At 58.5% G+C, this 55595-nt stretch carries 56 protein-coding genes, 2 tRNA genes and 1 riboswitch (2 of these 59 cut by a window edge); of the genes, 34 read left to right on the plus strand and 24 right to left on the minus strand.

What is annotated here, in order from left to right; all coding sequences use genetic code 11:
• From ACFO5Q_RS00230 to ACFO5Q_RS00240, 3 genes are all read left to right on the plus strand, one after another.
• On the plus strand, nt 1–50 hold the end of the coding sequence (locus ACFO5Q_RS00230; protein WP_068150467.1) for a shikimate kinase. It extends 529 nt beyond the left edge of the window; only the last 50 of its 579 coding nucleotides appear in the window; its start codon lies off the left edge, out of view; it ends in the stop codon at nt 48–50.
• Nucleotides 47–1177 carry a 3-dehydroquinate synthase gene (gene aroB / locus ACFO5Q_RS00235; protein WP_068150470.1) on the plus strand — a complete coding sequence of 377 codons (1131 nt, stop codon included), beginning with the start codon at nt 47–49 and terminating at the stop codon, nt 1175–1177. Before ACFO5Q_RS00230 ends, aroB begins: the two co-directional genes overlap by 4 nt.
• Before the next feature lie 64 nt (nt 1178–1241).
• Nucleotides 1242–2540 (plus strand): HlyC/CorC family transporter, encoded by a 1299-nt coding sequence (locus ACFO5Q_RS00240; protein ID WP_068150472.1) that lies wholly within the window; start codon nt 1242–1244, stop codon nt 2538–2540.
• Between the two features lie 137 nt (nt 2541–2677).
• On the opposite strand, the gene htpG is transcribed toward ACFO5Q_RS00240, so the two are convergent.
• The 8 genes from htpG to ACFO5Q_RS00280 all read right to left on the minus strand — a co-directional run bounded on the left by htpG (nt 2678) and on the right by ACFO5Q_RS00280 (nt 11901).
• A complete protein-coding gene (htpG, locus tag ACFO5Q_RS00245) occupies nt 2678–4570 on the minus strand; it encodes a molecular chaperone HtpG (protein ID WP_068150475.1) in 1893 nt (630 codons plus the stop codon).
• A 99-nt stretch (nt 4571–4669) separates the two neighbouring features.
• Complete coding sequence (locus ACFO5Q_RS00250) at nt 4670–5707, minus strand: DUF4340 domain-containing protein (RefSeq protein WP_068150478.1); 1038 nt, start codon at nt 5705–5707, stop codon at nt 4670–4672.
• A gap of 34 nt (nt 5708–5741) precedes the next feature.
• Nucleotides 5742–7637: a Gldg family protein gene (locus ACFO5Q_RS00255; protein WP_197421211.1), complete on the minus strand. Its 1896-nt coding sequence runs from the start codon at nt 7635–7637 to the stop codon at nt 5742–5744.
• Entirely contained in the window at nt 7637–8374 is a 738-nt protein-coding gene (locus ACFO5Q_RS00260; RefSeq protein ID WP_068150482.1) for an ABC transporter permease subunit, read from the minus strand. The genes ACFO5Q_RS00255 and ACFO5Q_RS00260 overlap by 1 nt, the downstream gene beginning before the upstream one ends.
• 1 nt (nt 8375) lies before the next feature.
• Nucleotides 8376–9317: an ABC transporter ATP-binding protein gene (locus ACFO5Q_RS00265; RefSeq protein ID WP_068150485.1), complete on the minus strand. Its 942-nt coding sequence runs from the start codon at nt 9315–9317 to the stop codon at nt 8376–8378.
• A 103-nt stretch (nt 9318–9420) separates the two neighbouring features.
• The gene (locus ACFO5Q_RS00270) at nt 9421–10107 is read right to left on the minus strand and encodes a glutathione S-transferase family protein (protein WP_068150489.1); all 687 of its coding nucleotides are present in this window, start codon (nt 10105–10107) and stop codon (nt 9421–9423) included.
• A 376-nt stretch (nt 10108–10483) separates the two neighbouring features.
• Complete coding sequence (locus ACFO5Q_RS00275; RefSeq protein ID WP_068150492.1) at nt 10484–11182, minus strand: head GIN domain-containing protein; 699 nt, start codon at nt 11180–11182, stop codon at nt 10484–10486.
• Between the two features lie 17 nt (nt 11183–11199).
• Nucleotides 11200–11901 carry a head GIN domain-containing protein gene (locus ACFO5Q_RS00280; protein ID WP_068150495.1) on the minus strand — a complete coding sequence of 234 codons (702 nt, stop codon included), beginning with the start codon at nt 11899–11901 and terminating at the stop codon, nt 11200–11202.
• 170 nt (nt 11902–12071) lie between these two features.
• On the opposite strand from ACFO5Q_RS00280, the gene ACFO5Q_RS00285 reads away from it, so the two are divergent.
• A complete protein-coding gene (locus ACFO5Q_RS00285; RefSeq protein ID WP_068150498.1) occupies nt 12072–12440 on the plus strand; it encodes a DUF2794 domain-containing protein in 369 nt (122 codons plus the stop codon).
• A gap of 17 nt (nt 12441–12457) precedes the next feature.
• Here ACFO5Q_RS00285 and ACFO5Q_RS00290 read toward each other — a convergent pair whose 3' ends face one another.
• Nucleotides 12458–13351: a TolB-like translocation protein gene (locus tag ACFO5Q_RS00290; RefSeq protein ID WP_197421212.1), complete on the minus strand. Its 894-nt coding sequence runs from the start codon at nt 13349–13351 to the stop codon at nt 12458–12460.
• 299 nt (nt 13352–13650) lie between these two features.
• Here ACFO5Q_RS00290 and ACFO5Q_RS00295 point away from each other — a divergent pair, with 299 nt between their 5' ends.
• Nucleotides 13651–14790, plus strand: a complete 1140-nt coding sequence (locus ACFO5Q_RS00295) for an ankyrin repeat domain-containing protein (RefSeq protein ID WP_068150504.1) — start codon at nt 13651–13653, stop codon at nt 14788–14790.
• On the opposite strand, the gene ACFO5Q_RS00300 is transcribed toward ACFO5Q_RS00295, so the two are convergent.
• Nucleotides 14770–16014, minus strand: coding sequence for an NRAMP family divalent metal transporter (locus ACFO5Q_RS00300; RefSeq protein ID WP_068150508.1), 1245 nt, complete (start codon nt 16012–16014; stop codon nt 14770–14772). The genes ACFO5Q_RS00295 and ACFO5Q_RS00300 overlap by 21 nt on opposite strands.
• A gap of 273 nt (nt 16015–16287) precedes the next feature.
• Here ACFO5Q_RS00300 and ACFO5Q_RS00305 point away from each other — a divergent pair, with 273 nt between their 5' ends.
• A complete protein-coding gene (locus ACFO5Q_RS00305) occupies nt 16288–16743 on the plus strand; it encodes a glyoxalase superfamily protein (protein ID WP_068150512.1) in 456 nt (151 codons plus the stop codon).
• An 89-nt stretch (nt 16744–16832) separates the two neighbouring features.
• Here the strand turns inward: ACFO5Q_RS00305 and ACFO5Q_RS00310 are convergent, their stop codons facing one another.
• Nucleotides 16833–17741 (minus strand): diacylglycerol/lipid kinase family protein, encoded by a 909-nt coding sequence (locus ACFO5Q_RS00310; protein WP_068150514.1) that lies wholly within the window; start codon nt 17739–17741, stop codon nt 16833–16835.
• 187 nt (nt 17742–17928) lie between these two features.
• On the opposite strand from ACFO5Q_RS00310, the gene ACFO5Q_RS00315 reads away from it, so the two are divergent.
• From ACFO5Q_RS00315 to ACFO5Q_RS00340, 6 genes are all read left to right on the plus strand, one after another.
• Nucleotides 17929–18279 (plus strand): hypothetical protein, encoded by a 351-nt coding sequence (locus tag ACFO5Q_RS00315; RefSeq protein ID WP_068150516.1) that lies wholly within the window; start codon nt 17929–17931, stop codon nt 18277–18279.
• A 68-nt stretch (nt 18280–18347) separates the two neighbouring features.
• Entirely contained in the window at nt 18348–19592 is a 1245-nt protein-coding gene (locus tag ACFO5Q_RS00320) for a TolC family protein (RefSeq protein WP_068150519.1), read from the plus strand.
• On the plus strand, nt 19589–21073 hold the full coding sequence (locus ACFO5Q_RS00325; protein WP_068150522.1) for an efflux RND transporter periplasmic adaptor subunit: 1485 nt from the start codon (nt 19589–19591) through the stop codon (nt 21071–21073). Before ACFO5Q_RS00320 ends, ACFO5Q_RS00325 begins: the two co-directional genes overlap by 4 nt.
• A complete protein-coding gene (locus tag ACFO5Q_RS00330) occupies nt 21070–24189 on the plus strand; it encodes an efflux RND transporter permease subunit (protein WP_068150524.1) in 3120 nt (1039 codons plus the stop codon). Before ACFO5Q_RS00325 ends, ACFO5Q_RS00330 begins: the two co-directional genes overlap by 4 nt.
• Nucleotides 24186–24623 carry a YybH family protein gene (locus ACFO5Q_RS00335; protein ID WP_068150527.1) on the plus strand — a complete coding sequence of 146 codons (438 nt, stop codon included), beginning with the start codon at nt 24186–24188 and terminating at the stop codon, nt 24621–24623. Before ACFO5Q_RS00330 ends, ACFO5Q_RS00335 begins: the two co-directional genes overlap by 4 nt.
• A gap of 45 nt (nt 24624–24668) precedes the next feature.
• Nucleotides 24669–25406: a PepSY domain-containing protein gene (locus ACFO5Q_RS00340; RefSeq protein ID WP_068150534.1), complete on the plus strand. Its 738-nt coding sequence runs from the start codon at nt 24669–24671 to the stop codon at nt 25404–25406.
• Here ACFO5Q_RS00340 and ACFO5Q_RS00345 read toward each other — a convergent pair.
• Nucleotides 25403–26758 (minus strand): winged helix-turn-helix domain-containing protein, encoded by a 1356-nt coding sequence (locus tag ACFO5Q_RS00345; RefSeq protein WP_156432023.1) that lies wholly within the window; start codon nt 26756–26758, stop codon nt 25403–25405. The genes ACFO5Q_RS00340 and ACFO5Q_RS00345 overlap by 4 nt on opposite strands.
• Nucleotides 26759–26937: 179 nt before the next feature.
• On the opposite strand from ACFO5Q_RS00345, the gene ACFO5Q_RS00350 reads away from it, so the two are divergent.
• Nucleotides 26938–28035, plus strand: coding sequence for a LamG domain-containing protein (locus ACFO5Q_RS00350; RefSeq protein ID WP_068150540.1), 1098 nt, complete (start codon nt 26938–26940; stop codon nt 28033–28035).
• 65 nt (nt 28036–28100) lie between these two features.
• On the opposite strand, the gene ACFO5Q_RS00355 is transcribed toward ACFO5Q_RS00350, so the two are convergent.
• On the minus strand, nt 28101–28586 hold the full coding sequence (locus ACFO5Q_RS00355) for an Lrp/AsnC family transcriptional regulator (protein WP_068150543.1): 486 nt from the start codon (nt 28584–28586) through the stop codon (nt 28101–28103).
• A gap of 166 nt (nt 28587–28752) precedes the next feature.
• On the opposite strand from ACFO5Q_RS00355, the gene ACFO5Q_RS00360 reads away from it, so the two are divergent.
• Nucleotides 28753–29028 carry a hypothetical protein gene (locus ACFO5Q_RS00360; RefSeq protein ID WP_068150546.1) on the plus strand — a complete coding sequence of 92 codons (276 nt, stop codon included), beginning with the start codon at nt 28753–28755 and terminating at the stop codon, nt 29026–29028.
• Here the strand turns inward: ACFO5Q_RS00360 and ACFO5Q_RS00365 are convergent.
• From ACFO5Q_RS00365 to ACFO5Q_RS00375, 3 genes are all read right to left on the minus strand, one after another.
• A complete protein-coding gene (locus ACFO5Q_RS00365) occupies nt 29014–30030 on the minus strand; it encodes an ATP-grasp domain-containing protein (RefSeq protein ID WP_068150548.1) in 1017 nt (338 codons plus the stop codon). The genes ACFO5Q_RS00360 and ACFO5Q_RS00365 overlap by 15 nt on opposite strands.
• Before the next feature lie 10 nt (nt 30031–30040).
• Entirely contained in the window at nt 30041–31072 is a 1032-nt protein-coding gene (locus ACFO5Q_RS00370) for a permease (RefSeq protein ID WP_068150551.1), read from the minus strand.
• 125 nt (nt 31073–31197) lie between these two features.
• Nucleotides 31198–31494, minus strand: a complete 297-nt coding sequence (locus ACFO5Q_RS00375) for an ArsR/SmtB family transcription factor (protein ID WP_068150554.1) — start codon at nt 31492–31494, stop codon at nt 31198–31200.
• A gap of 313 nt (nt 31495–31807) precedes the next feature.
• On the opposite strand from ACFO5Q_RS00375, the gene ACFO5Q_RS00380 reads away from it, so the two are divergent.
• Complete coding sequence (locus tag ACFO5Q_RS00380) at nt 31808–32053, plus strand: hypothetical protein (RefSeq protein ID WP_068150556.1); 246 nt, start codon at nt 31808–31810, stop codon at nt 32051–32053.
• Between the two features lie 21 nt (nt 32054–32074).
• On the opposite strand, the gene ACFO5Q_RS00385 is transcribed toward ACFO5Q_RS00380, so the two are convergent.
• The 3 genes from ACFO5Q_RS00385 to ACFO5Q_RS00395 all read right to left on the minus strand — a co-directional run bounded on the left by ACFO5Q_RS00385 (nt 32075) and on the right by ACFO5Q_RS00395 (nt 36907).
• The gene (locus ACFO5Q_RS00385; RefSeq protein ID WP_068150559.1) at nt 32075–33028 is read right to left on the minus strand and encodes a sulfotransferase family 2 domain-containing protein; all 954 of its coding nucleotides are present in this window, start codon (nt 33026–33028) and stop codon (nt 32075–32077) included.
• A 29-nt stretch (nt 33029–33057) separates the two neighbouring features.
• Nucleotides 33058–34815, minus strand: a complete 1758-nt coding sequence (locus ACFO5Q_RS00390; RefSeq protein ID WP_068150562.1) for a tetratricopeptide repeat protein — start codon at nt 34813–34815, stop codon at nt 33058–33060.
• 196 nt (nt 34816–35011) lie between these two features.
• Nucleotides 35012–36907: a TonB-dependent receptor plug domain-containing protein gene (locus ACFO5Q_RS00395; RefSeq protein ID WP_068150564.1), complete on the minus strand. Its 1896-nt coding sequence runs from the start codon at nt 36905–36907 to the stop codon at nt 35012–35014.
• Between the two features lie 146 nt (nt 36908–37053).
• A riboswitch (cobalamin riboswitch) is annotated at nt 37054–37256 on the minus strand.
• 130 nt (nt 37257–37386) lie between these two features.
• Between ACFO5Q_RS00395 and pyp the strand changes: the two genes are divergently transcribed.
• Together pyp and ACFO5Q_RS00405 are read left to right on the plus strand one after the other, a co-directional pair.
• Nucleotides 37387–37764, plus strand: coding sequence for a photoactive yellow protein (pyp, locus tag ACFO5Q_RS00400; RefSeq protein WP_068150567.1), 378 nt, complete (start codon nt 37387–37389; stop codon nt 37762–37764).
• A gap of 3 nt (nt 37765–37767) precedes the next feature.
• Nucleotides 37768–38991 carry an AMP-binding protein gene (locus ACFO5Q_RS00405; protein ID WP_068150573.1) on the plus strand — a complete coding sequence of 408 codons (1224 nt, stop codon included), beginning with the start codon at nt 37768–37770 and terminating at the stop codon, nt 38989–38991.
• Between the two features lie 21 nt (nt 38992–39012).
• Here the strand turns inward: ACFO5Q_RS00405 and ACFO5Q_RS00410 are convergent.
• Nucleotides 39013–39087, minus strand: a tRNA-Thr gene (locus tag ACFO5Q_RS00410).
• A 112-nt stretch (nt 39088–39199) separates the two neighbouring features.
• Between ACFO5Q_RS00410 and ACFO5Q_RS00415 the strand changes: the two genes are divergently transcribed.
• From ACFO5Q_RS00415 to ACFO5Q_RS00475, 13 genes are all read left to right on the plus strand, one after another.
• Nucleotides 39200–39349 (plus strand): hypothetical protein, encoded by a 150-nt coding sequence (locus tag ACFO5Q_RS00415; RefSeq protein WP_197421213.1) that lies wholly within the window; start codon nt 39200–39202, stop codon nt 39347–39349.
• A 175-nt stretch (nt 39350–39524) separates the two neighbouring features.
• Nucleotides 39525–40079: a dCTP deaminase gene (gene dcd, locus ACFO5Q_RS00420; RefSeq protein WP_068150576.1), complete on the plus strand. Its 555-nt coding sequence runs from the start codon at nt 39525–39527 to the stop codon at nt 40077–40079.
• A gap of 307 nt (nt 40080–40386) precedes the next feature.
• Nucleotides 40387–41667: a UDP-N-acetylglucosamine 1-carboxyvinyltransferase gene (gene murA / locus ACFO5Q_RS00425; RefSeq protein ID WP_068150579.1), complete on the plus strand. Its 1281-nt coding sequence runs from the start codon at nt 40387–40389 to the stop codon at nt 41665–41667.
• A 116-nt stretch (nt 41668–41783) separates the two neighbouring features.
• Nucleotides 41784–42218, plus strand: a complete 435-nt coding sequence (locus ACFO5Q_RS00430) for a DUF2948 family protein (RefSeq protein ID WP_068150582.1) — start codon at nt 41784–41786, stop codon at nt 42216–42218.
• Nucleotides 42219–42287: 69 nt separating this feature from the next.
• Nucleotides 42288–42956 carry an ATP phosphoribosyltransferase gene (gene hisG / locus ACFO5Q_RS00435; RefSeq protein ID WP_068150586.1) on the plus strand — a complete coding sequence of 223 codons (669 nt, stop codon included), beginning with the start codon at nt 42288–42290 and terminating at the stop codon, nt 42954–42956.
• Complete coding sequence (hisD, locus tag ACFO5Q_RS00440) at nt 42940–44241, plus strand: histidinol dehydrogenase (protein WP_068150589.1); 1302 nt, start codon at nt 42940–42942, stop codon at nt 44239–44241. The genes hisG and hisD overlap by 17 nt, the downstream gene beginning before the upstream one ends.
• A 4-nt stretch (nt 44242–44245) precedes the next feature.
• A complete protein-coding gene (locus ACFO5Q_RS00445; RefSeq protein WP_068150592.1) occupies nt 44246–44743 on the plus strand; it encodes a UPF0262 family protein in 498 nt (165 codons plus the stop codon).
• A complete protein-coding gene (locus tag ACFO5Q_RS00450; protein ID WP_068150595.1) occupies nt 44740–45174 on the plus strand; it encodes an arsenate reductase/protein-tyrosine-phosphatase family protein in 435 nt (144 codons plus the stop codon). The genes ACFO5Q_RS00445 and ACFO5Q_RS00450 overlap by 4 nt, the downstream gene beginning before the upstream one ends.
• Nucleotides 45175–45342: 168 nt before the next feature.
• Nucleotides 45343–45561, plus strand: a complete 219-nt coding sequence (gene infA / locus ACFO5Q_RS00455) for a translation initiation factor IF-1 (RefSeq protein ID WP_068150598.1) — start codon at nt 45343–45345, stop codon at nt 45559–45561.
• 22 nt (nt 45562–45583) lie between these two features.
• On the plus strand, nt 45584–46201 hold the full coding sequence (locus ACFO5Q_RS00460; RefSeq protein ID WP_380084275.1) for a Maf family protein: 618 nt from the start codon (nt 45584–45586) through the stop codon (nt 46199–46201).
• Nucleotide 46202: 1 nt separating this feature from the next.
• Entirely contained in the window at nt 46203–47591 is a 1389-nt protein-coding gene (locus tag ACFO5Q_RS00465) for a ribonuclease E/G (protein WP_068150603.1), read from the plus strand.
• Nucleotides 47592–47606: 15 nt separating this feature from the next.
• Nucleotides 47607–47801 (plus strand): DNA gyrase inhibitor YacG, encoded by a 195-nt coding sequence (locus tag ACFO5Q_RS00470; RefSeq protein WP_068150607.1) that lies wholly within the window; start codon nt 47607–47609, stop codon nt 47799–47801.
• 100 nt (nt 47802–47901) lie between these two features.
• Nucleotides 47902–47977: transfer RNA gene (locus tag ACFO5Q_RS00475), tRNA-Phe, on the plus strand.
• Nucleotides 47978–48026: 49 nt separating this feature from the next.
• Here the strand turns inward: ACFO5Q_RS00475 and ACFO5Q_RS00480 are convergent.
• The 4 genes from ACFO5Q_RS00480 to ACFO5Q_RS00495 are packed head-to-tail and all read right to left on the minus strand — an operon-like array spanning nt 48027 to nt 51746.
• On the minus strand, nt 48027–49196 hold the full coding sequence (locus ACFO5Q_RS00480; protein ID WP_068150610.1) for a WG repeat-containing protein: 1170 nt from the start codon (nt 49194–49196) through the stop codon (nt 48027–48029).
• A 16-nt stretch (nt 49197–49212) separates the two neighbouring features.
• Nucleotides 49213–49641 carry a hypothetical protein gene (locus ACFO5Q_RS00485; RefSeq protein WP_068150615.1) on the minus strand — a complete coding sequence of 143 codons (429 nt, stop codon included), beginning with the start codon at nt 49639–49641 and terminating at the stop codon, nt 49213–49215.
• Nucleotides 49638–50072 carry a hypothetical protein gene (locus tag ACFO5Q_RS00490; protein WP_197421215.1) on the minus strand — a complete coding sequence of 145 codons (435 nt, stop codon included), beginning with the start codon at nt 50070–50072 and terminating at the stop codon, nt 49638–49640. The genes ACFO5Q_RS00485 and ACFO5Q_RS00490 overlap by 4 nt, the downstream gene beginning before the upstream one ends.
• Nucleotides 50073–50108: 36 nt before the next feature.
• The gene (locus ACFO5Q_RS00495) at nt 50109–51746 is read right to left on the minus strand and encodes a hypothetical protein (protein ID WP_068150622.1); all 1638 of its coding nucleotides are present in this window, start codon (nt 51744–51746) and stop codon (nt 50109–50111) included.
• A 152-nt stretch (nt 51747–51898) separates the two neighbouring features.
• Here ACFO5Q_RS00495 and ACFO5Q_RS00500 point away from each other — a divergent pair, with 152 nt between their 5' ends.
• From ACFO5Q_RS00500 to ACFO5Q_RS00515, 4 genes are all read left to right on the plus strand, one after another.
• The gene (locus ACFO5Q_RS00500; protein WP_156432025.1) at nt 51899–52678 is read left to right on the plus strand and encodes a hypothetical protein; all 780 of its coding nucleotides are present in this window, start codon (nt 51899–51901) and stop codon (nt 52676–52678) included.
• A 75-nt stretch (nt 52679–52753) separates the two neighbouring features.
• Entirely contained in the window at nt 52754–53134 is a 381-nt protein-coding gene (locus ACFO5Q_RS00505; RefSeq protein WP_380084276.1) for a hypothetical protein, read from the plus strand.
• Between the two features lie 31 nt (nt 53135–53165).
• On the plus strand, nt 53166–54602 hold the full coding sequence (locus ACFO5Q_RS00510) for an oligosaccharide flippase family protein (protein WP_068150628.1): 1437 nt from the start codon (nt 53166–53168) through the stop codon (nt 54600–54602).
• A 67-nt stretch (nt 54603–54669) separates the two neighbouring features.
• Nucleotides 54670–55595 carry the 5' portion of a monovalent cation:proton antiporter-2 (CPA2) family protein gene (locus ACFO5Q_RS00515; protein WP_068150631.1) on the plus strand. Its footprint extends 784 nt past the window's final position, so 926 of the gene's 1710 nt are visible here — the first part of the coding sequence; its start codon is at nt 54670–54672; its stop codon lies beyond the right edge, outside the window.

The raw sequence follows: 55595 nt of genomic DNA on the forward strand, positions 1-55595 counted from the left end.
ATGTTGTTGGCGAAATCCTGAGCGCGCTGAAGGCGAGGAAAGCGGCATGAGCACAGGCGGCACCATGCTGAAAACCGTGCCAGTGGACCTGGGCGACCGGTCTTACGAAATTCACATCGGCGTGGGAATCGTGGCACAAATGGGCACACTGGTAGGGCCCATTTTCCGGAGCAAACGCGCCATTATCATCACGGATGAGAATGTCGCCAAACTGCACCTTGACGCGGCCGAAAAATCACTGGCGGCGAGCGGCATAAAATCGGACGCGATTATCCTGCCCGCAGGCGAAGCAACCAAATCCTTCTCCAACTTCGAGACGCTGACGAACCGACTGTTGGAACTTGGCGCCGAACGCAAGGACACGCTGATCGCGCTCGGCGGCGGCGTGATCGGCGACATCACCGGCTTCGCGGCGGCAGTCCTGAGGCGGGGGATGGACTTCATCCAGGTACCGACAAGCCTGCTTGCGCAAGTCGACAGCTCGGTGGGCGGCAAAACCGGCATCAACACACCGTTCGGCAAGAACCTGATTGGCGCGTTCCACCAGCCGAAAATGGTGGTGATTGACCTACAGGTACTGGACACCCTGCCCGCGCGCGAGCTGCAGGCGGGATACGCTGAGGTGGTCAAATACGGTCTGATCGACGATCCGGACTTCTTCACCTGGCTTGAAGAAAATGGCCCCAGATTGCGCAGCGGCGACCGCGACACGCAGGCGTACGCTGTGGCGAAAAGCTGCGAGGCCAAAGCCCGGATCGTGGCCGAGGACGAGTTTGAGGCGGGCAAACGCGCGCTTCTGAACCTTGGGCACACATTCGGGCACGCGCTTGAGGCCGAATGCGGCTATGACGGCACGCTTCTGCATGGCGAAGGTGTGGCCATCGGCATGGCCATGGCGCTCGATGCAAGCGTGCGCATGGGGCTGGCGCCAGAGGCAGACCTCGCGCGCTATCTGGCGCACCTGAAGTCCGTGAACATGATGGCGACCGCAAGCCAGATTGGTAAAAAACTGGACGCCGACACGCTGCTGGCACACATGAGCCAGGACAAGAAAGTGGACGCCGGCGAAATTGTTTTCATCCTTGGCCCCATCGGCGGCGCAGCCACGCATAAAGGCGTGGACCTGAACATCATCAAAGCTGTAATACAGGACTCTATTGACGGTCGCGGCTTATAGCCCATATGTGGAAGCCTGACCCGCTAGCGTTTAGCGGTGCGACATTAGAGACTGGAGCTTTACCATGGACGAGACAGCGGCAGCCGCTTCTCTCTTCGATACCGATTTCTGGATCACTGCCGGGATCATTTTTGTTCTTCTGGGGCTTTCGGGCATTTTTTCCGGGTCTGAAACGGCGCTCACAGCAGCCTCCCGTGCCCGCATCCACCATATGGCGAGTGACGGCAACAAGCGGGCAAAACGCGTTTCCCGCCTGATTGACGACCAGGAACGCCTGATCGGCGCGATCCTTCTTGGCAACAACCTTGTGAACATCCTGGCGTCCGCCATTGCCACCAGCCTTTTCATGAATATGGTGGGCGAAGAAGGTGTGGTTTATGCCACCCTGGTGATGACGGCGCTGGTGCTGATTTTCGCAGAAGTGCTACCAAAATCCTACGCCATCGCCAACCCGGACAATATGGCGCTGAAAATCAGCTGGTTCATCAGCCTAATCGTAGCGCTTTTTGCCCCCATCGTTGCCTTGGTGCAGAAGATCGTGCGCCTGACGCTCAGGGTTTTCGGTATCGACATTTCCAACATGGAAAGCGTGCTTTCAGCCCACGACGAGATCCGCGGCACCATCAACCTGCACCACAAAGAAGGTGGGCTGGTGAAAGAGGACAGCCACATGCTGGGCTCTATCCTGGACCTGAATGACGTAACGGTTGAAGACGTGATGGTGCACCGGTCTTCCATGGAAGCGCTGGATATCAACATGGGCACGGAAGAGATCATCACCGCTGTGGTCTCCAGCACCTATACGCGCCTGCCGGTCTATGAGGGCGACCCGGAAAACATCATCGGCGTGCTGCACGCCAAGGACCTACTACGGTCACTCCGCCGCGCGGGTGTGATGTCCAAGCGCGTGAATATCAAGCGCATCATGGTCAAACCCTGGTTTGTGCCAGAGACCACCACGCTTCGCGAACAGCTGAACGCCTTCCTGGAACGCAAAGCACACTTCGCGCTGGTGGTGGACGAATATGGCGCCATCCAGGGGCTGGTGACGCTTGAAGACATACTGGAAGAAATCGTGGGCGACATTGCCGACGAGCATGACTTCGAAGTGCCGGGCGTAAAGCAGCTTTCTGACGGCTGGGTGGGCGTGGAAGGTACCGTGCCGATCCGGGACCTGAACAAAAGGTTCGACTGGAAGCTGCCGGACGACGAAGCCATCACGGTGGCGGGCCTTGTGATTTTCGAGGCCGAGACCATCCCGATCGTTGGCAAGAAATACCAGTTCCACGGGTTTGAGTTTGAAGTGACCTCCAGAAAGCGCAATCAGGTAACCGGCCTGAAGATGCGCAAGCTACCAGCTTAAAACCAGCACAAAAAAGCCCCGGCACATCCGGGGCTTTTCACTTGGTGTCATACCGGGGCATGACCCCGGTATCTTTTCAGCATCAGGCTAAGTGGATGAAGATTCCGGCTTTCGCCGGAATGACCCCTTTTTGGGCTTTAAGCCAGCCCTTTCTCCATCGCGGCAGACAGGCGGCGGGCGAAGGCGGCGGTGTCATCCAGCTCGTCACCCTCAAGAATTTTCGCCTGATCCAGCAGAAGGAGCACAGGGTCTGCGAGCGTATCGATCGCGCCCTTGTCGCCTGCACGTTCAGCCAGCTTGCGGATCACCGCGTGGCCCGGGTTGATCTCCAGAATCTTGGCGGAAATGGCACCGCCAAGCTGGTTGTGAGCCTTCAGGATGCGTTCCATGTGCATGTCCATGCCGCTGTCGTCCGCCACCAGGCAGGCTGCCGTGGTGGTCAGGCGGTCAGACGCGCGCACGTCCTTGATCTTGTCACCAAACACTTCCTTCATCAGCGCCGTCAGCTTCGCAAGCTCGCCTTCCGGTGCTTTCTCGCTCTCGTCTTCCTTGTCGTCGCCAGCGATGTCCTTCAGTTCCGACGCGCCGCGCGTGATGGATTTGAACGGCTTACCTTCGAAATCAGGCGCCATCTGCAGCCAGAAATCATCCACCGCGTCTGACAGCAAGAGCACCTCAATGCCCTTGGCGCGGAAGCCTTCAAGCTGCGGGCTACGCTTCACTGCCTCGGCGTCCGTGCCGGTGATATAATAGATGGCGCTTTGCTTGTCTTTCATGCGGGAGACATAGTCGGCCAGCGAGGTCCAGCCGTCCACACCCGTGGACTTGAAGCGCGCGATCTTGAGGATGGCGTCGCGGCGCTCGAAGTCCTCATAAATGCCTTCCTTGATCACCGCGCCAAATTCGCCCCAGATGGCTTCGAATTTTTCCGTGTCTTTTTCCGCCAGCTTTTCGAATTCCGAAAGCACACGCTTGGTGATGGCTTTCGACATGCGCTCAAGCGTCGGGTTGTTCTGCAGCATCTCGCGGCTGACGTTCAGCGGCAGGTCCTGGCTGTCCACCACGCCGCGCATGAAGCGCAGCCAGCCCGGCAGCAGGTCGTCGCTATCGTCGGTGATGAAGACACGCTTCACATAAAGCTTCACCCGGTTTTTGCGCGCGGGGTCAAACAGGTCCATCGGCTGCTTGGTGGGCACGAACAGCAGAACCGTATATTCCTGCATGCCTTCGACCTTATAGTGCAGCGTCACCGATGGGTCGTCGAAGCCGTGGCCCACATGGCGGTAAAATTCGGCATACTGTTCGTCTGTGATCTCTGACTTGGGGCGCGTCCAGATGGCGGAGCCTTCGTTCACCACCTTCGGCTCGTCCGCGTCATCATCTTTCTTGTCGCCGCCATTGATCGCCAGCGTGATCGGCACGGCGATATGGTCGCTATAGGTGGTGATGATTTTCTGAAGGCGGAAGCGCTCCAGGAATTCCTTGGCGTCATCCTTCATGTGAAGGACGATTTTCGTGCCGGCAGCTTCCTTGGTGGCTTCGGCGATCTCGTAAGAGCCTTCACCGGCGCTTGACCACAGCCAGGCGTGTTCGTCACCCGCCTTTTTGGTGGTCACATGCACCATGTCCGCCACCATGAAGACGCTGTAGAAACCCACACCAAACTGGCCGATGAGCTGCATGTCCTTCTTGCTGTCGCCCGTGAGCTGGTCAACGAAATTGGCGGTGCCCGAACGCGCGATGGTGCCAAGGTTGGCGATCAGGTCGTCGCGGTCCATGCCGATGCCGTTGTCCTCGATCGTCAGGGTTTTGGCGTCTGCGTCAGCCGTGATGGCGATACCGAATTCGCCAGAAGCCAGGTCTGGCTTCGTCAGGGCTTCATAGCGTAGCTTGTCGCACGCGTCGGATGCGTTCGAGATAAGCTCACGCAGGAAAATTTCGCGGTCCGAATAGACCGAATGCACCATCATATGCAGCAGGCGGGAAACTTCGGCTTCGAACCCCATTTTCTCTGTTTTTACTTCAGACATGTTTTCTCTCAGCTAGCTGTTACGGTGTAATAGAAAGGCTCGGTGCGCCACTTTGGGCGCACCATGATTTGTCCTGATTTAGGAAACAATTCTTCAGGATCAAGAGGCAGCAGGCGTCTGAGCCTTAACAAATGCGCCCCGGGCGCGCATCAGCACCTCTGCGTCACCATCCGCCAGCTTGAAAAACCAGCCACGGGTTTTGGCATTAATGGCTTCCGCTTCAGCCGCCCCGTCCATGGGCGCGTCCGGCAGCGGCCCGGCTTCGCCTTCGCTCATCAGGCTTTCGTCATGCTGAGCAGAAACCTGCGCCCAAGTGGCACCTTCCATGTCATAGAGCGTCACGGTCAGGCGGAGGCCGTCGTGGGTCGTGAGTGTGGCTGTGCGCTTGGGCGCTGTCAGCGGATTACCCAGATGGCGCACGTCAGAAAAGCTGAGGCCAGTGAGCACACGCGCGGGTTCCGCAAGCTGCCATGTGGGTACTGCTTCTTCGCCAGCCTGCAGGCCTTCAAGGCTGTACTCACCTTCTCCCAGCGAACGCGCAAGCACGGTATCACCCAGGCTGACGCTGCGGACGCGGCTGTCCGCAAGGTCCAGAAGGTCGGTGTTGAGCCACCAGGCCGGGTCATCAGCGCCTTCAGCCAGGGACGTCACCAGCCAGGCGCGGGTGTCGCTTTCCTGGAAAATATAGGTCAGTGACCGGTCGCTGCCGATGGTGCTTTGCTTGCCCATGGCAAAGGCAAGCACTGTGGTGCCGTTTGCATCCAAAAGCGATACATCGGTGGCCGCATCCCCGAGGCCGATCTGGTCGAACCGCTCAGGGTTGGAGGTCTTTGGTTCACGCCGTTCTGACAAGGCAACACCACGCAGGAAGTCGCGCACCTTGGCAAGGTCAGCCGGGTAGCCGCCGCGCTCCGCCACTGCCCAGACGTCAGCCTGCTTTTTCAGGGTTACGGTTGCAGGCCCTTTTTTCAGGCTGAGGGCGGCCACATCATTGATGCGCTCCTTCATGCCTTCAAACGTGGGTTCGCCCCTGCCGCCCTGGTCGCGCGTCGGGTCTTCGCCGAACAGCACCCAGATGGCGCCAAGGATGGCAAACAGCGTGAGATAGCCGAGAATGTTGGTCAGTCTTTCAGACATACCGGTCTCTTTAGCTCCGTCTTTTTGGCCCGCCTCAGGCAAGCTTGTTGTCTTGGCGTCGGCGGCGCAGTAGCACACGAATGAGCGCAAAGGCAATGATCAAGAGCGGCATCAGCGCGATATTGATGGCCGCCAGCCAACTGCCCAGGCTGTCAATTTCGGTCCGCAGGCTCCGCTGAACTTCGCGGAGCGCCTTCCGCGTCTCCAGAAGCTGGTCGCGGAAACGCTCGATTTCCGCTTCCTGATCGCCGGACAGCACAGCCGTGCCCTCAGGCTTCTGCGCTTCAAGCTGGGCGATCCGGTCTTCGGCTGCCTGCAGGTCTGCCTCAAGGCGCTGTTCTTCCGCCAGATATTTGGCTTCTGCCTCACGGCGGATATCGTCCACCACCTCAAACGGGCGCTTGGAAATGCCGCGGCCGCGCAGGTCCAGAAGCGCGTCAGAGCCCGAGATATGGTCCGCCATATTCAGCACATAGCTGCCGTTGCCCGCAATCGGGACGACCACCCGCTGGCCAAGGAACTGCTGCAGCTGCACCCAGAAGCGGTCATCGAACAGGTCACTGTCTGCCGTGACCACAAGATTGACATCCCCTTCCTTCAGCGCAGGGTTCACAACCGGGCCGCCTTCCGCCTCTGCCCGGTCCGGGAAGGCCGTGGCCGCGTGGCCCGTGATCCGCGCCGACAGGATGAAGGATTGGCCCGCGGGCTCCAGGTCCTGCAACAGGCTGTCCGGGTCAGGCACGCCGACGGCGCGCGAGGCGTCATAAAGCATGGCGACGGAACTTGTCGTCACCAGGGGCTGGACGTTTGTGCCGGCATCCTCAAGTGGCTCCAGCACGCCGCTGCTGGCGAAATTCAGATTGTTCACCGAGCCGCTGACCGGGTCGTCGCTTGCCAGGAAATTATCGGTCACCCCCAGCCAGAAGACATAATCCTTCACCGCGTCCGGGCCATAGCCGCCCATCTGTACGCGCTGCGCCAGCGAGGCATCGCCCACCACCTTGCCTTCCGGCATGGTCACGCCCCAGGCTGGCAGCAGCGGGCCAAGCGTGGACGGGCTGGGCGCCATGGCACGCGGGTTCATGGCCTCAGCATGCGGGTCCAGGAACACAAGCGTGCGGCCACCCTTCAGCACATATTGATCAATGGCGAAAAGCTGGTCTTCGTTCAGTTCCGGTGGATGCACGATCATCAGCACATCCATGTCCTCGGGGAGTGCAGTGAAGCTGGGGTCAATATCCACCAGGTCAAAGGCTTCGCCGAGCTGTTCATAAAGCACATAGGGCTGTGCCTGCCCCTGCATCATCGCCTGCGGGCCACCGGGGCCATAGGGCATGGGCAGCTGGGTCAGGAGGCCAAGTTTTTTCTGGCCAGTGCGGTCCAGCCCTACCAGCATTTTAACTAGGTCATACTCAAGGAATTTTTCCCGCTCTTCAGTGAAGAAAGCGATTTCACCCCTGCCGTCGGTGGAGTTGCTGGCGGTAAGCCCCAGATAAAGCGTCGAACCGTCCCCAAGCGGGATGCCCTTGAGGCCAGCAGCGACCGCGTCGTCTTCGGCTTCCGAAAAGGGTTCAGGGTCAATGACAGACAGATGAATATTCGCCGGGTTCTGTGCCTCAAGCGCGCGCAGCATATCCTCTACCCGCTTGCCATAGCTCAGGAGCTGTGGATAGGGGGCCGCGAGCGATTTCGAGAAATAGAAATTCAGCGTGACCGGCTCGTCGAAGCGCTCAAGCGCGCTGATGGTGCCGCTTGAGAGCGTATAGAGCCCCTCGTCCGTCAGGTCCAGCCGCACGCCGCGCATGTAGCGGTCCGCGATCACGGTGACAGACAGGAACAAAAGTGCCGCCATCAGAATCTGGATGCCCGGCCGTTTCATGATGCCTGCTGTCGCCATAGTCTGTTGCTCTTGCTTTTTATCCTCAGCCATCATCCTGCCTCCCGCTTGCTTTCCACCACAACCCGGTTGACCCAGAGCCAGAAGGCGATCACCGCGATGAAATAGAAGACGTCAGCGAAGGAAACGACACCCTTCTGCAGATTGTCGAAATGAATGAGGAAAGAGAAGTTGGCCACAGCGAGCGTCAGCCCTTCGGGCGCCCAGCCGGTGAAAAGGTCCAGCACCATCGGCAGGCCCGACACCAGGAACAGGAAACACACGGTGACCGCCAGAATGAAAGCCACCACCTGGTTCTTGGTTGTCGCAGACAGCGCGCTGCCGATCGCAAGGTAGGCCGAGGCCATCAGAAGCGAACCCAGATACCCGGTGATGATCACGCCGTTGTCGGGCGAGCCAAGCCAGTTGACCGTGATCCAGATCGGCACAGTGAAAAGAAGCGCAAGGCCCGCGAAGGCGACGGCCGCCAGATATTTGCCGACAACGATAGAGCCCATGGAGATCGGCAACGTCAGCAAGAGTTCGAACGTGCCGCTCTTTCTTTCCTCGGCCCAGAGCCGCATGGCAATGGCCGGCATCAGGAACAGGTAAAGCCACGGCTGGTAGGCGAAGAAAGCCACCAGGTCTGCTTGTTCGCGGCCATAAAACTGGCCAAGATAGAAGGTGAACAGCCCCTGCATCACCAGGAAGATCACCAGGAACACATAGGCGACGGGTGTGGCGAAATAGCTGGCGAATTCGCGGCGGAATATGGTGAGCATCGCTTTCATCTTACCGGCCCTCCGTAACCTGGCGGAACACATCATCGAGCCGCCCGGCCTCAACCGAAAACTGCCTGACCTTCCAGTTGCTGACTGCGGCGATATCACCGATCTGGTCGGCGATTTCCGCGCCTTCGCGCGCCAGCACCGTCAGGCGTACATCATCGCCTTCCGTCGCGGCTTCAACCTTGGCCACCATACGGATCGATTTAAGCGCAGATGCCGCTTTTTCCGCTTCCGAGCGGGGCACAAGCATGGTGACCGCGTTCCTGTATTTCGACCGGGCCCGCAGCTCAGACGGTGTGCCGTCAGCCACGATGCTGCCCTTGTTGATGATGACCGCGCGGTGACAGAGCGCGTCCACCTCTTCCAGAATGTGGGTGGAGATAATGATCGCCCGGTCGACCGACATGGCTTCGATCAGGCGCCTGACTTCATGTTTCTGGTTGGGATCAAGCCCGTCAGTGGGCTCGTCAAGGATCAGAACATCCGGCGCATGCAAAATAGCAGCAGCCAAGCCTACCCGGCGCTTGAAACCTTTCGAGAGCGTCTCGACACGCTGGTCCATCACACTGTGAAGATGCACAGCACCTGCGGCACTTTCCACCACGTCCCGCGCTTCGCCGCCTTCGATGCCGTGCGCGGCCGCAACAAACATCAGGAAATCCTTGCTGGTCATGTCGCCGTATAGTGGCGCCCCTTCCGGCAGATAGCCGATACGCTTCCGGGCAGCCACATTGCCCGTAGAGATGGTTTCACCACAAACAATGGCCCGCCCATTGGTGGGGGCGAGGAAGCCAGTCAGCATCTTCATAGTGGTGGTTTTGCCGGCGCCGTTCGGCCCAAGGAAACCAAGCACTTCGCCCTTCTTCAAGGAAAGCGAAATGCCGTCCACAGCCTTGAGGGTGCCGAAATGTTTTCTAAGGTCCTGTGCTTCAAGTAACACATCCATGACCAGATATCCCCCTTCGGTCGGTGGCCGCTTCGGCGCGGCCTTTCGTTATTCTTCGTCTGCTAGATAAAGTCTCAGGCGGGTCAAGGCAAGACCCGCGAGTCTAATAAGCTAGCTTGGCTGATCTGGCATAGCCGTCAAACAGGTCCAACATGCTCTCGCGCCACGCATGAATCGGGTCATCCGCATCAAGAAGCTCGAAGTCGCTGGCGATGCGGGCCCACATCAGGGTGCCGAACAGGCAATAGTCTGCCCAGGCCGGCGCATCGCCAGACAGGAACTTTTGAAAACCAAGTGTGTTTCGGATGGGCGTGAGCGACGCGCGAAACTTCGGCAACGCTGCATCGCGACCAGCTTGTGCCTCTTCCAGGCTGCAGCCCAGGAATTTTTCGCGGGCTTCACGGAAATAAGACCCGTTCTTTTCATCCAGCCGGGCATGAATGTCCGCCACAATCATCGGGAAGATGCCACGCACAACCGTGTTATCGATAAAGGCATTCAGAAGCCGCGCCTGGCCTTCTGCAATCGGCCCGCCGAAAAGCGGCGCATCCGGATAGGTTTTCTCCAGGTAAAGCGCGATCTCAAAACTGTCTTTCACCCAGGTGCCGTCATCGTTCAGCACCGGCACAGTTTTCGACTGGGCATTTTCAAGCGGCTGCTTGTTCAGGAACCGGATCGGCACGCCTTCAAAATCAAGGCCCTTGTGCATGAGCGCCATACGGATGCGCCAGACATAGGGACTGAAACGCACATCTTCATCACGGCCGCAAAGTTCAAACAGCTGTCTCATATCTCTCTCCCTGGTATCGCACGGTGCCTGACAGGGTGGCTAGGGTGCCCGGCACAAGGGAACTTGTCGAGCAAGAAAACCATTATGTGATCATAAGACACTTTGATGATTGTATGAAAATAGTGCTGGCCCGACCGTGGGACAATGCGGAGATAAGGGGCTAGGGGTTCAGCGCCCCGCATACCGGTCGGGCCAGTCGAGGCCAACAGCTAAAATCTCGGCCTGCAATACGGCTGGCGCGCGGCCCATTTGTGACCATTTCGGGGCACTCCCTGAACCTTGGTTTAGCCTCCCGCGCCGACCTTTGAAGCCGCCAAAGAAAAACCCCGGCACGGAGCCGGGGTTTCGCTTAATTCGGTTTAGGGCTGAAAATGTATCAGCGCATCTCAACATCGCCAGAGCCATGCACGCTGGTGCGCAGCTTGTCCGGCTTGCCATAAACGACAACGTCACCGGAACCCTGGATCGTGATATCGGCAGCCTCGTTGGCATGCACGGACACATCACCGGAGCCCTGCACCGTCACTTCCGCGGACTGGCAGATCATGCCGTCGGCATCAATGTCGCCTGACCCATGCAGGTCGGCTTCAACTTCATCGCATGTGCCGCTGATCTTGATGTCGCCGGAGCCATGCACACTCATATCCAGATCGCCGAACTTGCCATTCTTGACGATGGCATCGCCAGAACCATGCACCTGGAGATCAAAATCTTCTGCCTCGGCGCCTTCCACCAGCATGTCACCAGAGCCGTGTACGCCAGCAGCGTCAAGCGAAGGCACAGTGATATAAATCTTCATGCGCTTGATGCTGCGATAGTTGCCGCGTTCCAGCTGGATGTGCAGCTCATCGCCTTTCACGATAGTCTCGATATGTTCGATGATGTTGGCGTCGGCCTCAACGCGGACCGACTGTTCGCTGCCCACCTTGATTTCCACATCCATGGAGCCTTTGAGGTATACCTCATCAAACGCGCCCACATCGCGGGTTTCTTTGGCAATATCGTCCGCTTGGGCTGCAAGAGTCCCCACAGCCAGAGCCGCTACTGCAGCAGTTGTTTTCAATATGTGTTTCATTTTACTCTCCCCCGGAATTATTTGATGCGGATCTTGCCAAACAAGCTATCGCTCTGATGCACTTTCTTGGGCTCACCATAGACGGTGATAGAGCCAATGCCGCTCACGTCTGCGTCAACGCTTTCGCTTGCAAACACCTTGGCTTCGCCCACGCCCTGAACGGACACTTCCACATCGGCGCATTCAAGGTCCTCGGCATCCACTTCACCGGCGCCCTTCAGTTCAAGGTCGAGCGAACCGCACGTGCCTTCAAGTTCAATCGCGCCTGCGCCCTTGAGGTCGATCAAAAGGTTTTCGCTTTTCAGGCCTTTTATTTCCGCGTCCACAGCGCCCATCACTTCGAATTCCTCAAGCGTTGGCATGGTGATCGTCACCTTGATGTCATCGGAATTGAAATGAATGTTGCCGTCATCATCGTCGTCATTGGCGTTATCAAGGGTCAGCGTGCCGTTCCGGACATAACTTTCAAGGCGCGCGACATCATCATCATCGCCTTCAACCTTGAGGGAGAAGCTTTCGCCAGCCTCAAGCTTCAGCTCCATCGCACCCTTGATGCGAATTTTGGTGAAGTCCTTGACGTCCCGGTCCTTTACGACTTCGACATGCTCAGGATGCATGGCCATCAGGGCGGTTGCGGCTGGGGTCAAAATGGTAGCACCGGCCAGACCTGCAAGCGCAAGTCCGAACACACTCCGGCGAATAGTATTCGCGTGTTTCATGGGATAATTCCTCGCTTTGTTGTCGTGTGCCGTTCCAATTATTCTTATGAAATCGGCATCTTTGTTATCTCATTCATGTAGGAAGGGGTCAAGCCGATTCAAGGGGGCTTGTCGCGCCACGCTTGCTATTCATCGCATTTTTCCGCAAACTGGACAGGTAAGAGGAGTGCATGAACGAAGCATCATCCATCCATACTCTGGGGCAACTGCCCGGCAACGCCTCGAAGGCGGGCCGAGACACCATCGTCTATTTCATGCGCCCCGAGCTTAACCAGATCCTGAATGTCTATGGCCGTATGGTCGCCGCCGGCGAATGGCGCGATTATGCCATCGACCACCTAAAGGAACAGGCTGTCTTCTCCATATTCCGGCGCGCGTCAGAGATGCCGCTATACCGCATCATCAAGGAACCGGCACTCAGCACCCAGCAGGGCGCCTGGCGCATCATGGGCATGGACGGCCAGGTCCTGAAGCGCGGCAAGAAGCTCGATCAGCTCCTCAGGTACTTCGACCGCCAATTGGTCAAGGCTGTCGACTAAGGCCCAAAGCAGCCGGTTCAATTTGGCCTGAGCTCCTCGATGATCCGCGCATCAATCCAGAACAAGTCGGACTGACGCTTGCCGTCGCCACCGGCTTTCGGCACCATTCTGTTGAAGAACAGATAGTTGCCGTCAGGCGTGACCCTTGGCCCACCTTCCTCAGCTGCGGTATTTACCTTGTCGCCCATGTTGATCGCTTCGCCCCAGGAACCGTCTTCCTGCCGAAAACTGATGTAAAGATCAGATTCGCCATAGCCGCTCTCGCGCTCGCCGTCCCACATGATGTAGCTCTCGTCCGGCGCGATAAACGGGTGGGCATTCCAAATGCCGGTATTGATCTCGTCGGGCAGAGGTTTCGGGTCTTCCCATTTGCCGTCAGTGAACCGTGAATAACGAAGGATACTGATACCCTCCCGGGTGCCCCTTTCATCCAGCACAAGCGTGCCTTTGGCGGAGGCCTTCAAGGTCATGATCTGAATTTGTTCAAACGCGGGGCCCAGGCTTTTCATCTCCGACCAGCCGTCTGGGGTGCGCTCCTTATATTGAGCCTTGAAATGCAGGGTCTTACCGTCCGGTGACTCGAACAGTTTACGCTCTTCATCAGGCATTGGCACCTTATGCCATTCATTCCCCACTCGCTTGAATATTACAGATTCTGGCTGCTCGGACTCGCGCGAATGCCGCCACCGGCTGACATAGAATTTTGTCATATCCTGGGAAAAACCGCCCGCGTCCCCCCATTCTTCCGTATTCACAATGCCCGGAGCGAAGGGTTGGGCGATCATACCCGGCGGCGTTTGCCCGAGGTAAGGTCCATGTGCGACGGCTGTTGCATCACCCGCGCTGGCACCACCGGTCACAGCCGTCACGGCAAGGACCATCAAGCCAGGCAAAACGGCAATTCTTCTCATGATTCCCCCTTCAATTCGGCAGCGCTTCATTATCTTGATCGCGGTATTGCCGCATTAAGCCATATATCGGAAGCTATACAAAACGGCTGCGATGAATCGTTTCATTGATGCGCCAAAATGAAATATTATAACAAAGCGCATAGCCGTATTTTGTTTATGTATGGGCCTCTTGCGTTACCAAAAGACATCATAGCCAAGCGCCTGCGTGTTAAACCAAAAGGTACTTGCTGAAAGTGGGCGCGCTGGCGCACAGTGGCCGCGCCGGAAACAAGCAATTAAAACCAATTTGGGGTAGCATCATGAAACGCCTGGGCCTGTCTTTCCTTCTAATCGCCTTTTTCAGTGTCACAGCGTCAGCAAACCCGGCGGCCGACAAAGCCATGATGGATGCCATCATGGCAGGCGACGCGGAAACTGCCCTCAGTGCCATCGATGCAGGCGCCGGTGCAAACGCTTTGGATGACAAAGGCGCAAGCGCGCTTTTCCGCGCGGTGCAGAACAAGCTGGAGCCTGTCGTCGTGGAGCTTCTCGAAAAAGGGGCCAACCCTAACGTGCAGTGGGCCGATTATATCGGCGCCACGCCCTTGATGATGGCCGTGCAGGTCAAGGACCTGGGCCTTGCCCAGACACTGCTTGAATATGATGCGGATGTGAATGTGGCTGACACAAACGGTGACCCCGCCATCAACTGGGCGGCCTATTATGGCTACGGCGACTTTGTCGAGCTGTTCCTTGTGCATGACGCAGACACCAGTCTTACCGGCCACGGCAACGCGCTGGAGATAGCCATGCGGCGCGGCCACCAGGACCTGGTGAAGATGCTGAACACATCCCACGACATGCCCTCGCCGGATGCTGCCTTCATGGTGGAAGCCATTGAGGCTGGCGATGATGCCGGTGTTGCGGAGGCCCTGATGCTGGGTGTGCCCGCAGACACGCTGGATTTCACAGACCGCCCTGTGCTCGCGCTGGCCGCCCGGCTTGGCCGTGTGACCATTGCAGAGCGGCTTCTGGCCGCGGGTGCACCAGTGGATCAAGTGGATGCCATCGGCTTCACACCACTGATGGAGGCCGCGCGTGACGGCCAGCTTGAGACCGCCCAACTGCTTCTTGAAGCAGGCGCGGACCCGAACCACAGGTCAGAAGCCTCAGCGCTTCACCTTACGCCCATGCATATGGCGGGGCTGAGCGGCAAGGCTGAGATGGTGCAGATGCTGGCGGAAGCGGGCGCGGCGGTTGACCCGTTGGGGCGCGAGAATGCCACACCGCTTTCCTGGGCGCTGGGCGAAGGCAAGATAGAGGCCGCCATGGCGCTTCTGGACCTGGGCGCTGACCCCACCATCAAAAGCAACTATGGCTACACACCCGCCGACATCGCCAGAAACATGAAGAACGAAGCGCTGCTCAAAAAGATGAAGCTAGCCGAAAACCAGGAATAGATACCCGGCGGCAAACAGCGCCATCAAGGCAATGCCCACCCGGCTCCAGTTCAAAAGATACGGTGCCGGGCGGTCCACACCCTGCACGCTGGTTATCACCCGGTGATTGAAGAAGGCCAGAACAGGCGCTGTCAGGAACGCAAGTGAGGTCACGAAATCCACAAAACCCTTGAAGCCGCCCAGGAAGAAGGTAAGCAGCAGATAAGCCGCCAGCAGAAAGCCCAGAAGCGTGAAGGCATAGGCTTTCTTCTGTGACTTTGGCTCATCCTCCACGATCGGGGCGCCGAGCGACGCCATGACCGCCACGAAAGACCGCACAAGCCCGTCAAAAGCCGTCAGGCAGGTGGTGAACATGACGCTGAGGGCCGCGATGCCGATCAACGGCACAGCCCAGGCACCAAGTGTTTCGCGGTAAAGCCCCATGATCTGGGCAGCGAAGGCAGGCGCCGTATCAGCGGGCTCAACCGCGCCCGAATGCATGATGCCTGCGCCCAACAGCAGGAAACAGATCGCCAGTATCGCTGTGCCCCAATAGCCGATGTTGAAGTCTGCTATCGCACCCGCGAGGCTGGGCTTTTGGCCCATGTCCTTCGCCTTCGCCACAGTCCAGAGGGACGCGAAAATGGAGCTTTCCATCGCCGTGGGCATCCAGCCCGCAAGAGCGGCCACGAACAGCATGGCTTTGATATCAATTGGCGGGGCGGACGCAGGATAGAAAGACCAATCCACCTTGGGCAGCACCAGCACCGTGGCGATGAGGGTGCTGATGGTCAGCACCGCCATGAACAGCTTGTTCAGCCGGTCCAGCCAGTGATAGCCGCCGATGGTCAGGAAGGCCCCTGCCGCCACCATCACCAGCGCGACGGTGGACAGGATGGGCATGGCAAGCCCGAACACAACCTTGACGATGCCCGCTGTCACCAGCGAGAGCGCCGCCACAGCGAAACCGTCCGCCGTAATCAGGACCGCGCCCAGAAAGAGCGGCGGGAACCAGCCCAGGTCGCGGTATCCGGCCACCAGGCTGCGACCCGTGGCAGCGGCATAGTGGGCACCGAAACGGAAGGCCGGATATTTGATGATATTCGCCAGCACCACCACCGCCAGAAGCCCGAGACCGAACACGGCCCCCGCACGCGTTGACTGCACAAGGTGCGACGTGCCCACAGCCGCGCCCGCGAACAGAAGCCCCGGCCCAAGCGCCGTCAGATATTTTGGTGATGCCATCGGTGTTTCCTCCCCTTACCGCGGCTGACGGTATCACCGGTACGAACGTCATGGAAGCCATCAAGATTGACCAAGGGAGCCTTTTGTGAGACAAGGCGGCCAAGGCATTGAGGGATCGCCTGCCGCCCGCGCCCCATAGGGGCATGGTGAAGATCCCCGGGTAAATACCGATCTTCCTGGAAGATCATTCGTCCAAACCGTCATCACGAACGGCTCAGGACGGCAAAGCGGGCCCCGTTTCCAAATGAACTGCCGTTCGCGAAAGGCGAACCGATGACTGATCTTATTACCCAAATGAAGGGGCGCGCGAAGCGGCTCCGAAGCTACTTGTCCGACCTTGGGCACACGCTTAGCCATGCGCAATCTCTGGAGGCCATATCAAAAGAAGAAGGGTGCCGGGACTGGAACACCCTCTCGGCCCAGTTACGACAGCAAGAGAGCACGCAGGCTAACCGCCCACCCATCCATGTTGGCGACCGCACAACAGGCATCTACCGGGGCAGTGCGTTTGAAGGCACTGTACTGACGCTTGAGCGCACCGATGGCAGCTCAAAACAGCTGTGCCCGGTATGGCGCATCAAAATCCATTTTGATGCCCCCGTTGCTATTGGCACAAACACGCAGCTTAATCATACGCGCCAGCGCGTGCGCGCCATGATCAACCGGGAAGGTAAGTCCGTGAACCTGAAGGGCGTGCCCGACGGTTTCATGCAGATAGACCTGCCCTAAAAGATGGGCACCGAGGGGTGGTGCGCCGCCCCTCTCTCCCTCATCTGCTGTTCTTACCGGTGCTCTTACTGGTGCTCTTACTGGTGCTCTTACCGGCGCACAAACGCGCGGAATGGCAGCGGATGTTTCTTCGGCGTCACCTCAACCGCACCAAACCCAAGGAAATCGCCGTCCACCTGTATGGGCGTCTGGTCGTCGCCCAGATGAAGGGTCGCACCCTCCAGCATCCAGGCATCACACCGCTTGTCAAAGCGCCTGAAGCCGATGCTGAGCTGATCCAGAATGCGCGGCCAGGCGCCGTGGCCCTGGCTCATCAGGCAGGCGAGACCGTGGATGTTATAGTCCGTCATTTTCGTGACCGTAAAAGGCCCGGCATAGCGCCGGATGTTGGCCAGAAGCGCCCAGGCGCATGTGCCCGCCTTGTTCTTATGCATATGCCACGGAATGTCAGGCAGTTCGCTGTCGCCCATCAGCGCCTGCAGGATCGCGGGCACAAAGGATGCCCGCCCGATCTTTTCCTTGAGGCTGGGAGAGACGTACCTGAGCACCTCCGCGTCAAACCCGGCGCCGATCCAGCACAAGCCAAGCTGCACCCGGCCAGCCCGCGTCACCTCAAAAGGGTAAAGGTCAACGATATCACGGGAGAGAAGCGCGTTAGCCACATGCCGCGCACTGATGTGTCCGCCCTTCATATAGCCCAGCTCACGCGCGAGCACATTGGCAGACCCAGCCGGAATGATGCCCACCGGCACCTTGTGCCCAAATGCGCCTTCGGCCACCTCGCGGATCGTGCCGTCACCGCCTGCGGCGACAATCACATCCGCCTCGCCCGTCGCGGCGATCTTGGTGGCAAGTTCCGTGGCATGGCCGGCAAATTCAGTATCCAGCATGCGCACGTGCTGGCCGCCGCGCCGAAGTTTTTCGGCGATCCTGTCAACAAGGCTGCTTTTGCCCTGTCCGGCGAACCGGTTTCGGATAATGGCGACACGTTCGCTCATACTGCCCAGCTGTTCCAATTGGTTAAAGTCAGCCCACTCTAGGCTGAGTCAGGTTAAACAATGGCTACATAAGCACAAATTGCAACCGTCTGCGCCCAAATATCACAGCCTGGCACACCCGTCGTCACCAAAAGGTGAAAGAAAGCTGCTTGACCTTGGAGCCTGCTCCGGGGTTAAACTCCACGCCATGACACGGTTCGCACATATCATCGCAATCGCCTTCCTGTTGGCGACCATGCTGGGACAATCCGCTGGGGCAACCCGGGTGGATGGCCCCGCCATGGATTGTTGCGATGACGAAATGATGCAGCAAATGCAACAGATGCAAGACCATGAAGGCGGCGACTGCCAGACAGACACGCAGTGCCCTTCCGGCGATGCCTGCTGCCTGCTTGCCGTCAACAGCGCCCCGGTGCTGATGCCGCATTCGCTTACCAGCGCAAGTCGGCTTGTGGGCCAAATCCGTGTTGAAGTGGCTACTTTCCATGAACCGGAAAGCGCCCCTACCCGGCTGTTTGCCGAACCCCCAATCGCCTGACACCACGCCACACGTGTATCTTTTTGCAGCGGTGCGCCCTCATGCGCCCGAATGTCAGGTGACCCAAAATGTTCAAAATCCTTATCCTTTTCATCGGCCTTACTGCGTTCAGCGCGGTGGCCCACGCAAACCAAAGCCCCCTCAGCCTTGAGGAAGCCATCAAGCTCGCGACCGCCGCGACGGACCCATCGGTCGAGGCCTATAGGGCGCGCGAAAGAGCAAACACCGAAGCCGCCACAGCAGCAGGCGCCTTGCCGGACCCATCAGCCAGCTTTAGCGTGCGCAACCTGCCGGTGGACGATTTTGACCTGAACCGCGAAGCCATGACCCAGTTGCACCTGGGGGTCAGGCAGATGTTCCCGCGGGGCGACACCCGCAGTCTCAAGAGCGAACAGCGCATGCACATGGCCGATGAAAACAGCGCCTTTGCCCTTGAGCGCACCCGCGCTATCGTCCGTGACGTCACCATCGCCTGGCATAAGGCACGCTATAGCCATGTGGCGCATTTGGAACTCAAGGGACTTGCCGACCTTCTTGGAGAACTTCGCGCCGCTCAGGAAGGCAATTTTGCCGCCGCCGGCAAGGCCGCAATCCAGAAAATCTACCGCACTGAACTTGAAGCCGCGCTTGTGGAAGACCGCGTTGCCTCAACCACGCAGGCACGCGACCAGGCAGTTGAAATGCTGGCCCGCTATATCGGCCGGGCAGAGGCCATGCGGGCACCTGCTGAAACGCCATTGCTGGCCCGCGCTGACGCCGCGGCCGCCCGGCTTGATAGTGCGCTTGACCGGCACCCGCTTCTTGCAGCCGCTGCCGCCCGCGAAAAAGCCGCTGGCTCCAAGGTGGCGCTGGCGCGCGAGGCCTACAAGCCCGCCTGGGGGCTGGAGGTTGGCTATGGCGCGCGCTATGGCGGACGGTCCGATTTCGCGTCTGCCATGGTGACCTTTGACCTGCCCTTCTGGACCGGCAGCAGGCAAGACCCCGCGCTGAGGGCCGCGAAGGCAGAAGCGCAGAGCCAGTCGCTGTCAAAAGAAGCCCTGCGGCTCAATCTGGAGCGCGAAGCCCGAAGCCTGCTTGCAGACATCCGCCATCTTGAGGGCCGCATCGACCGGTTCGAAGGCACCATTTTGCCACAGGCCAACAGCGTGGTTACCGCCACGCGGAACGCCTATGGCGCAGGCGACGTGGACTTTTCAGAACTGATCCGCGCCGAAATTGCGCTGGTGGACAGCCGCCTTCGCCTTGCCATGCTCTATCGCGATTTGGGCATCGCCCACGCGGGCCTCACTTTCCTGACCGGAGACGACCAATGAACAAGACCATCCTGATTGCGGCCACCGCCGCAGCCCTTGGCCTCGCCGGCGGATACATGCTGGCAGGCAGCACCATGACCCCCAGCGGCAGCGACGCAGCCGCGGAGAAGAAACCGCTTTATTGGGTTGCCCCGATGGACTCATCTTACCGCCGTGACGGCCCCGGCAAATCCCCCATGGGGATGGACCTTGTACCGGTCTATGAGGAAGGCGCGGGCGGCACAAAGGGCTATGCCGGCGCAACCGTAGACCCGCGCATTGTCAACAATATCGGGGTCAAGACCACGCCTGTTGAACGCGCCATGCTGATGCCGGTAATCGATACGGTCGGCAAGATCACCTATGACGAAAAGGCCACTGCACACGTACACGTGCGGGCAGACGGCTGGGTGGAAAAACTGCATGTCCGCGCCGAAGGCGAGCGGGTCAAGAAGGGCGACGCGCTGTTTGATGTTTATTCGCCTGAACTGGTCACAGCCCAAAGCGAATATCTGCAGGCCCGCACGGCAGGCCGCAGTGCGCTGGTGGCATCGGCCCGCGAACGCCTGGTGGGCCTTGGCCTGACCGACGCGCAGATCGGCGCGCTCGATGGCCGCAGCAAACCGTGGCAGACCATCACTGTGCGCGCACCGCTGGACGGCACGGTCACCATGCTGAATGTCAGCGACGCGGCCCGCATCACCGCAGGCAAGCCAGCCATGCAGATCACCAACCTGGACAAGGTGTGGCTGATCGCTGACGTGTTCGAGGCGGACATGACAGAGGTGCGTATCGGCGCCAAGGCCACCGCCACATCCGACGCCACAGGCGAGACGGTGTTTGAAAGCACGGTAGATCATATCTATCCGGACCTCAATAAAATGACCCGCACCAACCCGGTACGTATCCTGCTGGATAACCCGGACGGCCGCTTGCGCCCGGGCATGTATATGCGCATCCGCATCAGCCGTCCGATGATCGAAGACACGCTTGTGGTGCCCGCCACCGCCCTGATCCGGCTGGGCAGCAGCAATCATGTCATGCTGGCGGAAGGCGACGGCAAGTTCCGCCCTGCTGAGGTAACAGTGGGTGAAACCGTGGGAAGCCGCGTGCAAATCCTTGGTGGCCTCAGGGCTGGCGAGCGCGTGGTTACCGCCGGGCAGTTCATGCTGGACGCGGAAAGCAGCTTCCAGGGCGCCAGCATGCGCATGAGCGCACCAGAGCAGGCCATGGAAGATATGGCCATGGAAGAGCCTGAGCCCCAGTCTGGTTTCACATCCGGCACCATCAACGAAGTGATGCTGGACGAGCGGACGCTGAACATCAGCCATGGCCCAATCGATGCTTTCGATATGATGGGCATGACCATGATCTTCCCGGTGTCGGACGACGTGGACATGAGCACTCTTGAAGCCGGACAGGAGATTCATTTCGAAGTCACCAAGACGCCGGAGGGCCGCTATCTGGTGACAACCATCCACGTAATGGGAGGCCATGAATGATCGCCGCCCTGATCCGCGCATCCGTACAGCACAGGGTGCTGGTGGTGCTTCTGGCGCTTATCGCGCTTGCCTGGGGTATTGTCACCCTCAGGCAGACGCCGCTTGACGCCATCCCTGACCTTTCCGATGTGCAGGTGATTGTCAAAACCCGCTTCCCGGGCCAGGCCCCGAAGGTGGTGGAAGACCAAATCACCTACCCGCTGACAACCGCGCTGATGGCGGTGCCGAAAGCCACCAATGTACGCGGCTTCTCCTTCTTCGGGGACAGCTATGTCTATGTACTGTTTGAGGACGGCACAGACCTTTATTGGGCGCGCTCCCGCGTGCTGGAATATCTCAACCAGGTGGCGGGCCAGCTGCCCGAAGGCGTGCGCCCCGAACTTGGCCCCGACGCCACAGGCGTAGGCTGGATTTACCAGTATGCGCTGATCGACCGCAGCGGCAAACACGACCTTGCAGACCTCACAAGCCTGCAGAACTGGTTCCTCAAGTTTGAGCTTCAGAGCGTGTCGGGTGTCGCGGAAGTGGCCACAATCGGCGGCATGGTTCGCCAATATCAGGTGGTGCTGGACCCGCTGAAGCTCAGGACCTTCGGCCTCACGCTCGCGGAAGTCAGAAACGCCATCCAGATGGGGAACGGCGAAGTGGGTGGCTCGGTGATCGAGCTTGCCGAAGCCGAATATATGATCCGCGCCAAGGGCTATGTATCGTCCGTCGATGACCTGAAAGCCATCCCCGTTGGGCGGCTTGAGGAAGGTACGCCTGTGATGCTCGCGGACGTTGCGACCATATCGATCGGGCCCCAGATGCGCCGCGCAGTTGGCGAACTGAACGGTGAAGGCGAAGCCGTGGGCGGCGTGGTAATCATCCGCTCAGGCGAAAACGCCTATGACACTATTCAGGCGGTGAAGGAAAAGCTGGCAGAGCTCAAAAGCGGCCTGCCGGAAGGGGTTGAGGTCGTCACCACCTATGACCGGTCTGGCCTGATTGAACGCGCCGTCGACAACCTCAAGGGCAAGCTGACAGAAGAGATGATCGTGGTCATCCTGACCTGCGCCCTGTTCCTTCTGCACTTCCGCTCGTCGCTCGTGATCCTGCTCTCATTGCCGCTTGGTATCCTGATGGCTTTCGTTGTCATGAAGGCGCAGGGCATCAATGCCAACATCATGTCGCTTGGCGGCATCGCCATTGCTATCGGCGCCATGGTGGACGCCGCCATCGTGATGATCGAAGGGCTTCACAGGCGGCTAGAGGACGAGAAGCTCACAGATGAAAACCGCTGGCGGATTGTTGCGGAAGTCTGTGTAGAAATGGGTCCGGCGCTTTTTTTCTCGCTGCTGATCATCACCGTCAGCTTCGTGCCGGTGTTCGCGCTGGAAGCCCAGGAAGGGCGGCTGTTTGGCCCGCTGGCCTTCACCAAGACCTATTCGATGGCGGCAGCGGCGATCCTGTCGGTCACGCTTGTGCCGGTGCTAATGGGATACCTGATCCGCGGCAAAATCACGCCTGAGCACAAGAACCCACTCAATCGCGCTTTGGCCGCGGCCTACCGGCCGCTATTGAAGACCGTGCTGAAGTTCCCGAAGGTTGCGATCCTGGCCGCGCTGGCCATCACCCTTTCGGGCATTCTGCCGCTCTCGAAACTCGGCAGCGAATTCATGCCGGACCTCAACGAGGGCGACTTCCTTTATATGCCGTCCGCCTTCCCTGGCGTGTCGGTCGGCAAGGCGCGGGAACTTGTTCAGCAGACCAACAAGATGATCATGACGGTGCCTGAGGTGAAGACCGCCTACGGCAAGGCCGGCCGCGCGCTGACCGCCACAGATCCCGCGCCTCTCACGATGATCGAGACCACCGTGCAGCTTAAGCCAATGAATGAATGGCGCGAGGGCATGACCATTGAGAAGATCAAGGCGGAACTGAACGCGGTGGTGCAGATTCCGGGGCTGACAAACGCCTGGGTGATGCCTATCAAGGGCCGGATCGACATGCTGGCCACCGGCATCAAGACGCCCATCGGCATCAAGATCCAGGGGCCTGACCTTGAGACCATCGCCACCATCGGCACCGATATCGAACGCCTCCTGAAGGACGTGCCGGGCACAGCATCCGTTTATGCCGAACGGGTGGTGGGTGGCCGCTATGTTGAAGTGGACGTGCGCCGCAATGATGCCGCGCGATACGGCATGACCGTGGCGGCAGTGCAGGATGTTGTGCGCTCAGCCATCGGCGGCGCCAACGTGGGCCAGACGGTCGAGGGGCTGGAGCGCTACCCCATCAACCTGCGCTTCCCGCGCGACGTGCGCGACAGCCCTGAAGCCTTGCGGGCGCTGCCGGTCGTGACCCCCACAGGCGCACAAGTACCGCTGAAGGTTCTGGCTGACATTCACGTTACTGACGGGCCAGGCATGATCCGCAGTGAAAACGCCCGCCCCGGTGGTTGGGTGTTCGTGGACATCGAAGGCGTGGACGTGGGCACCTATGTGCCGCGCGCGCAGGCCGCCCTTGAACGCGCTGGCAAGCTGCCCGCGGGCTATACGCTCGGCTGGTCAGGCCAGTTCGAATATATGGAACGCGCGAAGGAACGCCTGACCTTGATTGTGCCGGTGACGCTGGCGCTGATCGTCATCATTCTGTTCCTGTTGTTCAAGCGTCTGACGGACGTGGCGCTGGTGCTGGTGAGCCTGCCGCTCGCGCTCACCGGCAGCTTCTGGTTCATGCACATGCTGGGCTATGACCTGTCTATCGCTGTTGCCGTCGGGCTGATTGCGCTGGCCGGTGTGGCCGTGGAAACGGCCGTCGTGATGCTGGTGTTCCTGCATAAGGCAGTTGAGGAAAACGAGGCCCATCCAAAGCCTGATACAAACCTCGCCAGCGTGATCACCGAGGGGGCATTGAGGCGGCTGAGGCCGATCATGATGACCACCCTGACGGTGATCATCGGGCTGGTGCCCATCATGTATGGCACCGGCACCGGGTCTGAAGTGATGCGGCGCATCGCGGCGCCCATGGTGGGCGGCATGGTCACCGCGCTTGTTCTGACACTAATCGTTATCCCGGCAGCCTTCTATCTGCTAGAACGGCATAGGCTGGGAAATGGGGAGGAAACCAAATGAAATCGATGAAACACACACTTGTTGCCATGCTTGGCCTTGTCCTGATGATGGCCCTGCCCGCAGCGGCACAATCCAGCCCCGAAGAGGTAGCCGATGCTTTCAACAAGGCTATCGAATCAGCGGATGAAGCCGCGGTTGAGCGCCTGCTGGCGCCTGACGTGATGATCCTTGAAGGCGGACACGCGCAAAAGAGCCGCGCGGACTATATGGCTGGCCACATGAAATCCGACATGGCTTTCATCCCGCACATGACCCGAACGGTGCTGGACCGTCAGGTAAGCGCAGATGGCGACCTGGCGTGGGTGGTGACTTTCTCGACCATGAAAGGCAGCTTTAAGGGCAAGGATTATGACTTTTCCTCGCGCGAACTACTGGTGATGAAAAAGACCGATGGCACCTGGCAGATCACGCTGGTGCACTGGACCGACAAATAAACTGGGCAATAAATAACAAGAAGCCGCCGGGCTCAGGGAACGACAATGACAAAACAGAAATGGCATAAATATATCGCGCAGACCCACAAGTGGGTCGCGCTGATCCTTGGGCTGCAGCTGATCGCCTGGACCGCTGGCGGCGTGGTAATGTCCTGGATTCCGCTGAATGAAATTCGCGGGCGACACAATGCGGCGGAGCAAACGCCCTTGGCGTTACCGGCCGACGCGGCTGCGCTGATGCCTGCGCAGGCGCTGGCAAATGCGGCGGGCCAGCCAGCCACGCAGCTGACCTACCGCGACCTGCTGGGAACGCCGGTCGCCCTGATGACGCTGCTGGACGGCAGCCTGGAACTGAGGAACGCCGCAACAGGTGCGCTGATGTCACCGCTTTCCAAAGACTGGGCACGCCGCATCGCCGATGCTGATTTCGCGCCCGAGGCCGACATGGCATCGGTAACGCTGCTGGACAAGCATGTGATCGATTATCGCGGGCCGCTGCCGGTGTGGCAGATCACCTTCGCGGATGCGGAGAACACCAACATCTATGTCTCGCCCACGGAAGCACGCGTGGTCGGGCGCCGGACAGACCGCTGGCGGCTCTTTGACTTTTTCTGGATGCTGCACATCATGGACTATGACGAGCGCGAGGATTTCAACAACCCGCTTCTGATGATCACGGCGCTGTCGGCGCTGTTGTTCTCTGTCTCGGGTATCTGCCTGTTATTCTTCCGCTTCTACCGCCGGGATTTCAATTTCATCCTGGGCAAACGGAAAAAGGCCTAGTCCACACCAGCGGCATCACCTTCAAGGGCTGTGATCCGGCCCGCATAGGCCTTGGCGAACGGCGCCAGACGAAGGGCCTTGCGGTATAGGGCCAGGGCGGCTTCGGTGTCGCCCTGGGCCACCAGTGCCTCAGCCTTCAGCGAAAGTGCATAATGATCCCCCGGCGCGCGGGCAAGAACATCGTCCAGAAAGCCCGATGCCGCCGCCGGATCGCCATCGCGATAAAGTGCCAGCACCGCGCGGTCCACCAGCGCCTGATAGTCTGAGCCCGCGTCCGCCGCCTCTGGGATAGGCCCAACCGGTGCCTCGACAGAGGTCCAGCGGGCAGCCAGGGCAGCCAGCGCCCGCTGTGCATCCGCGTTGCCCGGGTCAGTTTCCAGCACCTCCCGCCACTGTTTGGCCGCACCTTTCGCAGCCCCCGGGGTTGAGAGGTGTGCCAGATAGCGGCCGACCCAGTAACGATCGTCCTCCAGCCCCACGGGTGAGGCCTCAGCCATCGCCGATACGCCAACGCTGCCAAACATCTCCCCAAGCCGGGCAAACAGGGCACCGCTGCCATTCGCCACATCATAGACACCGGACCAGTGCACTTCGTCGGTCTTGGGGTCAGAGAGAAACAGCGTCACCACACGGCTTGCGCCATCATTGATCAGCGTGCCCTTCAGCAGATACACAGGCGTGTCCGCGCCGTAGCGCGTAAAGATGCCGCCCGTCGGGTCGGGGGCGTCCACATTCCACCAGTGACGGATCACCAGCACCTCAGGCGTCTGCGACAGGAAATAGGATGCCAGCTCCGATAGCGCGATCACCCGCGAACGGTCTTCCTCGGCTTCTGATTCCGTGCGGATGTCCTGCACTGTCAGAATGATGCCGGGCTTGGCAGCACCGGCAGACGGCACCAAGGGCGTCGCGCGCGGCCAAAAGACGGCAACGGCGGCAAACAGAACCAGGGCAGCGGCCAGCGGCCAGAAACGCCTGAGCCCCGCGACTGGTGGATGGGCGACGTCAGCCGGGCTTTCCCCACCCCCTAGCACCAGGCGGTAACCACGCTTGGGCACGGTCTGCAACAGCGTGTCTTCCGCGCCTGCATCACGAAGCGCTTTCCGGAGCTTGCTGATGGCCACAGGCACTGTCTGTTCGCTGAGGCTGCGCCCCGCCCAGATGGTGGCCAGTATGTCTTCGCGCGAAACGACATCGCCCGCCCGCATGCACAGTAGCTGCAGCAGTTCGGCGATCTTGTCTTCAAGCTTCACTTCACCCGCAGGGCCCTTGAGCGTCTTGATGTCCACTTCAAACCGGACCGAGCCAAAGGCAAAGGGGTTTGACTGCTGTTCGTCCATCTGGGCTGTCACCTCGTTTCTTGTGTTTTGGCCAGTTTAGCGACTGGCGCCCCCTTGCGGCCAGCAGAAAGCGCACAAAACACAGCGCAGAGGCCAGATTTAAGGTTTTCTTAAAGTGCCTTAAGCGACCGCATAGGCCTAGCCTTTCACCCAGACATCCAGCGAGGAACAAAACAAATGAGGACAAATAAATGAAATTCCTGAAAACACTGTTCGCCGCATGCCTCCTTTCAGGGGCCGCGGCAGCCGAGGACTATACCGTGAACGGCCAGACCTGGAGCCTCTCGGACCAGGGCGCCAGCATCGTCAACCACATGGGCCGACAAGCCGTGAAGGTGAACCGCGGCCTCCTGACACTGAACGACGTGACATTCGAGAACGGCACCATCGAATTCGATATTGCCATGCCCGGCATCCGCGGATTCGCCGGTGTTACTTTCCGCACGCGCGACGGCGGCATGGGTGAAAACTTTTACATGCGCGGGCACCTTTCAGGCATGCCGGACGCCAACCAGTATCAGCCGGTTTTCAACGGCAATTCTGCGTGGCAGATTTTCCACGGTCCCCGCTATAGCGCGCCGACGCCTTATGCCACTGACCGCTGGACCAAAGTGAAGCTGGTGGTCAAGGGCACCAAGATGGATGTCTTTATCGACAGCGACACGCCGGTCCTGCATGTGGACAATCTGATGCTGGGCGAAGGGGCCGGCGGTATCAACCTCAACGGCGTTCTGGCCGATTTTTACTATAGCAACATGCGCGTCACCAATGACGACAGCGTCACCCTGACCGGCACCCCCGCCCCGTTGCCTGAGCTGGCAGCCGGTTTGATCAAGAGCTTCCGTGTGGGCACCACCACTGTGGCGGCCGACAAGGTGGAAGCCAAGGCCTGGCTCGACAAAGCCTTGCTGGAAGGCCAGACGTGGCAAATGCTTGACGTTGGCGAAACCGGCGCCCTGAACCTGGGCCGGATCAGCGCCAGGACGCGGGACGTCAACACGCTGCTGGTCAAGATGACCATCAATGCCGATGAAGCCAAAGCGGTCCTGATCAAATACGGATTCAGCGACCGGGTCACCGTATTCCTGAACGGCCACGCACTCGCGCACGGCAATGACACCTACCAGACACGCGACTACCGCTACCTGGGCACCATCGGGCTTTTTGACAGCGTGTTCCTGCCGCTTGAAGCAGGGAACAATGAAGTGGTGTTCGCCGTTACCGAAGCTTTTGGCGGTTGGGCGCTGATGGCCGCGATAGAAGACCAAACCGGCATCGAGGTCCGTTAAGCTCCCCTCATGCCGGCCGGGCAGCCCTACCCTGTTTTCAGGCCCCTAGGGGCTGCCCGCCCTTCTCAAACGTCAGATAGGCCAGAAAGATAGGAGAGCGGCAGCTCGGTTGTCACGCAGCTGGACACCAGGCAGATGCTGGAGTTCACTTCCTGAACGCCCTGCGCTTTCGACAGGCTCTCCCAGAAGAAATCTTTATAGTCCGCAACCGACGGCACGATGATCTTCAGCAGGAAATCAAAGTCACCCATCATGGTGTGGCACTCCAGTACCTGCGGGTAACGGAACATGAAGTCGGCGAAGTTCTCCAGCGATTGGTTATCGTGCTTTTTCATTTTCACATGGGCAAAAACAGTAATGCCAAGCCCCACCTTTTCCTGGTCGATAATCGCCGCCCGGCTTTTGATCACACCAGCGTCCACCAACTGCTGGATACGCCGTCCGCATACTGATTTTGACGAGCCGACCTTTTCAGCGAGTTCAGCGAGAGAAGGCGTGCAATCGCGCTGCAGCTCAGCCAGCAACCTGAGATCAATATTATCCAGCTCCATTTTCAACGTCCCTATAAATTTAAAAATATGGGATTTTGTCCCATATAAGACACCATATTTCAATCATTAGGGAAGATGCCGCTGGCACTCTGGACTATAGTCTGTCCTGGCCGCAGGGTTTCTGCGGCCGATTTTTTTTTGGATTATTCAAACAGAGGAAAATGTCATGGCACAGGGCCAGAACCAGTTCGTTCGCTACACGTTTGTTACCGAGGAATGCGCAAGCGACCTTACCGCGGTACTTACCTATATGCGCGAACATGGCATTCTACCGTCTGTGATCGAGACCGAGAAAACCGGCGAACGGGCACGCGTTGTGATTAGCAGCAGCGGCAGCAAGGACTGGCACAGCCATGCTATCGCCGCCCAGTTCGAAGGACGCCCGAGCGTTCAGCATTTCGGGTTCGAGCGCCTCACGTCTGACGCCTTACGCGCAGCATAAGGCGGAGCCTGTGTCGGGCGCGGCCATGGGGCCAGTGCCCGGCATGTTGTCCGACCTATCGCCAGACACGGCAGCCAGCATCGCTTCCACAATCTGCACTTCAAGCTGCGCGCCCATCACCGCGTTGATCTGGCGCACGGCGGACGGGCTGGTGATATTCAGTTCCGTCAACTGGCCACCAATGAAATCAGCGCCCACCAGCATGAGGCCCCGCGCTTTCAGGAGCGGTGCTATGCGCGCCACCGCCTCCCGCTCGCGGCCCGTCAGCCGTGTGTTTTCAACCCGCGCGCCCTGGTGAATATTGGCCAGATAGGCACCGTCACGCGGCACACGGTTAACCGCGCCAATGGGATTACCGTTCAGCAGGAATACCCGCTTGTCGCCTGCCGTAACTTCCGGCAGGAAGGCCTGCACTTGAACCATGCGCCTACCACCGCCTGCGCCAATGAAAGACTGCACGCTTTCACGCCAACCTCGATCGGATGTACTGACACGTGTGATCCCGCGACCGGAACAATCCCCAAGCGGCTTCAGCACAGCGGTGCCATGCTCTTCAACAAATGCCTCAAGCGCCGCCGCATTCATGGTGGTCAGGGTGGGTGGCACCAGGTCCGGCCAGTACAGCGGCAGCAGTTTTTCATTCAGGTCCCTGAGCGCAGAGATGCGGTTAAACTGATGCACATGGCCCGGCAGAAAATCCAGCAGGTACGTCAGCTGCAGATAGGCTTCATCCACCGGCGGATCGGTGCGCAAAAGAACGGCGCCAAAGTCGCCCGTCCACATTTCCAAAGCCTCGTCCCGCTCAAGCGGCATTGCGCCCCTGACCCGCCGTGCCCGAACCTGAAGCGTGTTCTGCCGAAGGATCAAATCACCCGCTTCGGCCCAGTAAACCGGCACACCGCGGGTGATCAGCTCAGCCATCAACAGAAGCGAGGTTTCGGTTTCTAGGTTCAGCGTTTCTGCCGGATCCATGATAAAGAGGAATGGTTCGGTCTCGGTCATGGGGCGCTCCTTACATCACAAGCTGGAAGCCGAAGCTGAAGATAAGCGTGCCTAAAAGCGCGAGCACAAGATAGGCCACAAACACTGGCAGACGGGCGAGCGCAAACACAGCAATCGACGCCGGGATGGATGTCACCCCACCCGCCAGCAGGAAGGCCATACCCGCCGCCGGCTCCATGCCTTCACCGATCAAGCCGCTGACAAGCGGCAATGCCGCATAACCGTTCAGATAGGCTGGCACGCCGATGACCGTCGCCAGGAAAATAGGGCCTGCGCCCTCCCCGCCCAATGCGGACATCACAAGGCCCTCCGGCATGTAGGCGACCATCAGGCTTTCAAGCGTGAAGGCGAATACGAGCCATTTCCCCAGGAAGAATGCGTTCGACAGCGTCGCCTCACGGAACATCAGTCTGCGTGCAGCATCACCCCAGAAGCGCCATATGATCGGCTGTTTGCCCGATACATCGGGCGCGCCGCAGCCACACCCGGCGGCGGACTGGCGGAGCGGGTCGCGGAATGCCCCGAACCGCTGCAGGGCGGCCACGCTGAAGCCACCCACCAGCCCCATGCCTACAGCAGCCACAGCCTTAAAGGCGGCAAATTCAAACCCGAGCGTGCCCATAGTCATGACAAACATCGTCGGGTCCATGATGGGGGAGGCCAGCCAGAAGGCCATCACGGCGCTTAAGGGGACGCCCATGGCCAAAAGCGCGGCTACCAGCGGGATCACACCACACGAACAGAAGGGTGAGAAAGCGCCCACCACGGCGGCGCTGATGATCATCACCGCCAGATGGCCGGTGAATGCTTTTGCGATCATTCGGTCCAGTGATGAGGCCCTGGCATGAGCGGCAATCAGGACCGACAGCATAAGGAAGGGAAACACACCCAACACCGCATCCCACACAAACCAGAGGGAGGCCATGGCCTGCGGCTCATCCCACAGGGCGAGCCCCACGAACAGTGCAAACAACAATATCAGAAGCTTGTCCGGCTTCGGCAATTGCAGGATGGTTTGATCTTTTCTGGCGATATCATTCATGATTATAAACCTAGTTTTATAGTTATATTGTCTCAAAAAAAAAGCCGAAGCTTTTCTCGCTGTCACAACCCGGCCAGGGCCGCTCTCTATCCGGACCGCGCTTTACTTGAGCGGCACGGCACGCTCTACTTGAGTGGCACGCCGGCGCAGCAGTCAGCGGTCAGGAAAGTCGCGACCTCGCCGAGGGTTTTGAAGTCGGCCACATTGATCACCTCGCGGCCCTGGCGTTCCTGCTTGATCGTACCGGCGCGCACCAGGTGGCTGATATGATGCGCAAGCGTCGAAGCCGGAATATCCAGATGCTTTTGCAACTGGCCCACATTCATGCCGTCGCAGCCCGCGCGAACCAGAAGCCGAAGCACAGCAAGCCGGGCCGGATTACCCAGCGAGGCAAAGACAGTGGCGGCGGTTTCATCCTTCATGGGGCACTCCTTAAAACTACATTTCTAGTTATGTGGTTTGGTGCAATTTGTCAAGGTCTCGACTGTGATATCCTTGCAACAAACCCGCTGGCGTTTCCGGACCGTCACGGAAACTTTCTGCACAAATCATTTGAATTCTAAATATAATACCCCTATATCATAACCATCAACGCACGGAACAAAGTGGTTTATGGCAACAAAAAGGCGTGTATACGTTCACACCTTCCTTTTCAAATAATTAGATTTGAAACTTTCTCGCGCCAGCGAGACGCCTGAACGCGTGTTTCAGCAATCCATACAGGAGATTTTTCCAATGGAGCTTTTCTTAAGAGCTCAGAGCCCCACCGATTTTGACCACACCACCGACACGGACGTTTTCGCTTGCGCGAAGAAACAAAGCCCGCTGGTGAAGTGGACATTCATCAATCGCATCAAGTCCTGCCACCAGAATGGTGAGCTAGGCGCAACTGTGATGCTGCTGGCGTGCGGCACCGTTCTCGCAGGCCTTCTTGCCGTCGCCAACATGGCAGACCGGGCAGCAGGGCTTTTCCGCTCCTGACGATCAAGTCTTCTCTGACGCTTATTTCTGCAACAGGTTGCGCGCATAGGGCGCGAGGCTATTGTCGAACCCGCTGAGCGCCTGGCCGGCTTCAAGGCGGGCCAGAAGCTTCTTTGACGCCTCAAGCGCACGATCGCTTGGGGCTGGCTCTTCTTGCCGTAGGGTGGGCGCACACAGGTGTGCGGCTTCTTCAAGACAGGCATTCAATGCACCCGGGCGTGCCACCGGCCGTACCGGCAAGACCGCCTCCAGGTCATAATCATACCCGAAATTCAGGAAATCATCCCGAAACCGGGCATAGATCGCCCGTTCGATATCCGGCGTGTAATGATCCTTCAGCTTCTGCCGCGCCTTCATGGCGTGATCCGCCTTTTCAGACAGCAGGTGGCTAAAATCCTGCCCGAAGGCATCTGCGGAAAAGCCTGCTAGGTCCGATGACAGCGTCTCCACATGACCCACCGAGTCATAAGCGATAAAATCGAAAAGACTGGCGTAGGTCTGGCTTCTGAAGTGGATATCGGTGCGCGCATTTGGCCGATCACAGACCATATAGACAAAATCGGCGAAACTCTCTGGCCTGCGCGGCAGCTGGAACTTCGCAGGAATATTCGGCTCAACATCCACTTTGGCAACGATCTTTTCCAGATAGCCCGACAACAGACGGATATAGGGGTTGCGCACAATGGTAAGCATGCGACGGCCCCGAAGCGCCTCGTAAAAAGCCTCAATGCCCGACTTCCTGAAGCCAAGCCACGGCGTGCGCGCGTCAGGATTCGCAAACCGCCAGCCATAGTTATGGACGGAAAAATACTGCTTGCCCACAGGCCGGCAATGCCCCAGCTCATGCTCTACCTGCCACAGGAATCGCTTCACATTGGTGTTGGCCGCCTTGCTGATGGGCACATAGCCGTAACCCAGCTGTTTCGACAGCACAGAATCCCGCGCGGTGTCCCTGAGTGTAATATGGTCGATCATGCGCTATCCGCCAATGTCCGTGCCAGCCGTCATGGCTGCCTCAGGTCTGTATTATCACGACTGCCCAGCGCTGCAACAAGTGGATGCTGGCTGTGCTGGGACTGCAGATGCTGCCAGACGGCCTGGGCCCCAGCGTTATCGTCAAGGGCATCAAGAACCTGCATTTCCAATATCTTTGCGTCCACCCGACCCGGCACCTTTGCCACAGCCTGAGACACCACGCCGTGGGCCAGCGACGGTTCACCCGCTTCAAGCATAAGCCGAGCCAGCATGATCAGAACATTCGGCGCCCGGCAATTGTCGTTATACGCAGCCTCCAGAACATCCCGGGCCTCTCTTTCCCGGCTCAACGCTTCAAGCACGCGTGCACGCATCCAGACACACCGGGGCAATGCCTGCCAGTCATGCCACCAGGCTGCGGCCAGTCTTTCGACTGCCTCCAGTTGCAAGCCATACTGCAGGCAGGTCTGCGACAGCGACAGAAAGCGGTCCCTACCGGTTGTCTGGGGCGCGGCCAGATGTTCCATCATGTCGGCGATTTCCGCTTCCAGGCTGCCTGCCGTTTCCAGGTCAGCTGAAAGTTTCTTGAGGCGAGCGCTATCCGGAAACTGCTGCCGCGCCAGGTTTGTGACAGCCTTTGCTTCCGCCAGATGCTGGCGCGCCTTCAGAACTGCCGCTAGCTGGGCATGCACGTCCGGGTCCTCAGGCGCCTTCTCCACCGCCTGACGCGCGAGCGTCTCTGCGAATTCAAGTCGTCCCGGCTTCATGTTGAGCCCAGAAAGCGCCTTCAAAAGCCAGGGCGACCGCATATACCGATCATAAGCCTCTGTCAAAAGGTCACTCGCTTCAACAAGGCGCCCCAGCCTGATCAGCACCCGGCTGCGCAATTCAATACAAGCGGAATGCCGACGCCACTTCTCCCAATGCATGGCAGCGATTTCTTCAACCGCATTGAGTTCAATCCCGAACTTGAGCGAAACCCGGCACAGTTCACGATAATCGGCGATCGTCGGCTCGCCCGTGGTCAGGTTTTTCCTGAGCCGGGCAGCGATGGGCCCGGCCTGTGCACGCTGCCAGTTCTGATCCGACTTTTTATAGCTCAGGTTCTGGCCCAACACCGCCTCAGGGCCCGGTGCAATCTTCAGGTTCCTGAGATAATCCACCAGATAGCAGCTATAGCTGCCCTGCTGCAGCAGTTTTGCCAGCTCTGTCGTGAAGACATAGGGGCCGGTCAGCGTGCCGATACCTACATCTTCGCTTGCGTGCTCAAGGATATTAATGGCTGCAGCCGACAACACATTCCCGATCAGCTTTGAACCGGGCGCAACAGCCATGAAATTATTCTGCACCCGTCGCTGCCCGTAATCGAGAAAGAAGATATCCCGATCAAGGTCAAAAAGAGGCAAAGCACCATCGGTCGCGCCATTGTCCGCATCCAGATAGTAGCCACCGAATTCCTGCAGATAGACCAAGCGAAAAAGATCCGCCTTCATGGCCGGGTGGAAGCAGCGATCAAACAGGTCCAGAAGGGGTTTTCCATCAATATCGCGGTCAGCCAGATAGCGCCGCGCCCCTTCTTCATCATAGAGAATATAGTCAATCTGATGCTTGTCCGCCCAAGCCTTGCTGAGCGCCAGCATACGCCCGACATCCTCGGGTGGCTCCTTGTCCCAGAACTGGATTAGTCGCTTGGGAACATGCCCACCGTCTTTGACATCCGGAATGTCCTGCAAGAGGTAGTCGCGAAAAACGCGTGCAAACCGGTCTTGCTCCTGATTGCGTGACATGAGGCCCCCACCTGTTTAAGTCACCACGAATTCGTGCGTTGAGGGTGCTATTACATGGCAGGCAACGGGTGTCAACTCACGGTCCCTACGCGATAGGTTTAGTGAAGTTCCGCCTGCCGGGCCTTAGGTGCTGGCCTCAGCCGCTGTCGAATGGACCGGGGCAGCCCGATGGCCACCCCGACTATTTGCCTGCCGCCTAGAAGCGGGCACGAACGCCTGCGTAGGCGGAAATGCCCGGCGTGCCATAACCCAACACCTGCTGATAGTCTTCATCGAACAGGTTATCGATCCGGCCAAACAGTTCCACCGTGTCGGTGAGCTTATAGGCAGCGCTCAGGTCCACGCGGGTCCAGACATCCACCACTTCGCGCTCGCCGGTCACAAAATCGACGCTGGTGTCATATTCCTTGCCATTCAGCGTGATGCTGACATTGGTGGTCAGCCGGTCACACACCTGCCAGCTGAGCGCGGCGAAGGCCTCATTCTTCGGCTTACGCGCCAGCTGCTGGTCCGCCGTCAGGTCGCGCGCCGCGTTATGGGTATAGTTGGCGCTGAGGTTCACGTTGTCCGTCAGGTCAGCCGTCAGCTCCAGCTCCACGCCCTTGGCGCTGGTTTCCTCGATGTTGCGGTAACCGTCTGTGAAGGTGAAGGTGATCAGGTCTTTGGTGTCCTGGTTGAAATAGGTTGCGCTGAAAGTTGCCCGGCCATCCAGGAAAGGCTGTTTGAAACCGACCTCCCAGCTATTGGACCGCTCAGGCCGAAGCGCTGCTTCCTTGACTGCGTCTGCCTGGGCGATGTTGGAATCGAACCCGCAGCAGGAGAAGGTCAGGTGGAAAATGCTCGGCGCCTTGAAGCCCTCGCTCCAGGCAGCTGTCAGTTGAGTGCCGGTACCTTCAACCACATAGGATGCGTTCAACTCGCCATTCGTTGTAGAGCCGAAGGTTTCATGGTCATCCAGCCGCACACCGCCAGAGATCGTCAGCCCGTCGATGCCGTCATACGAAAGGATGCCGAACAGGCTGTCTGTAGAGATGGGCTCAGGGTCCTGCAATTTGGCTTCTGTCACTTCATGCTGCGCGCCGGCCGTGAGTGTCCAGCCATCCGCGACTTCAAGAATGCCCAGATAGTCAAAATTCAGGCGCTCGCCTTCCGCGCCAAACGCGAAGGCACCCTTGCTGAAATTGTCGCGCGTGATGGACGAATATTCCACGGACAGCGTGTTCGACAGCCGCCCGTCCATCAGATCGATATAGGCACGCCCAGCGATGGAAAATTCCTCAGACTTGCTCATGTCATCCGTGTCGGTCAGGGCATAACTGAAGTCATCCATCAGGGCGAAAGCGTCATACTCACTTTCAGTGTCGGTATAGCTGGCGGTAACATTAAAGCGCACGTTGTCTGACAGCTTGGTGCGCACCTTGCCGCGCACGGTCAGGCTTTCATACCCGTCCGCTTCCTTGCCGCCATCAGAAGCAGAGATGCCGTCGGTATCGAAATAGGATGCGCTGAGGTTGAAATTGACCCGGCCTGAGCCACCACGCGCGGAACCGCCGATGCGCTTGCTGTCATAAGCGCCATATTCGCCAAAGACCTCGCCAGCGAATCCCTCTTCGCCAGATTTGGTGATGATGTTGATCACGCCGCCGATGGCGTCAGAGCCGTAAAGCACCGCCTGCGGACCGCGCAGCACCTCAATCCGCTCGATGCCGTTTGGATCAAGGGTTGAGAAATCGAACCCACCGCCCGGCGCTGACGGATCGTTCACCTGAACACCATCGATCAGGATCACCGTCTGGTCCGATGACCCGCCACGGATGGTTACAGTGGCCACACCGCCAAAGGTACCATTCTGGTTGATGGCAACACCCGGCAAGCTTTGAAGCGCATCGACCACATATTGGTACTGGCGGCGCTCAAGCTCTGCCGCGCTCATCACCGAAATGCTTTTGGCGACCTCACTCACAGGTTGGACGCGCCGCCCGGCGGTCACAACGAATTCTTCGATATCTTCGTCCTGCGCGGACGCGGCAGGCGCAAAAGAAAGCGCGGTACTGGCGAGCACGAGCGCCTTCAGGGGAAACAGTCTGGACATGGACAAGCTCCATATTCGGCCACAGGGGCCCATACAAAAAAAGCTGTAAAAAGGAGATTGTCGGAAATGAGAGGGACAAGCTCCGTACACAGCAACGACCTTGTCGCCGGTACGGAAATCCGCTTCCCATGGTTGACCCGACCGAGGAAATGGGCGACCGGATGGCAGGTCTCCTGGCTTGTGTTTCACCGTGTTCCCCGCCCTTCCCGGCTATCGCCAGTGGGCCCACTGGGGGACACTCCACACATACAGTTGCGGGCACAGCTGCGGATTTACCCTCTGGGCTTACCGCATTCCCTCTTCGCTCTTGCCCATACGGGCAACAGAACCATCGCGTGCGCCATGCTTAAAGGCTGATGGGGCTGAATACAACAGAAAGATCATCTCATTCAGGTGCCCCAGGCTTTGACAGGTGGTGTGATCTGTCACGCCGTCCAGCCCGTATTCACAATGCAGTCTAACTAAAAGGGATACTCAGAATGTCTATAGTTCAATTCGACCAGGACAATATTGAAAACACACTTGCGAAAATGTCCGACAAAGAGATCGACAGCCTTGCTTTTGGCGCGATCGAGCTCGACTCCACCGGCAAAATCCTGCGCTACAACGCTACAGAAGGCGCCATTACAGGTCGCGACAAAGACGCGGTTATCGGGGAAAATTTCTTCGAAAGCGTAGCACCTTGCACAAAAACAGAGGAGTTCTTCGGTCGGTTTGAGAACATTCGAGACGGCAAGGAAGAAAGCGTCATCTTCCACTATACTTTTGACTACCAAATGTCGCCTACCAAAGTGAACGTGCACATGAAAAAGGCGATTGTCGGGGATAATATCTGGATCTTCGTCAAGCGGATGTAGCTGATGACCATCCAGCCCCCAACTGCCACAATAAAGCCCTCGCGCACCTGCCTTGAAGACGATCAAATGACTTTCTTCCGGGCAGTAGCAGACCTTGTTCGCCAGGAAGTGGGAAAACTGCGCGGCCAATCCTTCACGGAAGCCCTGACCCCGGACACACGTCTGGACAGCGGACATGAAGGGCATCCGGGTCTTGCATTAAAATCCCTTAATCTGATGGATGTCGCTACATCGGTGTCTGACATGTTCCATATAGGCAAGGCGGGGCTGGATGATTTACTGCTGGCCAGGCGCACTCTTGGCGACTGGGCCGAAATTGCGCTGCAGGCCCAAAGCATTCTGCTGGCAGGGGATACCCCTGATGAAGGCATCGGCTTCCGGACGTCAGGCACGACCGGAAGCCCCAAACTTGTCAAACATTCCATGAACCGCCTTCTGGAAGAAGTAGATGTTTGGGCGGACATGTTCACGGGCCGCAGGCGCATCGTCAGCGCGGTGCCCGGTCATCACATCTATGGCTTTCTGTTCACCTGCCTGCTGCCCAGAAAACTGGACGTAGAAGTTCTGGACGTGCGCTATTCCATGCCTGGGGCCACTATCGCCGCGCTCAGGGAAGGTGACCTGATCATCGGGCAACCCGACTTCTGGCAGCGAATGCTCGATACAGTATCCAGGCAGGGTCTGGCACTACCCCAGGGTCTTTCCGGCGTGACATCCACCGCACCGATGCCTCCGTCAAGCGGCAGTCAACTTGTCGAACAGGGGATGGAAAATCTGATCGAGGTGTATGGATCAACCGAAACGCTGGGGATCGGTTGGCGAGACTTGCCCGCAACCAGTTTTGCCCTGCTTCCACTATGGAAAAGGGAAGGCAGCGGCATTCGTCATGCGGCGGAAAAGTTCATTGCCCCCATTCAGGATAAGCTTGTCTGGCATGATGACACCCAGTTCAGTATCTCGGGGCGGCTTGATGGAATGGTGCAAATTGGCAGCAAAAACCTGTGCATTTCGTCGATGGAGCAGGCTGTGAGCATGATAGAGGGCGTCGGCAGCGCGTCAATCAGGGTCGAACAACGGGAAACGGGACAGCGCCTTATCGCTGATATTGAAGTAGCAGACCCGGACATACCCCATTCAGTCCACGCATCTGTGCAGGAAGCGCTGGCGCCGCACGTGGAAAATTGCTGTGAACCAGAGATCCGGTTTCAACCTGCTTCAGATCACTAAATTGTCGGGAAAGAGAAAGCGTGGTGCTGCTGAGAAGATTTGAACTTCCGACCTCTCCCTTACCAAGGGAGTGCTCTACCCCTGAGCTACAGCAGCAGGCCACGTCTTGCGAGCGATCTTCTATAAGCGCCCCCGGCGCGAGTCAATAAGTAATTTCCGCGCACATTCAATCTTGAAAATCGCCGCGCTTTGGCGCAAATGTGGTCGCATGAGCGAAAAGACAAAAACCGACAAGCCAATCAAGCAGGATTCAGGCAAGCTGAAGGATGCCGAAAAACAGGCCCGGCTGGCAGAAGCCCTGCGCGCCAACCTGCGCCGCCGCAAGGAACAGCAGCGGACGCGCAAGACCGAAGACTAAATGGCCGCGCCTTCACGGCTTTTTTCCGCTCACACCTCACCCCGCCTTTTAAAAGCTACATCTGGTAGGTTTAACGCTTGTCGCGCACAAGCGATTGGCTTACTAATGCGGGAAATAACTGTGCCCCTGTGGGTTGGGGCAAAAGCCAAACAAAAGCCACTCAGGGGAGACGCCAATGGCCATCATGTCCGATAAATGGATTCGCGAAATGTCACAACAACACGGCATGATCGAACCGTTTGTGGACGGGCAGGTCAGGAAGGATAACATCTCCTACGGGCTGTCATCCTATGGTTATGACGCCCGCGTGGCGCCTGAGTTCAAGATTTTCACCAATGTGGACAGCGCCATCGTCGACCCAAAAGACTTTTCCCCGAAAAGCTTTGTCGACCGCGACACAGATGTGTGCATTATCCCGCCGAACAGCTTCGCCCTGGCGCGGACGGTCGAGTATTTCCGCATTCCAAAAGACGTGCTGGTGATCTGCCTTGGCAAATCAACCTATGCCCGCTGCGGCATCATCGTGAATGTGACACCGCTCGAGCCCGGCTGGGAAGGCCATGTGACGCTGGAGTTCTCCAACACCACCCCACTGCCCGCAAAAATCTACGCCAACGAAGGTGCCTGCCAGTTCCTGTTCCTGCAAGGGAACGAGCCGTGCGAGACCGCCTACAGCGACCGCAGCGGCAAATATCAGGGCCAGACCGGCGTTACCCTGCCGAAGCTTTAAGGCGTTTGCCAAAGCGTGCAGGGTTTTCAAAATGCCAGATACCCCCGAAACTAAAGACACCATTTGGACGCACATTCTTGTGGGGTCTCTCGTAGGAGGAATAGGCGGCATTAGTGGGTATCTTTTTTCAGGAAACCCCGAAACGGCACTGCAAACTACAGGCTTTCTTTTTATCGTCGGATTTTTTACAAGCCTGTTCAACTAACTGATGGACAATTTGTTCGCACATCATCGCCGCCAAGCTGCCTTTATTGGGGGCCAAGTTAGGCTTTCACAGACACGAAATTGAATAAGGGCACAAAGACTGATGGACAAACTGGTTATTGAGGGCGGGAACAGGCTTGAAGGCGTGGTTCCTATTTCGGGCGCGAAAAACTCCGCGCTCAAGCTCATGTGTGCGTCCCTTCTTTCTGCCGAACCTCTCACGCTTCATAACATGCCGCGCCTTGCGGACATCACGACGCTTGCGGATCTCCTCAATCACATGGGCGTCACTGTCACCATGGCGGGCGGACAGGGCGGTCGCATTGCGGGCCGCAGCCTCACGTTCGATGCCGGGCAGATCAACGACACGGTCGCTCCATACGATTTCGTGCGCAAGATGCGCGCATCCATTCTGGTGCTGGGGCCCCTTGTGGCCCGCGCGGGCGAAGCGATCGTGAGTTTACCCGGCGGCTGCGCCATCGGCACCCGCCCGATTGACCTGCACCTGAAGGCCCTGAAAGCGCTGGGCGCAGAGATCGACGTGGCCGAGGGCTATGTGAGGGCAAGCGCACCAAAGGGCCTCACGGGCGGCAACATCCGCTTCCCGTTTGTCTCAGTCGGTGCCACCGAAAATGCGCTGATGGCCGCCACGCTCGCGAAGGGCACGACGGTGATCGAGAATGCCGCGCGCGAGCCTGAGATCGCCGATCTGGCAGCCTGCCTGAACGCCATGGGTGCGCGAATTGAAGGCGCGGGGCATGAGACCATCACGGTTGAGGGCGTGGACCGCCTGCACGGCGCCGAACATGAAGTGATGCCTGACCGGATCGAGGCGGGCTCCTACGCTGTCGCGGCGCTGATGACGCGCGGCAACCTCCTGCTTGAAGGCGCGCGGGCCCATGACATGCAGGCCACGCTTGATAAATTGGAAGAAGCGGGCGGTATCGTGACGGTTGAGGACGGCGGCATCCGCGTCAAATCCAACGGCCATATCCACGGCTTCAATATCGTCACCCAGCCCTTCCCTGGTTTCGCCACCGACATGCAGGCCCAGTTCATGGCGCTCGCCTGCGTGGCCAACGGCGCCAGCGTGATCACCGAGGCCATTTTCGAGAACCGCTTCATGCACGTGCCGGAACTGTGCCGTCTGGGCGCGGACATCACGGTTACTGGCTCCAGCGCCACCGTGCGCGTTGTTGACAGGCTGAAAGGCGCGCCCGTGATGGCCACAGACCTGCGCGCAAGCATGGGCCTCGCGCTCGCCGCCCTGGTGGCGGAAGGCAAGACGGAACTGAGGCGGCTTTATCACCTGGACCGCGGCTATGAACGGCTTGAAGAGAAGCTCAAGGCCGTGGGCGCGAATGTGGAACGCATGCCAGACTAGCCGGACCAAACGCTTCCAATAGATTTTCTGCGCTCTTCCTTAATGGGAAACCACTTGAAGCATGGGGGCATGCCGCCTACATTGCAGTCGATTCTGACTATTGGAAACCGTGCTTTATGAGCGACCCTTTGAAACTGATCAGCCACACCGAAGAGGACCTGACCATCATGTCAGGCCTTTTGCAGGATACCACCGTGCGCGTGGGCGACATTGCGTGGCTGCCGAAAGAGCACCGCTTCGCTTTTGTCGGCAACCGCTTCCGCTGGGAAAAGAAGCGCAAGTTTTTCCGCCCCAAGGGCGAGCGCGTGCGCACCGGTTTTCACATGAACGGCATCCTGGCGGCAAAGCTTCACGGCATTGACATCAAGGATGAGGATACTGTGCTTGAGCTTCTGGATATCGAGGTTCATGAAAACGGTGTCGATTATTTCATCATGCTGAATTTCGCCGGCGGGGCCAGCATCCGGCTGACGGCCGAATGCATTGATGCCACGCTTTCAGACATGGGCGATGAATGGGAAGCGCTTGAACGCCCCCATCATGCGGACTAAGTCCACCCTGGCAGCACCATGCCGCCACCATTTCTTTTGTACTTTATAAAAGCGAACCGGAACCGACCGATGGAACTCACAGATAAACTGGTACTCGCCCTGCCGAAGGGCCGCATTCTCGAGGAAGTCATGCCACTCGTGAAAGCTGCCGGTATCCATCCGGAAGCCGCGTTCGATGACCCGAAATCCCGCGCCCTGCAGTTCGACACCAACATCCCGAACTTGTCCATCATCCGTGTGCGCGCGTTCGATGCCGCAACCTTCGTTGCCTTCGGTGCCGCCCACATGGCGGTTGTCGGCAACGATGTGCTGCAGGAATTTGGATATTCTGACCTCTATTCGCCGCTTGATCTGGACATCGGCCACTGCCGCCTGTCGCTCGCGATGCCGGAAGATGAAGCCACGGAAGACCCGCGCGAATGGTCGCACATTCGCGTGGCCACCAAATACCCGAACCTGACGCGGCGCTATTATGCCGAACGCGGGGTTCAGGCCGAATGCATCAAGCTGAATGGCGCCATGGAACTGGCGCCGCAGCTGGGGCTCAGCCGCCGCATTGTTGACCTTGTGTCCACCGGCGGCACTCTCAAGGCCAACAAGCTGAAGGAAGTGGAGGTGCTGACACACATCACCTCGCGCCTTGTGGTGCATCGCCCGGCCTTCAAAACTCGCCCGCGCGAGATCAGCTACTGGATCGACCGTTTCAGGGAGGCTGTGCAAGATGGCGCAAATTCTTAAAAGCCGCGCACCCGACTTCGAAGCCGCCTTCAAGGCACTCCTGTCGGCCAAACGCGAAACCACGACGGATGTGCGCGATGTGGTCACCGACATCCTGCGGGACATTCAGGACCGGGGCGATGACGCGCTTTATGACCTGACGTTCAGGTTCGACCGGTTCGACGCGCGCGGTCGCGGCCTCGCCATATCCGACGCCGAGGTTGAGGCTGCCTGCGCACAAGTGGACGCGGAGACCATGGCCGCGCTCGAAGTAGCCGCAAACCGCATCCGCGCCTTCCACGCCAAGCAGATCCCGGACGACCTGGACTATACAGACGAGGTGGGCGTGCGCCTTGGCCAGACCTGGCAGGCCGTGGAGGCCGCTGGCCTTTATGTGCCGGGCGGTACCGCAAGCTACCCATCAAGTGTTCTGATGAACGCCATTCCGGCGTCTGTCGCGGGCGTCGACCGGGTGGTGATGGTTGTGCCCACACCCGATGATGTGCTGAACCCCCTCGTGCTGGCGGCCGCCAAGCTCGCAGGCGTGACCGAAATATACCGCATCGGCGGCGCGCAGGCTGTGGCCGCCCTTGCCTATGGCACCGAATCAATTGCACCAGTCGATAAAATCGTCGGCCCCGGCAACGCCTTTGTGGCCGAAGCCAAGCGGCAGGTGTTCGGCAAGGTGGGCATCGACACCATCGCAGGCCCGTCGGAAATCCTGGTGGTCGCTGACAATAAGAACGACCCGCGCTGGATCGCGGCAGACTTACTCTCGCAGGCTGAGCATGACACGGCGGCACAATCCATCCTGATCACCGATGATGAAGCCTACGCGCGCCAGGTTATGGCCGCGGTTGAAGACCATCTGGCGTCGCTTGACCGGCGCAGTATCGCGCTCGCAAGCTGGACCGACTATGGCGCTGTCGTCATCGTGGACAGCCTGATGGAGGCTGTGCCACTGGTGAACCGGCTGGCACCGGAGCACCTTGAACTGGCGATGGATGACGCTGACGCCTTCGCAGGCCGGGTCAGGAACGCGGGCGCCATCTTTCTTGGCCGCTACACGCCCGAAGCTATCGGCGATTATGTCGCCGGGCCAAACCACGTGCTGCCGACCGCGCGCGCGGCGCGCTTTTCATCCGGCCTCAGTGTCTATGATTTCATGAAACGCACCACATTTGTGGGCTGCACGAAAGCCAGCCTTCAGGCCATTGGGCCATCAGCTGTAAGGCTCGCGGAAGAAGAAGGTTTGGGCGCACATGCACTTTCGGTTGCCATTCGGCTGAAAGACCCTAAACAATAGAGCCATGGCTACTCATAAGCTCGTAGATGTGACACTGGATGAAAGCACGGTCGTGCGCTGGAGCGCGGACGTCGAGCACGAGCGCCGCATTGCCATCTTCGACCTTCTCGAGGAAAACAGCTTCCAGCTGGAAAAATCCGCCGACGAGTCATACGAAGGCCCATACAAGCTGACGCTTGCGACCATTGAAGGACGGCTGAACTTCGACGTGAAGTCCACAAACGATGACCTCTTGATGACCTTCCGACTGGCCATGACACCGTTCCGGCGCATCATCCGCGAATATTTCGCCATCTGCGACAGCTATTATGAGGCGATCAAGACCGCCAGCCCCAGCCAGATCGAAGCGATCGACATGGGCCGCCGCGGGCTTCATAACCAGGGCAGTGAACTGCTGCAGGAACGTCTTGAAGGCAAGATCAAGGTGGACACGCAAACTGCGCGGCGCCTTTTCACCCTGGTGTGCGTGTTGCACCTCAAGGAAAACCGGGGACCACGATGACAGACGCGCAAAAACCCGTGAAAAGCGTTCTGTTTGTCTGCAACCAAAACGCCGTCAGGAGCCCGATGGCCGAAGCGCTGGCGAGCAAACATTCGAAGCGCCGCTTGTTTGTCGAATCGGCCGGGCTGATCGCGGGCGCGCTTGATCCTTTCTCAGTCGCCGCCCTCAAGGAAGAAGGCATCGACATTTCAAACCACAAAGCACTGACGCTCGCTGACGTGAAACTGGACGCGTTCGACCTGATTGTAGCGCTGACCCAGGAGGCCAAGGACCGCATTGAAAAGGATGCCTCTGCCGCAAATGTTGCGCTTGAGTTCTGGCCCACGCCCGATCCATCCGACGCAGAAGGCAACCGGAATCAGATCATGGACAGCTACCGGCTTGTGCGCGATCATCTGGAGTGCCGCATCGCCGACCGCTTCCCCTATTAGGCCATAATCGGCTTATGTGCGGTAAAAGTGGCACTAAATTTGGGTCATTCATGGCAAAATCACCACAAACCGCTGACTTTTTAGCCCCCGAAACGCCAAAAATGTTGCATTTCGGCTGCACACGCTTCATGTATGTGCGCGAATTGAAAGCCATAACAAGGAGATAAAATGGCTAAAGAAGAAGTTTTGGAGATGCGCGGCAAAGTGACCGAACTGCTGCCAAACGCCATGTTCCGTGTAGAACTTGAAAACGGCCACGAGATTCTGGGTCATACCGCAGGCAAGATGCGCAAGAACCGCATCCGTGTGCTGGCGGGCGACGAAGTTCTGGTTGAACTGACGCCATACGACCTGACCAAAGGCCGCATCACCTACCGTTTCAAATAAGATCGGTCGGGACCTGATGGCCGTGCGCCCACATGACGCCCAGAAGGGCGCGCAAGCTACCCAAACAGCTCAAACACTCGTCCTCGCCTCGGCATCCCCGCGGCGACGGGATCTGTTGGCGCAGATCGGCATAACGCCGGACGCCATCGCGCCGGCCCATATTGACGAGACACCTTTCAGGGATGAACTGCCAAAGCCCCACGCCGAACGCCTGGCGCGGGAGAAGGCAGCAGCTATCGCGCCTGACCATGTTGGCGCGCTCGTTCTGGCGGCCGACACAGTCGTGGCCGTGGGCAAACGCATCCTACCGAAAGCGGAAGACGAAGCCACAGCACGCATGTGCCTGAAGATGCTTTCCGGCCGCAGGCACAAGGTGATTTCCGGCATATCCATCGTGCTACCGAGCGGCAAACACTTGACCAAATCGGTCACCACGGTTGTCGCCTTCAAGCGCCTCTCAGACATGGATATTGACCACTATATCGAGAGCGGCGAGTGGGACGGCAAAGCCGGTGGCTACGCCATCCAGGGGCTTGCCGCCACATATGTACGCTTCCTTTCCGGGTCATACTCAAACGTCGTCGGGCTACCGCTCTTTGAAGTGGGTGGCTGGCTGAACGCGCACCTAAAGCAGAACTGACATGACAGGCTTCACCATCATCGAGCCCGGCTTACTGGAGTGGCGCAGCGCCACCGTGGACGAAGACGGCTTCGCAGAGACCATCCAGTTTCATACCGACGCGGACCTGAGCCCCTTGGACGCCATTTTCCGCGCCCGGGTCACCCGCGTGGACGGCACGCTGGACATGGCCTTCCTTGACCTGGGCGACGGGCTCGCGGGTGCCATGAACCTCAGGCGCGCGAAACTGCTGGTGAAAGGCCGCGCAGACAGCATCAGCGACTGTGTGCGTGAGGGCGACATGCTGACCGTGCAGGTGCTGGCGGAACCTTCCGCGCTTGAAGGCAAGGCACTGCCAGTAACGCCGCGCCCACGGCTCCTTGGCCGCTATGTGGTGGTGGAAGCCGGTGGCGCGCGACTGAACTTCTCAAAAGACCTGGGGCCAAAGGCCCAAAAGGCACTTGCCCCGCTTCTCACGGATATGGCGTCAAACGCCGCCCTGATCGTGCGCAGCCACGCCGGCAGCGTTCCGCCTGCAGCTGTTGCGGCAGAAGCCGGGATGCTGATGAATGCGCTTTGGGGCATGGCAGACAAGCCGGGCATGTTGTTCGCCCACAGCCCCATGGCGCAAGCGCTGCTGGCCGCACCCCACGACGATGGCGAAATCCTGATTGAAGGTGGCAGTGCGCTTGCAGATGCCAAGGCCATGGCTGCCCGCTACTGGCCTGACGTGGCCGACCGGCTGAAGCCATACAAGGGCAAAACCGCCGCGTTCGAGGAATATGGCGTCAACGAAGCCGTTGAAGAAGCGCTCTCGGACCGGATTGATCTGCCGTCTGGCGGCTGGATCTCCATCACCCCCACACCGGCGCTGACGGCTGTGGATGTGAACATGGGTGGTGCGCTGAAGGGCCGCAATGCCGGTGAAGCCAAACTGATCACCAATATGGAAGCGGCCATGGCTGTGGCATGGCACCTCAGGTTCCAGGATATCGGCGGCCTTGTGGTGGTGGATTTCATCGATATGTCATCCAAGGGCCACGCCAGGGAACTGATGAACACCGTGGATGCCGCCTTCAAGAATGACACTGTGCCGGTGCAGCACACGGGCCTGTCGCAGTTCGGCCTGATGGAAATCAACCGCAAGCGGTCGGGCCTGAGCCTTCGCGACCGCATGATAGTGCGTGCCGCCCCAAGCGCCCGGGCACAGGCACAGGCCCTGCAGCTGCTGCGCGACGGCGTGCGCGCGGCAAACCGGGCAGAGCCAGGCGCGCTTGTCATTGCCGCACCTGAAGGCACGAAACGGTGGCTGGAGGCGCGCACGGATGTGACCGATTCGCTCCGTGAAGCGACCGGGCGCGACGTGGTGATCGAAGGGGCAGCCGAACCAGCAGTGTGGCTCAGGGCATAAGAGAAAGGGAGACGCATGTCTGACAAGAAAGCAAAAGCAAAAACCGGCAGCAAGTGCCCCGAATGCGGCAAGCCGGGCGTTCAGCAATTCCGCCCCTTCTGCTCCAAGCGCTGCGCGGATGTGGACCTTGGGAAATGGTTCAACGAGGAATATACTCTGCCCGGCGACACGGAAATACCGGACGATATTGGCGAGGCAGAGCCTTCGTAACAAAGACGTCAAAAAAATTCGATTCAGCGCTGGACAGGCCCAAAGTTATTGCCTATAAGCGCCTTCGCTGACGCGGTATTCATTGCTGCGGATATGGCATGCCCGGGTAGCTCAGTTGGTAGAGCAGCGGATTGAAAATCCGCGTGTCGGTGGTTCGAATCCGCCCCCGGGCACCACTTAAAAAAGCCGCTCCGTCATGGGCGGCTTTTTTGTTGGCCTCGCACCTCAACGCGCCGGGCACCGGGACAAGGGCACCTTGGAAGGCTTGAAGCGTGTGAAACGGGTTTCTGATACCTTGCGGCCGTTTCCATCATATATGCCAAGCAGATATTCACGATTTTCCACACGATATGGACCTATTCTTCCATCAACGCATGTTGGAAAGGTCCGCAAAGTCTTGTCATCCACGATGAACTTGTCGCCACTGCTGAGGAGAACCTCGATACTTTTCTCAAACAATAGCTTGTCGCCGCGGCCATAAAAGACCGCCTGGTGGCGTGCAATGTTTTTACTGACCTCTTCAGCAGACAGTTCAACAGCCATCACATTCGCTTCTTCAAAATAGCGGCACAGCCTGCCACGAAAATTCGTTTCATGCAGGAATATAGGCTGGCCAGGACCATGGACCCACTCGCCGGTCTCGATATTGATGACACCCTCTTGATCCAGCCCCTTCCCTTCCGGTGCCAAACTGACGCAGGCCAGATCGCCCTCTGGCAACCGGCCGTACAGCTCATTGAAATAGGGTGTGATGGCGGTGCCGGTCGAATCGATGTAAGTGAGGTTATTCTTACTGCCGCCGAGGTCTTTTTTGCTCATCACCACAAGGGCGCGGTTGTCCCTGAACCGCCTGTCTGTCAGTTGCCCCATCTGGTGAATATATTTGGGCGGGATAACCCAGACACCATGCTGGTCGACAAAGCCGAAGCGCTTCTTCTCTTCATCAAACTCCTTCTTGAGCTCCCGCCAGTCAACGGGCGGCCGCACCATGGCGGCTATGGCTGGCGAAGAAATTTCTGCAGCCAGCTGGTGACGGAGATCATACCCCGGTTTGCTAAGGAGGAAGGCGAATGCAAACAAAAGAAGGCACGCGGTTCCGGCAAGTTTGGACCGCCGTTCAATATAGACGCCATAGACGGCATCACTTTGCACAAACCCCATAACCAGCGGCCAGGCTGCCATGGCGTAAATGGCCCAGGAGGGGGCATCCCGCTCTGCTCCTCCATCAGCAAGATCGGGCGCGAGCGCATACTCAAGAAACCCCAATATCAGCGGATAGGCCAGCGTCACCAGAAAACGAACCGGTTGCCAATGCAGCCACCAAAAAATCCCGCCAAAAAACGTGTAGAAAAAGCCACTCCAGCTCCACCAGTCTATGGTTGATGCATTTTTCATAGTCTCACCCTGACCTTCAGCGCCGCTGCTTCCGCCGCTTCTTTTTTTCCCGCTTGCTCAGCGGCCCACCTTCCATCGGGCCGCCCTCGTAACCATCCAGTTCGGGCCAATCGACCTCGCCCCAGGGGTTGTCACACGCCGGCGCCACATGAACCACCATGCCATAGCCCGAGAGGCTGATGATGCCGTCTATCGTATCTTCCTCGAAGGAACAGTGCGTGGAAAGGCTGCCACCATATTGATCCATGTCTGTGTCATGGCGCCATGCCATGGCCATCTTGTCCAGAAACTCAACATCCCGGACCTTGAGCGTCCAATAGTCGCCCTCAACCGTGAAGTCCGCCACATAGCCCCGGCAGACGAACTGTCCCTGTTCGTGCAGGAATGCCCGCCCGACAATATCCCTTGCCACGACATCCTCTGCACTGAGTTTCAGAACCGTCATTTCCAGCCCTTCTTGCGCATCACCTCACGCCGTAAATCACCAAAGCTCTTGCAGAAGGGGTTGTCCATTCGCGCACGGGTGTTGCAGACGGCTTCATAGTCACTCACCAGCAGCGTTTGGCCCACGCATCGCTTGTTATATCGCGGTAGCAGGTTTTCATTATAATCTTCTACATTCGAATTATAGCGGGACTGGTACCGGTCATGCTCGCGCGCCAGTTCCCGCTGGTAGTTCCGGTTTGTGGTCTCATTATAGCGCTTCTTTGCATGGCGCTGCATGCGGGCATAGTCATCCATGCGTTTCTGGGCACGCAAAATATCATCACCAAAGGAGATACAGTCCCACGCCTGATCCCGTGTCAGCGGCTTGTCGGCAGCCATTGCCGAAATACCTGACACCACCAGCAACAATACACACGCAACAGTCATCATCAGGGGCTTCACCTGTTCCTCCCTTTTCCGCTCGCGTCAGTTGGCCATATTCTGCTCGATCTGGGCACAGGGTTCACACGGTTGGCCATACTGCTCATAAATGCCCTTCAGGATTTCAATATGCTTGCGCGCCTCATCAACAAAACCCGCGCGGGCGGCGAAGTCAGTGCGTAAGACCTCCGCCTCAAGCAGGTCAGGGGTCGCCATGCTTGGCCATGTATCCGGCAGACCTTCGAAATATTTGTTCATCAAGTCGTAGGCGTCGGAAAATCTGGCCTGATTTGCCGCAATCAATGCCCGCATCCGTTGGGAAGACCGCCTGATTCCAGTACGCCCCTCCTCTTTCGCGAGTGGCAGCACGGCGGCAAAATCCTTATCAGCCTCGCGCAAATTCTGCTTCCTGAGGTGGATATCCGCTCGCGCCATGAGAAGGCGCGCCTTTGTACCGGGGCCTTTCACCCTGTACACGCGGCTGTCCAGCAGACTTTTGGCCGCATCAATAGCCGCTTCGCCACTCTGGACAAGCCATCCAACAGAGGACAACAGGAAGCGCGTGGCGATTTCTTCATTCGTGTTCCTTCCCACACTAAGGAAAAAGGAATAACTGGGCTCCAACGGTGATCCTTTGGCCAGAGCCTTTTCAAGGAAGGACCGGTAGCTGCTTTCAACATCCTGGATATGCGCAGACAGGTCGCTGAAGTCGCCCTGCCGGATAATATGAAACAGAAACCGGTGCATCATGCTGCTATCGTTTTGCACACCTTGAAACCAGAGGTCCCCACGGTCCAGATCCGTGTAGGTGGGAAGGTCGACGGGCAGCCGCATCAGCTTCAGCAGGCTTTGGTATGATGCGTCCGGGTCTTTGTCGCGCTCATACAGCAAGGACTGTAAGCGGTAGGCTCGCGCCTTGTCGATCGACGGCAGGTTGGTTGATGACAGACAGTCGTCAATTTTCGTCAACTCGTCACCGGCATTGAACTCATAGGCATCGAGCACAGCGCAACTGGGGCGCCAGGACTGTTCGCGCATGATGCGCAGCGCCTGCTCCGCAGCGGTTCCCTTGCGCAAGCTCTCGTCCAGAAGCGCGCTTTGTTGGAAGTCTGCAAGCGCGGCCTTTTTGTTGCCCAGCCTTTCATGCGCCATCGCCCGGCGCGCATACAACAGTTCCTGCAGATACCCCAACCTGCTGCCGAAATGAGACAGCATATAGGAGGCTTCGCGGATGTAGCTCCGATGGTCTTTCGATTCCCAAATTGCACCGACCAGATCATCGCGAAACTTAATTTCGCTATCGACTGTCCAGTTGGCGGCCGAAACAGCTCGACGATAAAGCTGGATGGCTTCCTGGAAATTGTCTTCGGCCAAGCTGAGGTGCCCCAGCCTGGAGAGAGCCTTGCCTTTGTTCACATCATTCGACGTAACAGCAACGCAGGCGTTCAGTTGCCGACGCTTTTCCCGGATCACCACAGGCTCGACAACATCATCGACACCGCGCTTCCAGTGGCTATGATCATCAAAATACTTGTAGGCATTTTCACAGACAACCTGGGCAGCCGCAGGCATGGAGATCAACCCGCTGGCTATGCCCACAGCGGCGATCCCGATCTTCAGCCTGACGGCCTTCTGACTTTTTTTGCAAAACTCGGAACGCAGCTTGCTCAACCGCTGCCTCATAAACCCTCCGACATCCGACCCCAGTTGGGGATTTTAGGCAAGCATCCGTAAAATTGCAAATATGCCCCTTTCGCCTGACTTTTCATTTGACCTACATATTTTCCGCCTATGTATTAGCTTCATCAAAGCGAGTTATGGCGGACGAGGCACCGATGACATTCAGGCAAGCCGGTAATATATTAGCCACTACGGTGCCCTTCTGCGCCGCGCTGCTCATCGGCCTGTTTGTCTCAGCCATGGGCCAGGAAGCCCATGCCCACGACCCGGGCTTTGACCAGGCACCGGCCTATTTTGATCTCTATACGGCCAGCATACCGCCCTACACAGCACCCGCCCCAGGCGGCCGGATAAAGGGCACGCTGGTGCCTGTGGTTTATGAGTTTCTGGAAGAACGCGACATCCGCTTTCGGGCGTCGATGCTGCCGTGGTCGGCCGCCTACCGCCGCGCGGAAACCAACCCCCATGCCCTGATTTTCCCGCTCGACCGCACGGCCGTCCGTGAGGACAAGTTTCACTGGATACTGCCGCTTGAAACCACCCATTATTATCTCTATGGCCTGCGGGGACGCGCAAAGCCTGATACCAGCCTTGAAGACATCGTGCGCGCTGGCGACAAGGTCAGCTGCACCCGCAACTCAATCCAGTGCGAACTACTGCTGAAGAACGGCCTGCCGGACGCCAATATTCTGCGGATTGAAGGTGCGTCGATCCCTGAGCGGCGGAACCTCATCATCAGGCAACGCAATTTATATTCCGTGTTTGACCCTGTTGTTTACGAGAGGCTGACCACCCAAAATGGCATAGACGGCAGCCGCCTGATCAAGCTGATGAAGGTGGGGGACATGACGTCCTATCTGGCGGCGAACAAAGAGTTTCCCGCCGCCGCCCTAAACAGCCTGCAGACCAACCCGCACCAGCCTGCAGACAATTGACCCACTAGTTCCCCCGGATCATCCGGGGCATTTTCCATCCAACACCATCCATGCGATCATGAAGTGGGCCGGAAAATGACCCCGGAATTGGGCCCGGAAAAAGGATTGAAGTATCCCAGAAGGTGCCTAAAGTTGTGGCTGACCGTCGGAAGCAGGCATCACATATGGCAAAAATCACCGGTCGGCGCTCTACCGAATTTTCCCGTTCCTGCCCGCGACCTTCTTTCTGTTGCGGCAGAAGGACGTGCTCTGGAGCCTCATGCTGTTCAGGAAGCTGCTGAAGCAGAATTTCGTCATGCATTACAGGCAGGTGCGCTTCATTCATTGGCGTTACGGCTCGGTGGTGGAACCAGTGTATCACTTCCTCGCCACACGCCTTCTCTGGCAGCTCTAGGGCCACAGACGCAATTATGCTGGACGCTCAAGCTGCACCCAGATAACCTGTTGATTACATGAATTTTTTGGCTCTCACAGGGGATGAGGCACCATGGGGCTTGGGCGTTCCCTTTATTTTTCCGGTCTGTCATCGGTTCTGAAGCTCGGCATCCAGTTCGGATTGTCGATTTTCGTTGCCCGCATGCTGACGCCCACAGAGCTTGGCAGCTTCGGCGTGGCGCTGGCCGCCGCCGCCTTCGTACGCGCCTTTGAAAGCGCGGGCGTGGAAAATTTCGTCGCCAGCTATAAGGGGCTCGACAAGCCCATGATGCGGTCTGTCTTTACGGTCAACATGCTGCTGAATTTGCTGCTGGCGCTGATCCTTTTCCTGATTTCGGCGCCACTTGGCGCCTTTTTCGGTGCCGACGTTATTACAGACATCACCCGGATGACGGCCCTTGCCACAGCGCTCAACACCCATGTTCCCATCATGCGCGGCCTGATGCGGCGGGACATGCGGTTCCGGGGGTTCCTTGCGATCGACAGCGGCCTGATGATCATCTCCGCCATCACCACCATTGTCGCCGTTCTTTATGGCTATGGGGCGCTCGCACTGGCCATGGCGATCGTGGCCGAAAAGGTCGTCTCCATCATGGTGGGGGTCGCGCTGTTCCGGCGGGACATACCCATTTTACCCCGTCTTGACGGAGCAAAAACCATCATCCGCTACGGTTTGACACTCTCCACCGCGACGGTGATCGGCATGATCGGAAACCACGCCAATAATTTCATCCTGGGCAAATTGCTGGGCCTTGCGCCTGCCGCACAATTCGACCGAGGCTACATCCTGCCACGGCTGATCTCTCAGGTGGCACAGATGAGCTTCCACAATGTGCTGGTGCCGGAAGTTGCCCGACAAAACAAGGCGGGCAAGGCGTGCCAGCCGGTACTGAAGGAAGTGATACATGTTTATGCCATGATGCTATGGCCTGCGGGGCTTGTGCTCGCGATCGTCGCACCCGAGGTCGTGCTGACGCTGTTTGGTTACCAATGGTCACAGGCTGCGGCCATCGCGCCCTATCTGGTGATCTACAGCCTGCTTGCAAGCCCTGTATCACTGGCTTGTTCCGCCATGGTGGCGCTCGGCTATGGGGCAGCGCTTATCCGCAACCAGTTGGCCGACAATGTCACCAAGGTTGTTGTGCTGATGTCCGCCTTTTACCTCGATCTGAAGACGGTGGCTGTACTGATGGCCGTTCCGGCGGTGGCTTATATCCTGACGGCTGGATATCAACTCAAAAAGCTCAACCTGATTTCCCCGGACGCTTTTGCGAGGGCGCTGGCAGGACCGATTGGGATCAGCATCATTTGCGCGCTGCCGGCAATAGGCTTCCGCCTCTATGCGGGGCCGGATTATCTGTCTCTTGAGGCACTGATCCTGCTTGCCCTCGTCTCTGTTGCAACTTATGTCCTGAGCCTGAAACTTTGGCAGCCCATGATGGTTGTCAAGATAATGGAAACGCTTCGGGGCCAGAAACCGGCGGCATGATGACAAACGCCACATACCAGATACAATACAACGTGTTTAACGACTTCAAGAGCAAGACAAACTGACCATGCACGAAAACGCCATGCTCATCGAAATCCTCAGCCTGATGGCAGTCGCCGTGATCGCGGCCACCATTTTCAGTCGCTTGGGCCTTGGGGCCATCCTTGGCTATCTTGTCGGCGGCATGCTGATCGGCCCTTCTGGACTGGGCCTGATCACGAACCCGGCCCAGATCGCCCACATTGGCGAGTTTGGTGTGGTTTTCCTGTTGTTCCTCATTGGGATTGAGCTCAAGCCGGCACGCCTCTGGGTGATGCGGCGACAGGTTTTCGGCCTTGGCAGCGCGCAGCTTCTGATAACCGGTGTGGTTCTGTGGGGCGTGGTGCAGTATGGCCTGCAGCTGGACACCGCACAAAGCGCACTGGTCGGGTTTGGCCTGGCGCTTTCCAGCACCGCCTTCGGCATCCAGCTTCTGGCATCCAAGAACCAGCTTTCAAGCCAGTGGGGCCGCGCCGGGTTTTCCATCCTGCTCTTGCAGGATCTGGCTGTCGTGCCGCTTCTGGCGCTGGTACCAATTTTGGTAAAAGGGGATGCCACCATCGGGGCGTCGTTCGGGATCGCCCTTCTTGAAACAATGGCCATCCTCACGGGTGTGATCATGGCCGGTCGGTTGGCGATCAACCCGCTGTTTCGCTTGGTGGCTGCAGGGCGCACACCTGAAGTCTTTACAGGCTTTGCCCTGCTTCTGGTGCTGGGCTTTGGCTGGCTGATGGAAAGCATTGGCCTTTCGATGGCTATGGGGGCCTTTATCGCAGGGCTGTTGATGGCCGAATCGGAGTTCCGCCACCAGGTGGAAGTTGACATACAGCCCTTCCGCGGTTTGCTTCTGGGACTGTTTTTCATGTCTGTGGGCATGGGCATCAACATCAGCACGCTGGTGGACCAGACGGGGCTGATCCTTATCGGACTTCTGGTCCTGTTGTCCATCAAGGC

This window comes from Kordiimonas lipolytica, assembly GCF_042651265.1.
Classification (GTDB): Bacteria; Pseudomonadota; Alphaproteobacteria; order Sphingomonadales; family Kordiimonadaceae; genus Kordiimonas; species Kordiimonas lipolytica.

What these genes read in the sequence shown, in the direction of transcription:
- aroB (WP_068150470.1), top strand. Translation starts at nt 47, where the DNA reads ATGAGCACAGGCGGCACCATGCTGAAAACCGTGCCAGTGGACCTGGGC.
- ACFO5Q_RS00240 (WP_068150472.1), top strand. Translation starts at nt 1,242, where the DNA reads ATGGACGAGACAGCGGCAGCCGCTTCTCTCTTCGATACCGATTTCTGG.
- htpG (WP_068150475.1), bottom strand. Translation starts at nt 4,570, where the DNA reads ATGTCTGAAGTAAAAACAGAGAAAATGGGGTTCGAAGCCGAAGTTTCC.
- ACFO5Q_RS00250 (WP_068150478.1), bottom strand. Translation starts at nt 5,707, where the DNA reads ATGTCTGAAAGACTGACCAACATTCTCGGCTATCTCACGCTGTTTGCC.
- ACFO5Q_RS00255 (WP_197421211.1), bottom strand. Translation starts at nt 7,637, where the DNA reads ATGGCTGAGGATAAAAAGCAAGAGCAACAGACTATGGCGACAGCAGGC.
- ACFO5Q_RS00260 (WP_068150482.1), bottom strand. Translation starts at nt 8,374, where the DNA reads ATGAAAGCGATGCTCACCATATTCCGCCGCGAATTCGCCAGCTATTTC.
- ACFO5Q_RS00265 (WP_068150485.1), bottom strand. Translation starts at nt 9,317, where the DNA reads ATGGATGTGTTACTTGAAGCACAGGACCTTAGAAAACATTTCGGCACC.
- ACFO5Q_RS00270 (WP_068150489.1), bottom strand. Translation starts at nt 10,107, where the DNA reads ATGAGACAGCTGTTTGAACTTTGCGGCCGTGATGAAGATGTGCGTTTC.
- ACFO5Q_RS00275 (WP_068150492.1), bottom strand. Translation starts at nt 11,182, where the DNA reads ATGAAACACATATTGAAAACAACTGCTGCAGTAGCGGCTCTGGCTGTG.
- ACFO5Q_RS00280 (WP_068150495.1), bottom strand. Translation starts at nt 11,901, where the DNA reads ATGAAACACGCGAATACTATTCGCCGGAGTGTGTTCGGACTTGCGCTT.
- ACFO5Q_RS00285 (WP_068150498.1), top strand. Translation starts at nt 12,072, where the DNA reads ATGAACGAAGCATCATCCATCCATACTCTGGGGCAACTGCCCGGCAAC.
- ACFO5Q_RS00290 (WP_197421212.1), bottom strand. Translation starts at nt 13,351, where the DNA reads ATGAGAAGAATTGCCGTTTTGCCTGGCTTGATGGTCCTTGCCGTGACG.
- ACFO5Q_RS00295 (WP_068150504.1), top strand. Translation starts at nt 13,651, where the DNA reads ATGAAACGCCTGGGCCTGTCTTTCCTTCTAATCGCCTTTTTCAGTGTC.
- ACFO5Q_RS00300 (WP_068150508.1), bottom strand. Translation starts at nt 16,014, where the DNA reads ATGGCATCACCAAAATATCTGACGGCGCTTGGGCCGGGGCTTCTGTTC.
- ACFO5Q_RS00305 (WP_068150512.1), top strand. Translation starts at nt 16,288, where the DNA reads ATGACTGATCTTATTACCCAAATGAAGGGGCGCGCGAAGCGGCTCCGA.
- ACFO5Q_RS00310 (WP_068150514.1), bottom strand. Translation starts at nt 17,741, where the DNA reads ATGAGCGAACGTGTCGCCATTATCCGAAACCGGTTCGCCGGACAGGGC.
- ACFO5Q_RS00315 (WP_068150516.1), top strand. Translation starts at nt 17,929, where the DNA reads ATGACACGGTTCGCACATATCATCGCAATCGCCTTCCTGTTGGCGACC.
- ACFO5Q_RS00320 (WP_068150519.1), top strand. Translation starts at nt 18,348, where the DNA reads ATGTTCAAAATCCTTATCCTTTTCATCGGCCTTACTGCGTTCAGCGCG.
- ACFO5Q_RS00325 (WP_068150522.1), top strand. Translation starts at nt 19,589, where the DNA reads ATGAACAAGACCATCCTGATTGCGGCCACCGCCGCAGCCCTTGGCCTC.
- ACFO5Q_RS00330 (WP_068150524.1), top strand. Translation starts at nt 21,070, where the DNA reads ATGATCGCCGCCCTGATCCGCGCATCCGTACAGCACAGGGTGCTGGTG.
- ACFO5Q_RS00335 (WP_068150527.1), top strand. Translation starts at nt 24,186, where the DNA reads ATGAAATCGATGAAACACACACTTGTTGCCATGCTTGGCCTTGTCCTG.
- ACFO5Q_RS00340 (WP_068150534.1), top strand. Translation starts at nt 24,669, where the DNA reads ATGACAAAACAGAAATGGCATAAATATATCGCGCAGACCCACAAGTGG.
- ACFO5Q_RS00350 (WP_068150540.1), top strand. Translation starts at nt 26,938, where the DNA reads ATGAAATTCCTGAAAACACTGTTCGCCGCATGCCTCCTTTCAGGGGCC.
- ACFO5Q_RS00355 (WP_068150543.1), bottom strand. Translation starts at nt 28,586, where the DNA reads ATGGAGCTGGATAATATTGATCTCAGGTTGCTGGCTGAGCTGCAGCGC.
- ACFO5Q_RS00360 (WP_068150546.1), top strand. Translation starts at nt 28,753, where the DNA reads ATGGCACAGGGCCAGAACCAGTTCGTTCGCTACACGTTTGTTACCGAG.
- ACFO5Q_RS00365 (WP_068150548.1), bottom strand. Translation starts at nt 30,030, where the DNA reads ATGACCGAGACCGAACCATTCCTCTTTATCATGGATCCGGCAGAAACG.
- ACFO5Q_RS00370 (WP_068150551.1), bottom strand. Translation starts at nt 31,072, where the DNA reads ATGAATGATATCGCCAGAAAAGATCAAACCATCCTGCAATTGCCGAAG.
- ACFO5Q_RS00375 (WP_068150554.1), bottom strand. Translation starts at nt 31,494, where the DNA reads ATGAAGGATGAAACCGCCGCCACTGTCTTTGCCTCGCTGGGTAATCCG.
- ACFO5Q_RS00380 (WP_068150556.1), top strand. Translation starts at nt 31,808, where the DNA reads ATGGAGCTTTTCTTAAGAGCTCAGAGCCCCACCGATTTTGACCACACC.
- ACFO5Q_RS00385 (WP_068150559.1), bottom strand. Translation starts at nt 33,028, where the DNA reads ATGATCGACCATATTACACTCAGGGACACCGCGCGGGATTCTGTGCTG.
- ACFO5Q_RS00390 (WP_068150562.1), bottom strand. Translation starts at nt 34,815, where the DNA reads ATGTCACGCAATCAGGAGCAAGACCGGTTTGCACGCGTTTTTCGCGAC.
- ACFO5Q_RS00395 (WP_068150564.1), bottom strand. Translation starts at nt 36,907, where the DNA reads ATGTCCAGACTGTTTCCCCTGAAGGCGCTCGTGCTCGCCAGTACCGCG.
- pyp (WP_068150567.1), top strand. Translation starts at nt 37,387, where the DNA reads ATGTCTATAGTTCAATTCGACCAGGACAATATTGAAAACACACTTGCG.
- ACFO5Q_RS00405 (WP_068150573.1), top strand. Translation starts at nt 37,768, where the DNA reads ATGACCATCCAGCCCCCAACTGCCACAATAAAGCCCTCGCGCACCTGC.
- ACFO5Q_RS00415 (WP_197421213.1), top strand. Translation starts at nt 39,200, where the DNA reads ATGAGCGAAAAGACAAAAACCGACAAGCCAATCAAGCAGGATTCAGGC.
- dcd (WP_068150576.1), top strand. Translation starts at nt 39,525, where the DNA reads ATGGCCATCATGTCCGATAAATGGATTCGCGAAATGTCACAACAACAC.
- murA (WP_068150579.1), top strand. Translation starts at nt 40,387, where the DNA reads ATGGACAAACTGGTTATTGAGGGCGGGAACAGGCTTGAAGGCGTGGTT.
- ACFO5Q_RS00430 (WP_068150582.1), top strand. Translation starts at nt 41,784, where the DNA reads ATGAGCGACCCTTTGAAACTGATCAGCCACACCGAAGAGGACCTGACC.
- hisG (WP_068150586.1), top strand. Translation starts at nt 42,288, where the DNA reads ATGGAACTCACAGATAAACTGGTACTCGCCCTGCCGAAGGGCCGCATT.
- hisD (WP_068150589.1), top strand. Translation starts at nt 42,940, where the DNA reads ATGGCGCAAATTCTTAAAAGCCGCGCACCCGACTTCGAAGCCGCCTTC.
- ACFO5Q_RS00445 (WP_068150592.1), top strand. Translation starts at nt 44,246, where the DNA reads ATGGCTACTCATAAGCTCGTAGATGTGACACTGGATGAAAGCACGGTC.
- ACFO5Q_RS00450 (WP_068150595.1), top strand. Translation starts at nt 44,740, where the DNA reads ATGACAGACGCGCAAAAACCCGTGAAAAGCGTTCTGTTTGTCTGCAAC.
- infA (WP_068150598.1), top strand. Translation starts at nt 45,343, where the DNA reads ATGGCTAAAGAAGAAGTTTTGGAGATGCGCGGCAAAGTGACCGAACTG.
- ACFO5Q_RS00465 (WP_068150603.1), top strand. Translation starts at nt 46,203, where the DNA reads ATGACAGGCTTCACCATCATCGAGCCCGGCTTACTGGAGTGGCGCAGC.
- ACFO5Q_RS00470 (WP_068150607.1), top strand. Translation starts at nt 47,607, where the DNA reads ATGTCTGACAAGAAAGCAAAAGCAAAAACCGGCAGCAAGTGCCCCGAA.
- ACFO5Q_RS00480 (WP_068150610.1), bottom strand. Translation starts at nt 49,196, where the DNA reads ATGAAAAATGCATCAACCATAGACTGGTGGAGCTGGAGTGGCTTTTTC.
- ACFO5Q_RS00485 (WP_068150615.1), bottom strand. Translation starts at nt 49,641, where the DNA reads ATGACGGTTCTGAAACTCAGTGCAGAGGATGTCGTGGCAAGGGATATT.
- ACFO5Q_RS00490 (WP_197421215.1), bottom strand. Translation starts at nt 50,072, where the DNA reads ATGATGACTGTTGCGTGTGTATTGTTGCTGGTGGTGTCAGGTATTTCG.
- ACFO5Q_RS00495 (WP_068150622.1), bottom strand. Translation starts at nt 51,746, where the DNA reads ATGAGGCAGCGGTTGAGCAAGCTGCGTTCCGAGTTTTGCAAAAAAAGT.
- ACFO5Q_RS00500 (WP_156432025.1), top strand. Translation starts at nt 51,899, where the DNA reads ATGACATTCAGGCAAGCCGGTAATATATTAGCCACTACGGTGCCCTTC.
- ACFO5Q_RS00505 (WP_380084276.1), top strand. Translation starts at nt 52,754, where the DNA reads ATGACCCCGGAATTGGGCCCGGAAAAAGGATTGAAGTATCCCAGAAGG.
- ACFO5Q_RS00510 (WP_068150628.1), top strand. Translation starts at nt 53,166, where the DNA reads ATGGGGCTTGGGCGTTCCCTTTATTTTTCCGGTCTGTCATCGGTTCTG.